This window comes from Xanthomonas populi (assembly GCF_002940065.1).
In the GTDB taxonomy this organism is placed as follows: Bacteria; Pseudomonadota; Gammaproteobacteria; order Xanthomonadales; family Xanthomonadaceae; genus Xanthomonas; species Xanthomonas populi.
The window spans coordinates 1-49,637 of record NZ_MDEJ01000012.1; the positions used below are offsets into that span (position 1 = coordinate 1).

General features: G+C 65.0%; 41 protein-coding genes and 5 pseudogenes. 22 read left to right on the forward strand and 24 right to left on the reverse strand.

Annotated elements, in window-relative coordinates:
- A pseudogene (locus XpopCFBP1817_RS03275) lies at positions 1–581 on the forward strand (IS1595 family transposase); the annotation flags it as partial.
- A 42-nt stretch (positions 582–623) separates the two neighbouring features.
- Here the strand turns inward: XpopCFBP1817_RS03275 and XpopCFBP1817_RS03280 are convergent.
- From XpopCFBP1817_RS03280 to dtd, 3 genes are all read right to left on the reverse strand, one after another.
- On the reverse strand, positions 624–974 hold the full coding sequence (locus tag XpopCFBP1817_RS03280) for a DUF6566 family protein (RefSeq protein WP_128416008.1): 351 nt from the start codon (positions 972–974) through the stop codon (positions 624–626).
- Positions 975–1,160: 186 nt separating this feature from the next.
- On the reverse strand, positions 1,161–3,038 hold the full coding sequence (gene rpoD / locus XpopCFBP1817_RS03285; protein WP_128415972.1) for an RNA polymerase sigma factor RpoD: 1,878 nt from the start codon (positions 3,036–3,038) through the stop codon (positions 1,161–1,163).
- 105 nt (positions 3,039–3,143) lie between these two features.
- Complete coding sequence (gene dtd / locus XpopCFBP1817_RS03290; protein ID WP_128415973.1) at positions 3,144–3,584, reverse strand: D-aminoacyl-tRNA deacylase; 441 nt, start codon at positions 3,582–3,584, stop codon at positions 3,144–3,146.
- Between dtd and XpopCFBP1817_RS03295 the strand changes: the two genes are divergently transcribed.
- Positions 3,583–4,599: a lauroyl acyltransferase gene (locus tag XpopCFBP1817_RS03295; RefSeq protein WP_208619531.1), complete on the forward strand. Its 1,017-nt coding sequence runs from the start codon at positions 3,583–3,585 to the stop codon at positions 4,597–4,599. The genes dtd and XpopCFBP1817_RS03295 overlap by 2 nt on opposite strands.
- Positions 4,600–4,663: 64 nt before the next feature.
- Here the strand turns inward: XpopCFBP1817_RS03295 and XpopCFBP1817_RS03300 are convergent, their stop codons facing one another.
- Complete coding sequence (locus XpopCFBP1817_RS03300) at positions 4,664–5,185, reverse strand: GNAT family N-acetyltransferase (protein WP_128415975.1); 522 nt, start codon at positions 5,183–5,185, stop codon at positions 4,664–4,666.
- 244 nt (positions 5,186–5,429) lie between these two features.
- On the opposite strand from XpopCFBP1817_RS03300, the gene ribA reads away from it, so the two are divergent.
- From ribA to XpopCFBP1817_RS03315, 3 genes are read left to right on the forward strand one after another with little or no spacing between them, the layout of a single operon-like run.
- A complete protein-coding gene (gene ribA / locus XpopCFBP1817_RS03305; protein WP_128415976.1) occupies positions 5,430–6,563 on the forward strand; it encodes a GTP cyclohydrolase II RibA in 1,134 nt (377 codons plus the stop codon).
- Positions 6,564–6,579: 16 nt separating this feature from the next.
- Entirely contained in the window at positions 6,580–7,179 is a 600-nt protein-coding gene (locus XpopCFBP1817_RS03310) for a PH domain-containing protein (protein WP_128415977.1), read from the forward strand.
- A complete protein-coding gene (locus XpopCFBP1817_RS03315; RefSeq protein WP_128415978.1) occupies positions 7,176–8,681 on the forward strand; it encodes a PH domain-containing protein in 1,506 nt (501 codons plus the stop codon). The genes XpopCFBP1817_RS03310 and XpopCFBP1817_RS03315 overlap by 4 nt, the downstream gene beginning before the upstream one ends.
- Positions 8,682–8,749: 68 nt before the next feature.
- Here the strand turns inward: XpopCFBP1817_RS03315 and XpopCFBP1817_RS03320 are convergent, their stop codons facing one another.
- Positions 8,750–9,808, reverse strand: coding sequence for a CDP-glycerol glycerophosphotransferase family protein (locus XpopCFBP1817_RS03320; RefSeq protein WP_128415979.1), 1,059 nt, complete (start codon positions 9,806–9,808; stop codon positions 8,750–8,752).
- On the opposite strand from XpopCFBP1817_RS03320, the gene XpopCFBP1817_RS03325 reads away from it, so the two are divergent.
- Positions 9,809–10,633: a glycosyltransferase family 2 protein gene (locus tag XpopCFBP1817_RS03325; RefSeq protein ID WP_128415980.1), complete on the forward strand. Its 825-nt coding sequence runs from the start codon at positions 9,809–9,811 to the stop codon at positions 10,631–10,633.
- On the opposite strand, the gene XpopCFBP1817_RS03330 is transcribed toward XpopCFBP1817_RS03325, so the two are convergent.
- The 5 genes from XpopCFBP1817_RS03330 to def all read right to left on the reverse strand — a co-directional run bounded on the left by XpopCFBP1817_RS03330 (position 10,618) and on the right by def (position 16,640).
- The gene (locus XpopCFBP1817_RS03330) at positions 10,618–11,889 is read right to left on the reverse strand and encodes an O-antigen ligase family protein (protein ID WP_128415981.1); all 1,272 of its coding nucleotides are present in this window, start codon (positions 11,887–11,889) and stop codon (positions 10,618–10,620) included. The genes XpopCFBP1817_RS03325 and XpopCFBP1817_RS03330 overlap by 16 nt on opposite strands.
- 152 nt (positions 11,890–12,041) lie before the next feature.
- Positions 12,042–13,763: an ArnT family glycosyltransferase gene (locus XpopCFBP1817_RS03335; RefSeq protein WP_128415982.1), complete on the reverse strand. Its 1,722-nt coding sequence runs from the start codon at positions 13,761–13,763 to the stop codon at positions 12,042–12,044.
- Positions 13,764–13,785: 22 nt separating this feature from the next.
- Complete coding sequence (rsmB, locus tag XpopCFBP1817_RS03340) at positions 13,786–15,096, reverse strand: 16S rRNA (cytosine(967)-C(5))-methyltransferase RsmB (RefSeq protein WP_128415983.1); 1,311 nt, start codon at positions 15,094–15,096, stop codon at positions 13,786–13,788.
- A complete protein-coding gene (fmt, locus tag XpopCFBP1817_RS03345) occupies positions 15,096–16,019 on the reverse strand; it encodes a methionyl-tRNA formyltransferase (RefSeq protein ID WP_128415984.1) in 924 nt (307 codons plus the stop codon). Before fmt ends, rsmB begins: the two co-directional genes overlap by 1 nt.
- Positions 16,020–16,127: 108 nt before the next feature.
- Entirely contained in the window at positions 16,128–16,640 is a 513-nt protein-coding gene (gene def / locus XpopCFBP1817_RS03350) for a peptide deformylase (protein ID WP_128415985.1), read from the reverse strand.
- Positions 16,641–16,772: 132 nt separating this feature from the next.
- On the opposite strand from def, the pseudogene XpopCFBP1817_RS03355 reads away from it, so the two are divergent.
- The 9 genes and pseudogenes from XpopCFBP1817_RS03355 (at position 16,773) to XpopCFBP1817_RS03395 (ending at position 26,586) form a co-directional block, all read left to right on the forward strand.
- Positions 16,773–17,910: pseudogene (locus tag XpopCFBP1817_RS03355) on the forward strand (LysM peptidoglycan-binding domain-containing protein).
- 74 nt (positions 17,911–17,984) lie between these two features.
- Entirely contained in the window at positions 17,985–19,121 is a 1,137-nt protein-coding gene (dprA, locus tag XpopCFBP1817_RS03360; RefSeq protein ID WP_128415986.1) for a DNA-processing protein DprA, read from the forward strand.
- Positions 19,122–19,164: 43 nt separating this feature from the next.
- A complete protein-coding gene (locus XpopCFBP1817_RS03365) occupies positions 19,165–19,638 on the forward strand; it encodes a DUF494 family protein (protein ID WP_128415987.1) in 474 nt (157 codons plus the stop codon).
- Between the two features lie 40 nt (positions 19,639–19,678).
- Positions 19,679–20,398 (forward strand): pilin, encoded by a 720-nt coding sequence (locus XpopCFBP1817_RS03370; RefSeq protein WP_128415988.1) that lies wholly within the window; start codon positions 19,679–19,681, stop codon positions 20,396–20,398.
- A 60-nt stretch (positions 20,399–20,458) separates the two neighbouring features.
- Positions 20,459–21,673, forward strand: a complete 1,215-nt coding sequence (locus XpopCFBP1817_RS03375) for an RDD family protein (RefSeq protein ID WP_128415989.1) — start codon at positions 20,459–20,461, stop codon at positions 21,671–21,673.
- A 182-nt stretch (positions 21,674–21,855) separates the two neighbouring features.
- Positions 21,856–24,348 (forward strand): DNA topoisomerase I, encoded by a 2,493-nt coding sequence (locus XpopCFBP1817_RS03380; RefSeq protein ID WP_128415990.1) that lies wholly within the window; start codon positions 21,856–21,858, stop codon positions 24,346–24,348.
- 8 nt (positions 24,349–24,356) lie between these two features.
- A complete protein-coding gene (gene tsaC, locus XpopCFBP1817_RS03385; RefSeq protein ID WP_128415991.1) occupies positions 24,357–24,932 on the forward strand; it encodes an L-threonylcarbamoyladenylate synthase type 1 TsaC in 576 nt (191 codons plus the stop codon).
- 194 nt (positions 24,933–25,126) lie between these two features.
- Positions 25,127–25,915 (forward strand): DUF4124 domain-containing protein, encoded by a 789-nt coding sequence (locus tag XpopCFBP1817_RS03390; RefSeq protein ID WP_128415992.1) that lies wholly within the window; start codon positions 25,127–25,129, stop codon positions 25,913–25,915.
- On the forward strand, positions 25,912–26,586 hold the full coding sequence (locus tag XpopCFBP1817_RS03395; RefSeq protein ID WP_128415993.1) for a DUF4124 domain-containing protein: 675 nt from the start codon (positions 25,912–25,914) through the stop codon (positions 26,584–26,586). Before XpopCFBP1817_RS03390 ends, XpopCFBP1817_RS03395 begins: the two co-directional genes overlap by 4 nt.
- Positions 26,587–26,850: 264 nt before the next feature.
- On the opposite strand, the gene XpopCFBP1817_RS03400 is transcribed toward XpopCFBP1817_RS03395, so the two are convergent.
- Positions 26,851–27,627 carry an SDR family oxidoreductase gene (locus XpopCFBP1817_RS03400; protein WP_128415994.1) on the reverse strand — a complete coding sequence of 259 codons (777 nt, stop codon included), beginning with the start codon at positions 27,625–27,627 and terminating at the stop codon, positions 26,851–26,853.
- 107 nt (positions 27,628–27,734) lie between these two features.
- Here XpopCFBP1817_RS03400 and XpopCFBP1817_RS03405 point away from each other — a divergent pair, with 107 nt between their 5' ends.
- Positions 27,735–27,950, forward strand: coding sequence for a hypothetical protein (locus tag XpopCFBP1817_RS03405; RefSeq protein WP_128415995.1), 216 nt, complete (start codon positions 27,735–27,737; stop codon positions 27,948–27,950).
- Positions 27,951–28,086: 136 nt separating this feature from the next.
- Here XpopCFBP1817_RS03405 and sppA read toward each other — a convergent pair whose 3' ends face one another.
- On the reverse strand, positions 28,087–29,985 hold the full coding sequence (gene sppA / locus XpopCFBP1817_RS03410; protein ID WP_128415996.1) for a signal peptide peptidase SppA: 1,899 nt from the start codon (positions 29,983–29,985) through the stop codon (positions 28,087–28,089).
- Positions 29,986–30,069: 84 nt separating this feature from the next.
- The gene (locus XpopCFBP1817_RS03415) at positions 30,070–31,446 is read right to left on the reverse strand and encodes an MATE family efflux transporter (protein ID WP_128415997.1); all 1,377 of its coding nucleotides are present in this window, start codon (positions 31,444–31,446) and stop codon (positions 30,070–30,072) included.
- Here XpopCFBP1817_RS03415 and XpopCFBP1817_RS03420 point away from each other — a divergent pair.
- Positions 31,445–32,145: pseudogene (locus XpopCFBP1817_RS03420) on the forward strand (DUF3667 domain-containing protein); the annotation flags it as partial. The gene XpopCFBP1817_RS03415 and the pseudogene XpopCFBP1817_RS03420 sit on opposite strands and share 2 nt — an antisense overlap.
- A 9-nt stretch (positions 32,146–32,154) precedes the next feature.
- Here the strand turns inward: XpopCFBP1817_RS03420 and XpopCFBP1817_RS03425 are convergent.
- Entirely contained in the window at positions 32,155–32,772 is a 618-nt protein-coding gene (locus XpopCFBP1817_RS03425; RefSeq protein ID WP_128415998.1) for a DUF3106 domain-containing protein, read from the reverse strand.
- Complete coding sequence (locus tag XpopCFBP1817_RS03430; RefSeq protein WP_128415999.1) at positions 32,759–33,799, reverse strand: hypothetical protein; 1,041 nt, start codon at positions 33,797–33,799, stop codon at positions 32,759–32,761. Before XpopCFBP1817_RS03430 ends, XpopCFBP1817_RS03425 begins: the two co-directional genes overlap by 14 nt.
- Before the next feature lie 468 nt (positions 33,800–34,267).
- On the opposite strand from XpopCFBP1817_RS03430, the gene XpopCFBP1817_RS03435 reads away from it, so the two are divergent.
- A complete protein-coding gene (locus XpopCFBP1817_RS03435) occupies positions 34,268–36,490 on the forward strand; it encodes a primosomal protein N' (RefSeq protein ID WP_128416000.1) in 2,223 nt (740 codons plus the stop codon).
- Positions 36,491–36,598: 108 nt separating this feature from the next.
- Here the strand turns inward: XpopCFBP1817_RS03435 and XpopCFBP1817_RS03440 are convergent.
- From XpopCFBP1817_RS03440 to XpopCFBP1817_RS03450, 3 genes and pseudogenes are all read right to left on the reverse strand, one after another.
- A pseudogene (locus XpopCFBP1817_RS03440) lies at positions 36,599–37,255 on the reverse strand (glutathione S-transferase family protein); the annotation flags it as partial.
- The gene (locus tag XpopCFBP1817_RS03445; RefSeq protein WP_128416001.1) at positions 37,252–38,082 is read right to left on the reverse strand and encodes an NYN domain-containing protein; all 831 of its coding nucleotides are present in this window, start codon (positions 38,080–38,082) and stop codon (positions 37,252–37,254) included. The pseudogene XpopCFBP1817_RS03440 and the gene XpopCFBP1817_RS03445, both read right to left, overlap by 4 nt.
- Positions 38,079–38,402 (reverse strand): hypothetical protein, encoded by a 324-nt coding sequence (locus XpopCFBP1817_RS03450; RefSeq protein ID WP_425479052.1) that lies wholly within the window; start codon positions 38,400–38,402, stop codon positions 38,079–38,081. Before XpopCFBP1817_RS03450 ends, XpopCFBP1817_RS03445 begins: the two co-directional genes overlap by 4 nt.
- 89 nt (positions 38,403–38,491) lie before the next feature.
- Here XpopCFBP1817_RS03450 and XpopCFBP1817_RS03455 point away from each other — a divergent pair, with 89 nt between their 5' ends.
- Positions 38,492–39,763, forward strand: a complete 1,272-nt coding sequence (locus XpopCFBP1817_RS03455) for an NAD(P)/FAD-dependent oxidoreductase (protein ID WP_128416002.1) — start codon at positions 38,492–38,494, stop codon at positions 39,761–39,763.
- Positions 39,764–39,815: 52 nt separating this feature from the next.
- Positions 39,816–40,427: pseudogene (locus XpopCFBP1817_RS03460) on the forward strand (trimeric intracellular cation channel family protein).
- 268 nt (positions 40,428–40,695) lie between these two features.
- Here the strand turns inward: XpopCFBP1817_RS03460 and rpoH are convergent.
- From rpoH to rhlB, 6 genes are all read right to left on the reverse strand, one after another.
- The gene (gene rpoH / locus XpopCFBP1817_RS03465; RefSeq protein WP_128416003.1) at positions 40,696–41,571 is read right to left on the reverse strand and encodes an RNA polymerase sigma factor RpoH; all 876 of its coding nucleotides are present in this window, start codon (positions 41,569–41,571) and stop codon (positions 40,696–40,698) included.
- A gap of 200 nt (positions 41,572–41,771) precedes the next feature.
- Positions 41,772–42,497: a uracil-DNA glycosylase gene (ung, locus tag XpopCFBP1817_RS03470; protein ID WP_128416010.1), complete on the reverse strand. Its 726-nt coding sequence runs from the start codon at positions 42,495–42,497 to the stop codon at positions 41,772–41,774.
- Between the two features lie 14 nt (positions 42,498–42,511).
- Positions 42,512–43,354, reverse strand: coding sequence for a response regulator (locus XpopCFBP1817_RS03475; protein ID WP_167393815.1), 843 nt, complete (start codon positions 43,352–43,354; stop codon positions 42,512–42,514).
- Positions 43,355–43,362: 8 nt separating this feature from the next.
- Positions 43,363–44,313, reverse strand: a complete 951-nt coding sequence (ftsX, locus tag XpopCFBP1817_RS03480) for a permease-like cell division protein FtsX (protein ID WP_128416004.1) — start codon at positions 44,311–44,313, stop codon at positions 43,363–43,365.
- Complete coding sequence (gene ftsE / locus XpopCFBP1817_RS03485; RefSeq protein ID WP_023905405.1) at positions 44,310–44,996, reverse strand: cell division ATP-binding protein FtsE; 687 nt, start codon at positions 44,994–44,996, stop codon at positions 44,310–44,312. The genes ftsX and ftsE overlap by 4 nt, the downstream gene beginning before the upstream one ends.
- Before the next feature lie 74 nt (positions 44,997–45,070).
- Entirely contained in the window at positions 45,071–46,798 is a 1,728-nt protein-coding gene (gene rhlB, locus XpopCFBP1817_RS03490; protein WP_128416005.1) for an ATP-dependent RNA helicase RhlB, read from the reverse strand.
- A gap of 199 nt (positions 46,799–46,997) precedes the next feature.
- On the opposite strand from rhlB, the gene trxA reads away from it, so the two are divergent.
- Both trxA and rho read left to right on the forward strand, forming a co-directional pair.
- The gene (gene trxA / locus XpopCFBP1817_RS03495) at positions 46,998–47,339 is read left to right on the forward strand and encodes a thioredoxin TrxA (protein ID WP_128416006.1); all 342 of its coding nucleotides are present in this window, start codon (positions 46,998–47,000) and stop codon (positions 47,337–47,339) included.
- A 234-nt stretch (positions 47,340–47,573) separates the two neighbouring features.
- Positions 47,574–49,505: a transcription termination factor Rho gene (gene rho, locus XpopCFBP1817_RS03500; RefSeq protein ID WP_128416007.1), complete on the forward strand. Its 1,932-nt coding sequence runs from the start codon at positions 47,574–47,576 to the stop codon at positions 49,503–49,505.
- Positions 49,506–49,637 lie beyond the last annotated feature (132 nt).

Sequence of the window (49,637 nt, forward strand, 5' to 3'; positions counted from 1 at the left end):
GTCATGACCGAGCGCGAAGCCACGCGGAAACTGGTGGGTTTCGTGCAGATCGACGATGCCTACCTGGGCGGTGAGCGCAACGGTGGCAAGGCCGGTCGCGGATCGGAGAACAAACAGGCGTCCTGATGGCGGTGCAGACCAATGACACCTTTACCGCGCCGCGTTTTGTGGTGATCGCGCCGGTGCGCAGCTTCGACAATACCTCGCTGCAGGATTGGATTGCCCGTCGCTTGGCGCCCGGGTGCGAGGTCTACACCGATGGGTTGACCTGCTTCCGTCGCCTGGAAGAAGCCGGCCACGCGCACACCACGCTGGACACCGGCGGTGGTCGTGCCGCGACCGAAGCGGCCGGTGCACGTTGGGTCAACGTGGTACTGGGCAACCTCAAGCGCGCCATCAGTGGCGTGTATCACGCCATCGCGCAAGGCAAATACGCAAGGCGTTATCTGGCCGAAGCGGCCTATCGTCTTAATCGTCGATTCCGCTTGCGCGACATGCTGCCACGACTGGCCACGGCCATGATGCAATCCACACCATGTCCAGAGCCGGTTTTGCGTGCAGCGAGCAATTTTTATGGCTGAGAGTCAGGGCTAATCAGGTCAACATTTTACGCAACCACTATTTTACGCAACCACTCTAGCCTGATCTCGAACGCACGCGTCTGCCATCTCAAGCTGCGCATCGATCAACTTGCGACCCGCCTTAAACCCATGCGCAATGGCGTCCTGGTACGTTTCCCAACTAGGCCCCTGGTCGTCGATGCGTGGCTGGCGCTGGCCACCGAGTGCATACACATCGACCCACAGCGTCCAGTTGGTATCCGGGGCAGCCTGCTCGACGCGTACGCGAATCTCATGATCGCGGTACGTGGTGGTTTCAAAGCGGCTTTGCCTGCTCATAATGCGGTCTCGTATCCGTTCGTGCACCACCCTAAAGGGCACGGTTAGAACATCGCGTGAGCGTTGGAGAAACATCGGCTTAATGTTGCGGCGCCGTGCGGTTTCGTCGCCGATGCGTGAATGTCGTAGCGCCTCAGACACCGACAAGTGGCCGCACAACACAGCGTTGGCTAAGCACGCATCGCCAACTGCGTGCCCCATCACGCAACAGCCCCGCAAGTGCGGGGCTGCTGTGATCACTGCGCTGAAACGATCTTGATATCAGTCGATATCAAGGAACGAGCGCAGCTGTTCCGAACGGCTCGGGTGACGCAGCTTGCGCAACGCCTTGGCCTCTATCTGACGAATCCGCTCGCGGGTGACGTCGAACTGCTTGCCGACTTCTTCCAGCGTGTGATCGGTATTCATGTCGATACCGAAGCGCATCCGCAGCACCTTGGCTTCGCGCGGGGTCAGACCTGCCAACACATCACGCACCGTCTCGGAGAGATTGATGTTGGTGGTGTTGTCGATCGGGGACTCCACATTGGTGTCCTCGATGAAGTCGCCCAGATGCGAATCCTCGTCGTCGCCGATCGGGGTTTCCATCGAAATCGGCTCCTTGGCGATTTTCATCACCTTGCGGATCTTGTCCTCGGGCATTTCCATTTCCTTGGCCAGCTCCTCCGGCGTGGCCTCGCGGCCGAACTGCTGGAGCATCTGACGGGAAATGCGGTTCAACTTGTTGATCGTTTCGATCATGTGCACCGGAATACGGATGGTGCGCGCCTGATCGGCGATCGAACGGGTGATGGCCTGACGGATCCACCACGTTGCGTACGTCGAGAACTTGTAACCGCGACGGTACTCGAACTTGTCCACGGCCTTCATCAGGCCGATGTTGCCTTCCTGGATCAGGTCGAGGAACTGCAGGCCGCGGTTGGTGTATTTCTTGGCGATGGAGATGACCAGACGCAGGTTGGCTTCGACCATTTCCTTCTTGGCCTTGCGTGCCTTGGCTTCGCCATAGGCCATCGCACGGCTGATGTCCTTGATCTCGGCAAGGGTCAGGTAGTTAATCTTCTCTATGTCGATCGAACCCTGCTGCTCGGAAACGATCTGATCCTTGACATCGCGCAGCGCCGACGACCACTTCTGCTTGCGCTTGAGTGCGTCTTCCACCCATTCCAGGTTGGTCTGATTGCATTCCCAGGACCGGATGAAATCCTTGCGCGGCATGCGTGCCACGGTGGTGGCCAGGTGCAGCACCTTGCGCTCGTGGTCTTTGATGCCGTTGACCACGCCGCGCAGCTGGGTGACCAGTGCGTCGGTCAGCGGCAGCGGCAGCTTGAGCGTGGTAAAGATGGCGGCCATGTCTTCGCGCGCCTTGACTACCAGCTTGTGCGCGGCGCCGTTCTTGGCATAGATCTTCTTGAACGTGGCGTATTCGTTGGCCAGGTTCTCCATGCGCGTGGCGACTTCGACCGGGTCCGGACCGGTCGGGCCGGCCTCTTCTTCGGTAGCGTCGTCATCGCCGTCTTCCGCGTCGTCGTTGTCCGCCGCTTCGTCTTCGGAGACGGCAACCGGGCCAGCGGCCGCCAGCGCCGCAGCGGCGGCGTCGGCTTCTTCGATCAGGTCGTTGAAGCCGACCACGATCTCGGCCAGACGCTTCTTGCCTTCTTTATGCGCTTGGTAATCGGCGAGCAGCATTTCGGTCGACAGCGGGAACACGCCCAGTGCTGCCTGGACCTGACTCAGGCCTTCTTCGATGCGCTTGGCGATGGCGATTTCGCCTTCGCGGGTGAGCAGCTCGACCGTGCCCATTTCGCGCATGTACATGCGCACCGGGTCGGTGGTACGCCCACCTTCGGTGTCGAGCGCGGTCAGCGCGGCGGCAGCTTCTTCGGCTGCGGTGTCGTCAACCTCGCGGTTGCCGGTGTTGCCATCGTTGAGCAACAGGGTTTCAGCATCGGGCGCAACTTCATGGACATCAATGCCCATGCCGTTGATCATGCTGATGATGTCTTCGATCTGCTCCAGGTCGACCAGGTCGTCGGGCAGGTGGTCATTGACTTCGGCGTAGGTCAGATAGCCTTGTTCCAGGCCCTTGCTGATCAGTAGCTTGATGTCGGATTGCTGGGCAGGACGTTCGTTGGCCATGAATACTCGCGCCACCGGCTTTGAGATTGGAAATAGAACCTAGAATTATACCAGCGTGAAGCACCGTCTGCCGGATTCAAGACGAGACCGCTGATGTCGCGCTAGCTAGGGCCTGAGAAGGAAGGTCACCGGGCCATCGTTGACCAGGTCGACAATCATATGGGCACCAAAGCGCCCGGTTTCCACCACGCCGCGATGTTTTTCGCGGCAGATCGCCACCAATTGATTGAACGCCCGTTCAGCCTCCGGCGGCGGCGCGGCCGTGCTAAAGCCGGGGCGAGTGCCGGAGCTTGTGTCGGCCACCAGGGTGAACTGGCTGACCAGCAGCAGCCCGCCTGCGGTGTCGTTAAGCGAACGGTTCATCTTGCCGGCGGCGTCCGCAAACACGCGGTAGCCTAGCAGGCGCTCGGCCAGCCGCCGGGTATGCGCATCGCTGTCGCCGGGTTCGACGCCGACTAAGGCCAGCAGCCCGGGACCGATCTGCCCGACGCTCTGCGCATCCACGGTGACCGAGGCGCGGGTGACGCGTTGGATCAGTGCAAGCATGGGCATTCTCAGGCATCAAACTGTGTCGCGCAGCATGCCCAGCGCTGCCCGCACTGTCACGCGCGGGCCTTGGGCGGTCGCGCTGTTTAGAATGACGCCAATGAAACCTGATGTTCGCGCTCGCCTGCTCTACGCCGCCGCCACCACCGTGGGTCGTCTGCCGTGGCCGCTGCTCAAACGCGTGGCCGATGCCTTGGCCTGGAGCTGGCGCAAGCTCAATGCGCGCGAGGCCCGCGTGGCACGTCGCAACCTGGAGTTGGCGTATCCGGAATTGGATGCCGGCCAGCGCGCGCAGCTGCATGCGCAGGTGCTGCGTTCGACCGCGCGGCAGACGCTGGAAGTGTTGCGCACCTGGACACGCCCGCCGACCGAGAACCTGGCGCGGCTGCAACGCAATGGTCAGGAGCTCTACGACGCAGCACTGGTCTCCGGGCGCGGGGTCATCGTGGCCGCGCCGCACTTCGGCAACTGGGAGCTGCTCAACCAGTGGCTGTCCGAACGTGGGCCCATTACGATCGTGTATCGCCCACCGGAGTCGGACACGGTGGACGGGTTTCTGCAGCTGGCCCGCGGCGGCGATAACGTGCGCCAGGTGCGTGCCGAAGGCCCGGCGGTGCGGCAGTTGTTCAAGGTACTCAAGGACGGCGGCGCAGTCGGCATCCTGCCCGATCAGCAGCCGAAGATGGGCGATGGCGTGTTTGCGCCGTTTTTCGGCGTCCCGGCCTTGACCATGACCCTGGTCAACCGGCTTGCCGAACGTACCGGGGCGATCGTGCTGTACGGCTGGTGCGAACGCGCCGGTGGCGACCTGCAGTTTGCGTTGCATGTGCAGCCGTCCGACCCGGCGGTCGCCGCTGCCGACCCGGTGCGTGCCGCCAGCGCGCTCAACGCGGGCATCGAACAGATCGCCCGGCGCGACCCGGCGCAATACCAGTGGACCTACAAGCGCTACACGCTGCGCCCGCCGGGCAGCAGCGAGGCCAATCCGTATGCGACGGAGCGGCATCCGCATTGATGCCGGCTAGCTCAAGGCAGATCAGGTTGCGCAAAGCACCGCGTCGTTAGCGACCACCGACCGCTCAATCGTCGTGCGGATCGGTCGGCGTGGCCAGAATGCGCTGATAAAAGGCCAGGTCCAGCCAACGCCCGAACTTGAAGCCGGCCTCGCGCACTGTGCCGGCGTGGGTGAAGCCGAATTGTTCGTGCAAGGCGATGCTGGCCTGGTTGCTGACATCGATGCCGCCGACCAGCACGTGCAGACCGCGCTCCTGCGCCGCCGCGATCAAGGCCTTCAGCAGCGTGCGCCCTAGCCCTTTGCCGCGATGGTCGCGATGCACGTAGATCGAATGCTCCACGCTGTACTTGAACGCCGGCCAGGCGCGGAAGGTGCCGTAGCTGGCAAACCCCATCAACGTGCCATCGGCGTCTTCCACTCCGATCACCGGAAAGCCGCCCGCGCGCTTGGTCGCAAACCAGCCCACCATGCTTTCCGGCGGCCGCGGCTTGTAGTCGTACAGCGCCGTCGAATGGGCGATGGCATCGTTGAAGATGTCCAGGATGGCACTAGCGTGGCGGGCTTCGCTGCAGTCGATGGTAGGCATGGAATCCGATGAAAGCGGGAGGTCGTCGAATTAAAAGGCATTGCCGGGCGATGAACAACGCGACCGGCATGCAACCAATCTGCGCCTGCCGCGCCACCCAGTCTGCAGCCGCTGGATGCAGCGTTCCACCGCGCCGTGGCGACCGGGCGTTGCGAACCACGCGACAATGGCGCCACGCGACCAGCAGTAGGCTCGGCGGCGTCCACCTTGAAGCAGCCGTGGCAATCCCCATCTGGAGTCGTACATGAGCAGCGCCGTTCCCTCCCCCCGCGCACACGCCTTCGGTGATCCGGAGGCGATTCGCTGTGAGCGCGCCGCCTCCGAACTGCGGTCCGGCCGCCCGGTGCTGCTCACTGCGGCGAGCGGGCAGGGGCGCGCGGTGCTGGCGTTGGACAGCAGCACGGCGCAGACGTATGCGGCTTTCGCACGTGCGGCCCAGGGGCGCCACTATCTGTTCGTAACGCCTACCCGGGCCCAGGTGCTGGGCCTGAGCGCGCCGCAGGGCGCGCGCGTGGCGCTGGTCGAACACAACTACGACCAGCTCGCAGCGTTGGCGTACTTGCACGACACGCCAGTGCCAGCGCAGTGGACCCCGGGCGATGCGCTGGACGCAGGCGCGGTGGAGATCGCGCGGCTGGGACTGCTGCTGCCGGCAATGCTGGCGGTAGACCTGCGCGACGCAGACGAGCATGCCGCCTTCGCCGGCTGCCAGTCGCTGGCGTTGGACGACCTGGGCACCGGCTGCGCCAAATCCGCAGCAGCCGGCTACGAGCTGGTCACGCGTACGCCGGTGCCGTTGCGCGGGCTGGGCATGAGCGAATTCGTGGTGTTCCGAGGCGGGGTGGCGCAGCGCGACCAGGTGGCGATCGTGGTCGGCCAGCCTGACCTCTCGGCCGCGGTGCCGGTACGCGTCCATTCCTCTTGCCTGACCGGCGATCTGTTCGGCTCGCTCAAATGCGATTGCGGCGATCAGCTGCGGCACGGCCTGGCCAAGCTGAAAGATCTCGGCGGCGGCGTGCTGCTGTATCTGGACCAGGAAGGCCGCGGCACCGGCATCGCTGCCAAGATGCGCGCTTACGGCTACCAGCACGCGGGTCTGGACACCATCGATGCCGACGCGCAGCTGGGCTTCGGCCCGGACGAGCGTCGCTACGGCAGCGCGGTGGCAATGCTGCGCGGCCTGGGCATCGGCAGGATCCGGCTGTTGACCAACAACCCCGCCAAGGCCGAGCGCCTGCGTGCGGCCGGCATCAGCGTCGAAGACCGTATCCCGGTCACCGGCGACATCACCCCCGAAAACGAGCACTACCTGCGCACCAAGGCCGCCCGTGCCGGCCACGCGCTGGATGTGGATGCGCTGATTCTGGCCGCTCAGTAAGCACAGCCTGCACCGGATGCGCCCGCCCTCAGCGCCCGGCTATGCTTGCGCACCGCTTCGGCAGGCCAGTCTTGTGCACGACGCTCCACCGCCGCACCCCGATGTCATTGTCCAGCCTGCTCCGGAAGAGATTCCGGCCGTGGATCACGCGCAATGGCAACCGCTACCGCAGCGGGGCGCGTATGTGGCCGGGGTGAACGGCGCCTTGGGCGGCGGATGCGCGGGCCTGATCGCGACCGGCCTAACGGCGACGGTGCTGGACGTCTGGCATTACTGGCCGGTTGTGCTGGGCGTGACCCTGATCGCGGCCGCGCTGGGTACCTGGTTCGCAGTCAAACGCCATCGGCTCACCCACTGGAAGCTCGATCACCACGGCCTGGCGCTGCAACGCGGCCACCTGTGGCAGCGCGATACGCGGATTCCGATCTCGCGCGTGCAGCACGTGGATTTGCGCCGCGGCCCGATCGAGCGCGCCACGCGGCTGACCACGCTGGTGGTGCACACCGCCGGCAGCCGGCTCAATGCAGTGGCGCTGTCCGGCCTGGATCAAGACGATGCCGAGCGTCTGCGCGACCGCCTCGCGCGCCAGCTCGATCACGACGACGACGCACTGTGAGTGCCATCGAACATCCCGGAGACGCCGAGCAGCGCCTGCATCCGCTGTCGTGGATGTTCGTGCTGCTGCAGCAGATCCGCCAGTTTCTGATTCCGCTCGCCGCGCTCGTTTTGTTCGGCAGCCGCGACGGCAGCCGCGATGTCGCCGACCACATCGCCACCGGTGTGGTGATGGCAGTGCTGGTGGCGATCTCGGTGCTGCGCTATTTGACCTATCGCTACCGCATCGGCACCGATGGTGTGGCGATCCGCAGCGGCCTGCTGGAACGCAGCCGGCGCGATATTCCGTTCGCGCGTATCCACAACTTGGTGGTGCATCAATCGCTGCTGCATCGGCTGGCCGGCGTGGCCGAAGTGCGGCTGGAGTCGGCCGGCGGCCACAAGCCGGAGGCAGAGATGCGTGTGCTGCGGCTGGATCAGGCACTGGCGCTGGAAGATCTGATCCGTCGCCGCGCGCAGCACACCGATGCCAGCGCGCCGCAGGTCGACAACGACGCCAACACGCTATTGCGCTTGCCGATGGGCGAAGTGATCCGGCTGGGGCTGATTTCCAACCGCGGCATGGTGGTGGTGGCCGCCAGCTTTGGTGTGATCTACCAGATGATTCCGCGCCGCACGATGTCCAACTTCGTCGAACACAACGGGGAGCTGGCGTATCGCTATGTCAGCCAGATCCATCCGGACACAGCGGTCACTGCCGCGTTGGTGCTGATCGGCTTTTTAGCGGTGTTACTCGCAATGCGCGCACTGTCGGTGGGCTTGGCGATGGCGCAATACCACGGCTTCCATCTGAGCGAATCCGAGCGCCGTCTCACCGTGGAGCGCGGGCTGCTGACGCGCATCCGCAGCAGCGTGGCGTTGCGGCGCATCCAGTCGTGGACGCTGTACGAAAGCCGCCTGCATCGTCTGTTCGGCCGGCGCCAATTGCGCGTGGAGACTGCCGTGGCCGGCACTGGCGATAACGAAGGCAGCGCGTTGAAGGAACTCGCGCCGATCGCCGACCCGCAGCGCTGCGACGCCTTGTTGCAGCGCCTACTGCCCGGCGCTGCCTGGCCGCCTGCACAGTGGCAGTCGATCGCCACCCATTGCTGGTGGCGGCTGAGTCTGCCCACGCTGCTGTTGCTGCTGCCGCTGATGGCCGGACTGGCCTGGCAATTCGGCAATCAGGCGGCGTGGCTACTGCTTTGGTTGCCATGGAGTGCGTTCAAGGCGTATCGCCAGGTGCAGCGCATGGGCTATACGCTGGATGCGCGCTATGTAGCTGTGCGCGGTGGCTGGTGGAAGCGCTGGTGGCGGCTGGCCGAGCTGGACAAACTGCAGGCGCTGCAACTGCAACGCTCGCCACTGGATCTATTGTCCGGCACCGCCACGCTCTGGCTGGACACCGCCGGCGCCGGCGCAACCGGCCCCGCGTTACGCCTGCGTTTTGTGCCGCTGGCACAGGCGCAGGCGTTGCAGGCGCAATTGGGGGCAGCGTTGGCGCGGCGCAAGTTGCGCTGGTGATTGGTGATTGGTGATTGGTGATTGGATCAGCGTCGCTGATCGGCATTGGCATCGCGCACCACCAGCAATCAGCGTTGCGCCGGACCCCAATACCCGAGTTCGCGCCGAATCTGCAGCCCGCGCCATAGCGCACCCAACGGCTTGCGTCTTAGCGCGCCGAGCTTGCCGGCGATGAAGTCCTCGGTCGCGGCAATCACCCGCTCCGACGATTGCCCATCGCGATAGGGATGGATCGCGTCGGCATAACTTGCAAGCGCGCTGCGCAGCGACGCATCCGGTGCCAGCGCGCATGCCAGTTGTTGCGGCAACTGGTCAGACTGCTGAAAGTCGAGCATATGCGGCTGCGGCACGCGGGTGCGAAAGGTCACCACCGGTTTGTGTTGCACCACAAACTCGGAGACGATCGATGACGTATCCGACACCAGCACATCGGCCGCACGCTGCGCAGCCATGACTTCTTCGGGTTCGACAAAGCGTGCATGCGGCCCGGCCAGCGCGCGATAGCGATCGAACAGTTCCGGCGCGCATTTCGGATGCAAGGTCAGCAGCCAGTAATGCGCACCACGCGCGATGTCAGCAGCGATTTCATCGTAGAGCGCAGGTGCCGCGCTCAAGCGTTCGGTAAATGTGGAGCCGAACAGGATCACCGGCCGGTCGTTGGCGGGCGCGCGCAATGCAGCACTGCGTCCGCCATCGTCGCGGAACACCGGGTCGAGCTTCGGCCAGCCGGTTTCGACCACCGCAAAATGCCCTTCGCTCTGCGCCAACGCACGGAACGGTGCGGTGGTGGCCGTGCCTTGTGTGCAGTACAGATCGAACAAACCGCGCACGCGGAAATGGCCGCGATTGTCTTCGCGCTTTTGCACATTGAAGCCATGGAAGAGCTGCACCTTGGCGCCGGAGATAAACGGCGGCACCCAGTTGGCCGCGCTGAACACCGCACGCGGACGCAACGCCAGCGCTTCGCGCAGGCCGACCTCGCGCACACCTGGCAAGGCAAGCCCACGCGCGCCGCCCTCGAGCCAGGCCGACACGGAGTGCGCGCGGGTCTGTAATGCCTGCGCCAATGGCGCCAGAATAGGCAGCGCGTAACGCTCCGTTGCGAACAGCAGGTATTGACCCATCACATGTCCTCTTCAACCGCACCCGACGAACGGCCTGGCATTTGCGGGTGCATTATCGCGTTCAACGAGGCCGATCGCCTACGCGACTGTCTGAGTTCGCTGGCGTTCTGCGACGAGATCGTAGTGGTGGACTCCGGCTCCACCGATGCCACCGTGGCGCTGGCCGCTGCACACGGCGCACGCGTGCTGCAGCGCGATTTCGACGGTTATCGCAGCCAGAAAGCGTTTTGCGTCGAACAGTCCAGTTACGACTGGGTAATGTGTCTGGATGCCGACGAACGCGTCAGCGATGTCTTGCGCGCGGCGATCATCGCGGCGCGCGATGCGGGCTTCACCGATGCGGCCGGCTATCGCTTCGCACGGTTATCGGATTACTTCGGCCGGTTTCTGCGCCATGGCAATGCCTATCCTGATCGTGTGTTGCGCCTGTTCGATCGCCGGCGTGGCGGCTGGCGCGGCAAGCGCGAGATCCACGAAGCGGCCAGCGTGGATGGAGCGGTCGTCACCTTGCCCGGCAATCTGATCCATTACCCGTACCGCTCACTGGCGCAGCAACTGGCCAAGACCCAGCGCTATGCGCAGATGATGGCCGAACACGAGTACGCGCGCGGCAAACGCGCGACCTGGAGCAAGCTGGTGCTGGCGCCGGCCTGGCGTTTCTGGCGCGGCTATCTGTTCCGTGGCGGTTTTCGCGATGGCTGGCACGGGCTGATCTACGCCTATGTGCGTGCCAACTACGTGCGCCAGAAGACCATCATGTTGTGGCTGCTACAGCACAACCAACCGGTGCAAGACCCGCCACGCGAGAACGATCAACGCAGCGACTGAGCTGCAGGCTGCTGCGCCTGGCGCGCTGCCAGGCCAACCAGCACACCAACCGTCGCCGTGTAGAAACTCGCCGAGACCTGATGCGCGAACATCGATTGGGTCAGCCCACACAGCGCGTAACTGATCACGATCATCACGCCGGCCGCTGCCGGCCCACGGAACTGGCACTGCCCGCTGCGCCGATGCAGCCGCACGAAGATCCACAGCGGCACGCCATACACCGCAAACAACAGCAACAGCCCGGGAACGCCCTGCGTGGCGCCCCATTCGGCCAGGTCGTTGTGCGCGTGACCCAGATGACAGCGCAGCAACCAGATATCGCCGGCACACACCGGCAGCTCGCGCATCGCATCGTCGAAACGCCCGACACCCACGCCGGTGAGCGGATGCGCGCGCAAGGTGTCCCAGGCCACATGCAGCCGCTCGATACGGGCACCCGCAGACGAGTCGCTGTCTCCGACTTCGTAGCGCTGCAGATCTCTCTGCAATTCGCCAAGACGCATCTGATCGGTCAAGGCCGGCACGCTGATGATCACACCCACCGCCAGCACGGCACTGCCGATAAAGGCCAAAAAACGCATGCGCGGGCTATGCCAGGCCGCGCCCCAGATCAGCACGCCGAGCGTCACCAGCAACGACAGCCACACACCGCGGCTGCCACTGAGCACGATCACCACCACCGCAGCGATGACCGCGCCCACCAGCCAGCGCACATTGCCGACCGGGCGACAGAACACCGCCACCACCAGCAGCATCAGCGCGATATCGGCAAACACAATCGCGTTGGTAAAGCCTTCCGCGCGGTCGGCCCCGTTCATCACCTGCAGCAGGGCGATCAACATGGCCGCGAACACGCCGGCCAGTGCGCCGCGCCACAACCAGACCTGGCGCGGCTGCAGCGCATACGCCCACAACGCGGCCCACGGCAACACCAGAAAGCGCGAACGGTTATCGACGTCGCGCAGCCCATGCTCGAACAAGGCGATAGACAGCAGCGACATCGCGATCACCGCCACCGTCAGCCAGCCCAGCACGCGCAGCGATCGGTCGCGCGCGACAATGCCCGCCCGCAGGCTGCGCCAGCCCACCAGCGAGCCAAGCAGCAGGCACACGCCGAACGGCAGCAAGCCGCTCGGCATGCCGACCACCAGCGCGGTCATCAGGAACACACCCAGTTCGGCGATGCGCACGCCTGCCCGCGATGCGATGGGGGCAGACTGCGACAGCGAAGCGGAGTGGGTGGGCAAGGAAGTCATCGAGCATCGGTAGCGAAAGGGAGGCAAAGCGGGCAACACGCATCGGCGATGCCGGCCAAGCTAACGATGCCCCGCATGAATACCCCCTAGACAGCGGCCGACAGTGGCATTGACGCGGCGCAAATCGCGGCAGGGAGGTACGCTCGCCGCCCTCATTCGGTCTCCAGATTGCCCTGCTCCTGCGCTTCCACCGCCCGTTCGTTGGAACTCGCCACGCAGTCGCCATGCACCGCATCGGCAGGCACCAGCCACCAGCGACGCCGGTTGGCCACCCCCACCAATTGACTGCGACCGCGATCCACGCAGGCCAGCAATGCCGGCTCCTGCGCCAGCAACCAGCGTTGCTCAGGCTGCTCTGCCTGCCAGGCCACGCCGCGCTGCAGCTGTTGTTCCCACGGCAGCTTGAAGCCGAAGGTCTGCGCGGGGCGGTCGGCCATCAGCAGGTTCTGCTCTTTCCAGGCCACTAGCCCCAGCTGCGCATGCGGGCCGATCCGGCGCCCGGCTTCGCGCATCACCGCGCCCGACGAGCTGGAGTCGTTGAAGATCGGGTAGCAGACCAGCCCGAAGGCCACCCACCACGCACCCAGCAGCGATGCGGCCGCAAGCGCGGAGCGGCGCACCCGCAGCAACAGTAGGCTGGCCACGCCCCACAACCCCACCGCCAGCAACAGCCAGCCGAGCGGGTCGGTCGCCTCGCTGCCGACGCCGCGGCTGTCCATGATCTTCTGCTCAAAGCCCGGATGCCCGATCAGCATCGCCGCACCGCCGACGCTGAACATCACCGTCAGCAGCAACACGAATCCGAACAACACGCGCTGTACCACGGCCAGGCGCAGCAGCCCCGCCGCCAACGGCGCCAGGGCCAGGCAGAACATCGGCAGCGCCGGCAGGATGTAGACATCGCGCTTGCCGCTGGGGATGGTGAAGAACACCAGTACCAGCAGCCACCATGCCAGCGGCAGCAGATAGCGCGCGTCGCGGCGCTTGAGCCGGCGCCACCAGGCCGGGATCGCCCATGGCAGCAGCAGGATGGTCGGCAGCCACATCGTGGCCATGCTCTTGAGGTGGTACCAGACCGGTTGCGCGTGGTCCCAGGAACTGGCGTAACGCTTGGCGGTCTGGCGCAACAGGATGTCGTTGAGATAGACGCGGTATTCGGGCTGGCCGGCGGTCAACGCCGTCACCATCATCGGCACGAACCACAGCAGAATCGCAACGAAAAAAAACAGCGGGCCCAGCCAGAAGCGCCGATCGCGCACATGCACGCGCACACCCGGCCAGCCGCGCGCGGCGGCAATGCCGGCCGGGATCAGCATCAGCAGGGCAATCACGCCGACCCCCTTGGTGATCACGCCCAGCCCGGCTGCGAACCAGCCCAACGTCCACCAGCGCCAGGCTGGACCCATCAGCAGATGGCGCAGTAGCCCGTAATTGGCCAGGGTGATCCCGAACACTACCAGAGGGTCTATCTGCGCCTTCTTAGCCTGGAAGGTGAAGTGCAGCGTGAACAGCAGCATCCAGGCCGCATACATGCCGACGCGCCGGGTCCACAGCCGCCGGCCCAGGTCGTACACGCAAGCCAGCGTGCCCAAGGCCGCCAGCAACGGCGGCAGCAGGAACGCCACCCGCCAATTGCCGAGCAGCGTGTAGAACAGCGCCTGCAACCACATCAACATCGGCGGCTTGTCCGAATACAGCTCATTGCCGCGATGCGGGAACAACCAGTCGCCGCTCAGCACCATCTGCTTGGCGACCAGCGCAAAACGCGGCTCGTCCGCCGGCCAGGGGTCACGCAATCCCAGGCCGGCACCGATCACCAGCACAGCGGTGATGGCCAGCAGCCAGAAATCGGTGGAAGCACGGGTCTTGAGCATGGCTGGGGGCTGGAGCGTGAAGTCAGGACGTTTTTAGCAAAAGCGCGTAGAAGAAACCGTCGCAGTGCTGTTCGCCTGGAAAACGCTGGCGCCCGGGGCCTACCGCATGGCCAAACTGCGCACCCAGAGGCTGCGCCTGTGCATCGGGGGTGCGCTGCAGAAACGCCTCCACCTGCGCCTGGTTCTCGCGCGCCAGCAAGGAGCAGGTGGTGTAGAGCAACTGCCCGCCCGGACGCAGCGTGCGCCAACTCGCATTGAGCAGGCGTGCCTGCAATGCGCACAGGGCATCGATGTCGTCGGCACGGCGATGCAGCAGCACGTCCGGTTGACGGCGCACCACACCGGTGGCCGAACACGGCGCATCCAGCAGCACCGCATCGAACGGCTGCTCGTCCCACCAGGCAGCGGTATCGGCAGCGTCGGCCGCATGCAGCACGACCTGCGCGGCAGGCACGGTGCGCTGCAGGGTCTGCTGCACGCGTTCCAGCCGGCGCGCATCCACATCCAGCGCAGTGAGCTGCAGGCCGGGATGACGTTCCAGCAGATGCGCTGCCTTGCCACCGGGCGCGACGCAGGCATCGAGCACACGCGCCGATGCAGCCACCTGCAGCGCATCGGCCACCTGTTGCGCAGAGCCGTCCTGCACCGAGACGTCGCCTTCGGCAAAGCCCGGCAACTGACTCACCGGCAGCGCGCTGTGCAAGCGCACCGCATCCGGCAACACCGTATCAATTTCTGCAGCGATGCCCAGTTCGGCCAGACGCGCGACATACGCGGCCGGATCGGTGCGCCCGCGATGCACGCGCAGCCACATCGGCGCCATCAGCGCGCTTGCCACGAAGATGGTTTCGGCGAGATCGCCCCAGTCGGCGCGCAGTTGCCTACGCAACCAGGACGGCCAACCGGCATCGGCAGACACCGCTGGAAACCCCTCACGTTGCGCACGCCGTAGGATCGCGTTGACCATGCCGGCCTGACGCGGCCGGCCGAGCGCGCGGCACGCGTCCACGGTAGCCGACAACGCTGCGTGCGCAGGCAGCTGCAACACCTCGAGCTGCGCGAAACCGGCCATCAGCAGCGCCTTGAGTTCAGCATCGCGCGGCGGCAACGGACGTTCCAGCCACTGCCGCAGCGCCACGTCGTAAGCCGGGCGCCGCCGCAGCACCGAAAAACAGATTGCCTCCACCAGCGCGCGGTCGCGTGGATCGCTCAGGCATGGCAAGGTCGCGGCCAGCTCGGCCTTGAGCGAGCGGCCCTGATCGAACACCGCTGTCAGCACCCGCGCTGCGGCCAGACGCGAAGCAACGCCGGCAGTGGCGGCTTCCGTCGACATCAGGTCAGCGCCGGCAGATCGCGGCGCGCGTTGAGGTAGTCGGCGGCGGTGATCGCCTTGCCGCCCTCGCGCTGCAATACGCGCACCCGCAGCGCACCCTCACCGCAGGCGATATCGATGCCCTGCTTGCTGGCGGCCAGCAACGTACCCGGCGCCTGCTGATGCGTCAGGTCCAGCGCCACTGCGCCATGCAGGCGCGCGCGCTCACCGGCCAACATGGCCTCGGCCACCGGCCACGGGTTGAACGCACGCACGCGCCGCGCCAGTTCCTGCGCTGGCTGCGTCAAATCCAGCCGTGCCTGCACCTTGTCAAGCTTGTGTGCGTAGGTCACGCCTTCGGACGGCTGCGGTTGCGCCACCGGGCGAACGCCGGCACGCAGCAAACCCAGTCCATCGGACAGCACCTGCGCACCCAGCGCGGCCAAGCGGTCGTGCAGCTGCCCGCCGGTTTCCTGCTCGCCAATGTCCAAACGTTGCGACAGCAGCACCGGGCCGGTATCCAGGCCCGCTTCCATCTGCATCAGGCACACGCCGGTTTCGGTATCGCCGGCCTCGATCGCGCGCTGGATCGGCGCGGCGCCACGCCAGCGAGGCAGCAACGAGGCATGCACGTTCCAGCAGCCGTAAGTCGGTGCTGCCAACACCGCCTTGGGCAGGATCAGGCCGTAGGCCACCACCACCATCAGGTCGGCGTCGAGCGCGCGCAGCGTGGCCAGGGCCTCGGGCGAGCGCAGCGTCTGCGGCTGGTATACCGGAATGCCGCGCGCGATCGCTTCCAGCTTGACCGGCGACGGGGTCAGCCCGCGGCCGCGGCCGGCAGGCCGATCCGGCTGGGTGTACACCGCCACCACTTCATGCCGCTGCGCGGAAGCGCGCAACGAGGCGACGGCGAAATCCGGCGTACCGGCGAATATGATTTTCATGGGGCGGAGATTCGAAAATGGGGAGGGGGGATGCGTAAAAACGGGTTCGACAATCGGCAGGAGAACCGGCTTGTCCAATCCCCAATCCCGACTCCTAAATCCCGGCCGTCAGGCGACGTGTTTGCGTTGCTTGGCCAGTTTCTTGCGCACCATTTCGCGCTTGAGCGGCGACAGATAATCGACAAACAGTTTGCCGTCCAGATGATCCATCTCGTGCTGGATGCACACCGCCAGCAGGCCTTCGGCACTCAGTTCCTGCGCCCGCCCCTGGCGGTCGAGATAGCGCACCGTGATCGCATCGGCGCGGCTGACATCGGCATAGATGCCCGGTACCGACAGGCAGCCTTCCTGATACAGCTGCTCGCCCTGTTTGCTCACGATTTCCGGATTGATGAATACCTGCGGGAGGTTCTTCTCGTCGCTGACGTCGATCACCATGAAACGCTTGTGCACGTCCACCTGACTGGCAGCCAGGCCGATGCCGGGCGCCTCGTACATGGTGTGGAACATGTCGTCGAGCAAGCGCTGAAACGCCGGGCTGATGACCTCGGCAGCAGCGACCGCCACGGCCTTGGTGCGCAGCCGCGGGTCGGGAAATTCGAGAATAGGAAGTAAAGCCATGGGGTTACCCGTGCTGGGAACACCGGCGCGGGGCCGGCAAGACGCGCTCATTCTAGCGCACTGCTTGCGTGGCGCCCCGGTATCTGGACTATAGTGCGCAGACCTGTTGGGGAATCAGGCAAGAAGGCACTCATGTTGAACCGACTTCGTACGGTCGTCGCTGCGGCGATGCTGACCGTCGCGACCTACGCTGCCGCGCAAGCGGTGGGCGAACATCCAGATACCTACGTGGTCCGCAAGGGGGATACCCTTTGGGAGATCGCTGGGCGTTTTCTGCAAAAACCGTGGCTGTGGCCGGAAATCTGGCAGGCCAATCCGCAGATTCCAGAATCCGCATCTAATCTATCCGGGCGATGTCATCAGCCTGGCCTACCTGGACCGCGTTGCCAAGGGCACTGTGCAGCCCGGCCCGCGTCAGGAAGCGCCGATCAATGCGATTCCGCTGTCGGAAGTCGAGCCGTTCCTGAAGAATCTGCGCGTCACCGATCTCTTCGACGGCCTGCCGTACGTGGTCGGTCTGGAAGGCGGTCGTTCGCGTGCCACCACCGGCCAGTTGGCCTATGTGGTCGGCCTGGATGACGCCCAGCCCGGTCAGCGCTTTGCGGTAGTCCGCCCGACCGTGAAGTTCAGCCTGCCAAAGCCCAACGATGATCTGGACATGGCCGGCAATATCACTGCTGGCTCCGGCAACATCTGGAAGAACTACATTGCGCCAAGCAGTCGCCGCGAGTTCCTGGGATATGAACTGGCGCAGGTCAACGTCGGCACCATCACTTGCACTGCGGCGGGCGGCAACTCCAAGGCGGCGACCTTGCTGCTGAATGACAGCGGCCGTGAAGTGCGGGCGGGCGATCGCATCATCGCGGTCGAAGCACAGCCGTACGATCTGCAGTTCATTCCGCATCCGCCGTCGGAGCAGGCAATGCAGACCGAATTGCGCGTACTGGCTATCTCCGACGCCTTCATCGTCGGCGGTACCCGCGACGTGATTGCCATTTCCGGTGGCGCACGCGAAGGCATCAACACCGGTACGGTGTTCTCGATCTGGCGCAAGGGCCGCACGGTGAGCGACCGTGTCAAGCATTCGCGCTTCTCGCGGACCGACGATGATTTCAGCGGCCCAGCAGGCTCCACCGTTGGCTTGCCCGATGAGTACGTCTCGCACGCGATGGTGTTCCGCACCTTCGACAAGGTCAGCTATGCGCTGGTGATGGAAAGCGTCAAGCCGACTGGCCTGGGCTATCTCGTCAAGCATCCAGACGCACAGTAAGCGGGACAAAATCCGACGTTGTAACGCGACGGCGCCTGAGGGCGCCGTCGTCGCTTGCGGCCTACGCTGAATGCATGACTCCGATCGCTTCCGACTTGCGTGCGTTATTGATAGTGCTGCTGGCCGGCGGCCGCAGCCCGCCGCGCCGCACGCTACTGACGACTTTCGCCTCGCCGGCCGAGATCCTTGCCGGCGGGTCCGATGTATGGCGCGCCGCAGGCTGCGACGCGCTGCAATCGGCCCAGCTCCGTGCACCCGACGCCCACGCACTGGATGCAGCGCTGCGCTGGTGCGAGCAACCCGGGCATCACCTCATCGGCTGGCAGGACCCGGACTATCCCGCCCTGCTGCGGCATATCGTCAATCCGCCGCTGGCCTTGTTCGTAGACGGCGACCCCAACGCGTTGTGGCATCCGGCGGTGGCAGTGGTCGGCAGCCGCGCGGCCACGGCAGGAGGTCGCGACCACACCCGCGCGTTCGCCTCCAGCCTGGCGAGCACGGGGCTGGGCATTGTCAGCGGCATGGCGGCAGGCGTGGATGCGATCGCCCACGAAGCCGCGCTGGCCCGCGCAGACGGCATCACCGTGGCGGTGGTCGGCACCGGCACGGATGTGGCCTATCCCGCCCATCATCAGTCGCTGCGCGATCGCATCGCCGCACGTGGCGCGGTAGTCAGCGAGTACCGGCCCGGCACCGCCCCGGCCGCGTGGCACTTCCCGGCCCGCAACCGGATCATCGCCGGGCTGGCCCTAGGCACGCTGGTGGTCGAGGCGGCCATGCGCTCAGGTGCGCTGATCACCGCACGGCTGGCAGCCGAAGCCGGGCGCGAAGTGTTCGCACTGCCCGGCTCGTTGCACAATCCGCTCGCACGCGGCTGTCATCACCTGATTCGTCAGGGTGCCACCCTGACACAGGAGCCGGCCCAAATCGTCGAAGGGCTGCGCTTGCTCTCGGGCGAGCTGGCCGATGCCTTGCGCCAGCGCCTGGCCGCCCCCACTGATCAGGCCGGGACAGCGCGTAAGGCCTCCGCCGCGTGCCCGGACCCGGACTACCAGCGCTTGTGGCAGGCACTTGGCCACGACCCAAGCCCTATCGATTCACTGGTCGAACGCACCGGATTGACGGCCGCAACGCTGTCCTCCATGCTGCTCATCATGGAACTGGAGGGGCACGTGGTTACCGAGCACGGTCGCTATACCCGCAATCCCTAGTTTCTTCACCTCCACAGCGTCGCTCGACGCAGGCCGAGGGGCAATGAAAGAGAGCATTCTTGATGTACTGCTGTACCTGTTCGAACATTATTTCAGCGAAGACGCGGACCTGGTCCGTGACCGTGACTCGCTTCAAAATGGCCTGATCCAGGCTGGCTTCAGCCCTGCAGAGATCAGTAAAGCCTTCGATTGGCTGGACGCGCTCTCCGAGCAGCGGCCTAGCGTCGCGCGCCCGCACGTCGACGGACCGGTGCGCATCTACCATGGCCCGGAGCTGGACAAGCTCGATGTCGACTGCCGTGGGTTTTTGATGTTTCTGGAGCAGCACCGCATTTTCGATGCCGATCAGCGCGAGTTGGTGCTGGACCGCGCTATGGCGCTGGACCAGGACGAACTGGATCTGGACGACCTCAAGTGGGTGGTGCTGATGGTGCTGTTCAACCAGCCAGGCGCCGAAGCGGCATACGCCTGGATGGAAACGCAGATGTTTCTCGACGAGCCTGAACCCGTACACTGAGGGTCGAAGCCGCGATGGAAGCGCATGCGTGGGGACGGCAATGAGCAGCTGGTATTGCGCCGAGGGCAACCGCCATCGGCGTGGCCCGGTGGTCAGCGAAGCCTTGCTGGGCCTGTATCGCGATCGCGCGATTGCCTTGGACACCCTGGTCTGGCGCGAAGGCCTTTTCCAATGGGTGCCACTGTCTGACTGTGCCGATGAACTCGGGCCGCCGATTTCCAGTGATTTGAGCGCCGCAGCGCTGCCGCCGCCTTTGCCAGCGGCACGCGTGTCGCCAGCACATTCGTCTGCTCCGCCAGCGCATGGCCTGCCTAACAACGGGCCGGGATGGCCGCTGGCGTTGGTGCTGGGCGCGGTGGCGGGAATGTTTGTCCTGATGGCGGTGATCGGCATTCTGGCTGCAATTGCGCTGCCGGCTTATCAGGATTACGTGGGACACGCCAAGGTCGCCAAGGCCCTTGCCTCATTGGCGCCATTAAAGCCGCAGATCGCCGAATTTCTTGCGCAGGAAGGCCGTTGCGCGGTAAACGGCGACGCCGGTTTCCAGACGCCCGAACACTATGCCAACGACGTGGTGAGCAGCGTGCGGATCGGCCGTTTCGACACAACCGAATGCGGAGTCGAAGCGCTGATTCATGCGCCGACAATCGCCAGGATCGATGGCAAGGCGCTGTGGCTGGATTTCGACGCTGACACCGGCAGTTGGCAGTGCAGTTCAGAGATCGACGACAACCTACTTCCACCGGACTGCCGCGGCTAGAGCGTGTTAGCTCACATGTATAAACGCTCTAGCCAATCGTTCCATCCAGGGGAGACCTCAATGACGCAGTGGTATTACGCAGACGCCCAGCGCGAACGCCAGGGGCCGATCGACACCGACAAGCTGGTTGCGCGCCTGTCGCAAGGCATCATTGGCAGATCCAGCTTGGTCTGGCGCGAAGGTCTGCCGCAATGGGTGGCGCTGCGCGAAGTGGCGGCCGAACTTGGCTTGGACAGCCCGGTGACCGCTGCGCCCGAGCCGCTTGAGGTTGCGCCCTTGGTTGCGCCGATCAGCGACCCGCAGACCAAGGCGTATCGCGAAGAGATCGCGCCGGGCGCCCCGCCCGGCACAGTGACGGGCACTAGCGCCGACACGCCAACAGCGGCCGATCACGCTCAGATTTCACCGAGCGAGCAGACTGTGCAGAGCGAGCACGCTCCGCTGTCGGCCGCGACGCCATGGCCAGCGTCGGAAGAAACAACTTCAGCACCGACAGCTCCCGCTCAGGGTCAGGCCCACACGGCGGAATCAGCATCGGTCGCGGCACCGGCACCGGCACGATTCGCAGCATCGACACCCCACATCACCCCGTTGCCGAGTGCCTGGGAGTCCCCGGCAACCCCATCCGCTGCGGCAGTCGCCATCCACGATGCACCCATCGTCTACGCCGGCTTGTGGCGACGCGTGGCCGCCAGCGTCCTGGATGGCTTCGTGACCACCTTTGCGATGTGTCTGATCGTCATCCCGCTGATGTTCGCGGTGGGGTTCAGCGCAAACCTGGGCAGTGCCGGCGCAGCGCTGGATGAAGGCGCCGGCGCTCAACTGGCCATCACCCTGGTGAGCTACGGCATCGGCCTGGTGATTCCCGCGCTCTATTTTGCCTGGATGCAGTCCAGCCGGCATCAGGCCAGCCTGGGCAAGCTCGCCTGCGGGATCAAGCTGGTCCGCGCCGACACCAACGGCGGCCGGGTCGGCTTCTGGCGCAACCTGTTGCGCTATGTGGCGTATGCGTTGATCACCATTTTCACCCTGGGCATCGGACTGTTCGTCTCGGCCTTCATGGCCGGGCTGAGCGCGCGCAAGCAGGGCTTGCACGACAAGGTCTGCGAGACGTTGGTGGTGGACCGCTGGGCCTTCACCGACACCCCGGAACGGCAACACTGCGGGCTGGACACGGTCACGATCGTGGTTCTGGCCATTTATGCGGTGATTGTGGGGATTGGCGTGATCTTCGCCGCAATCCTGCTCGCAGCCATCGCAATGAGCCAGAACTGACGGTTCGCGGCAGATGCCGCTTGACACGGCGGCGTCTGCCGTGATCTTTCTAATAAGATAACTGAACGCCCGGGCTACCTTCCCGGGCGTTGACGTGTGGGAAACAGGCGATCTGCTTCCCTCCATCGGCCAATTAGGCCACGCTACCTGCCCCCCGGGCTGTGCCCAAAGAATTAACCACCATGCCCAAGCACCTGCTCATCGTCGAATCGCCTGCCAAGGCCAAGACGATCAATAAATACCTCGGCAAGGACTTCACCGTCCTGGCCTCGTATGGGCACGTGCGCGACCTGGTCCCCAAGGAAGGCGCAGTCGATCCGGACAACGGGTTCGCGATGCGCTACGACCTGATCGAAAAGAACGAAAAGCATGTCGAAGCCATTGCGCGTGCGGCCAAGACCGCCGACGACATCTTTCTGGCGACCGACCCGGACCGCGAGGGCGAGGCGATCAGCTGGCACATCGCCGAGATCCTGAAAGAGCGCGGTTTGCTCAAGGACAAGCCGATGCAGCGGGTGGTGTTTACCGAGATCACCCCGCGCGCGATCAAGGAAGCTATGCTCAAGCCGCGCGCGATCGCCGCCGACTTGGTCGATGCGCAGCAGGCACGTCGCGCGCTCGACTATCTGGTCGGCTTCAACCTGTCGCCGGTGTTGTGGCGCAAGGTGCAGCGCGGCCTGTCCGCCGGCCGCGTGCAGTCGCCGGCGCTGCGCATGATCGTCGAACGCGAAGAAGAGATCGAGGCTTTCATCGCGCGCGAATACTGGTCCATCGATGCGCACTGCCGGCATCCGTCGCAGCCGTTCAATGCGCGTCTGATCAAGCTGGACGGGCAGAAATTCGAGCAATTCACCGTCACCGACGGCGACACCGCCGAAGCTGCGCGGCTGCGCATCCAAAAGGCGGCGCAAGGCGTGCTGCATGTCACCGACGTCGCCAGCAAGGAGCGTAAGCGCCGCCCTGCTCCGCCGTTCACCACCTCCACGCTGCAGCAGGAAGCCTCGCGCAAGCTCGGTTTCACCACCCGCAAGACCATGCAGGTGGCGCAGAAATTGTACGAAGGTGTCGCACTGGGCGACGAGGGTTCGGTCGGTCTGATCAGCTATATGCGTACCGACTCGGTGAATCTGTCGCAGGACGCATTGGCAGAAATCCGCGACGTGATCGCGCGCGACTTCGGCACTGCCTCGTTGCCGGACCAGCCCAACACCTACACCACCAAATCCAAGAATGCGCAGGAAGCGCATGAAGCGATCCGTCCCACCTCGGCGCTGCACACCCCTGCGCAGGTCGCGCGTTTTCTGTCCGACGACGAGCGCTGTTTGTACGAATTGATCTGGAAGCGCGCGATCGCCTGCCAGATGATTCCGGCCACGCTCAATACCGTCAGCGTCGATCTGTCCGCGGGCAGCGAGCATGTGTTCCGCGCAAGCGGCACCACTGTGGTGGTTGCAGGCTTTTTGGCGGTCTACGAAGAAGGCAAGGACACCAAAAGCAGCGAAGACGAGGACGAGGGCCGCAAACTCCCCGCCATGAAGGCGGGCGACAACATCCCGCTGGACCGCATCGTGACCGATCAGCATTTCACCCAGCCGCCGCCGCGCTTTACCGAAGCGGCGTTGGTCAAGACGCTGGAGGAATACGGGATCGGCCGTCCATCCACCTACGCCTCGATCATCCAGACCCTGCAGTTCCGCAAGTACGTGGAGATGGAAGGCCGCAGCTTCCGTCCCACCGACGTGGGCCGCGCGGTGTCCAAGTTCCTGTCCGGGCATTTCACCCGTTACGTGGATTACGACTTCACCGCCAAGCTCGAAGACGATCTGGATGCGGTCTCGCGTGGCGAAGCGGAATGGATTCCGCTGATGGAGAAGTTCTGGGGTCCGTTCAAGGAACTGGTCGAGGACAAGAAGGATTCGCTGGACAAGACCGATGCCGGCAGCGTGCGCGTGCTGGGCGCCGACCCGGTCAGTGGCAAGGAGGTCAGCGCGCGCATCGGCCGCTTCGGCCCGATGGTGCAGATCGGCACGGTCGAAGACGAAGAAAAGCCCACGTTCGCCTCGTTGCGACCGGGCCAGAGCATCTATTCGATCTCCATCGAAGACGCGCTGCAACTGTTCAAGATGCCGCGCGCGCTGGGCCAGGACAAGGAACAGGACGTCAGCGTCGGCATCGGCCGGTTCGGGCCGTTTGCCCGCCGTGGCAGCGTGTACGCATCGCTTAAGAAAGAAGACGACCCGTACACCATCGATCTGGAGCGTGCGGTATTCCTGATCGAAGAAAAGGAAGAGATCGCGCGCAACCGGGTGATCAAGGACTTCGACAGCAGCGACATCCAGGTGCTCAACGGCCGCTTTGGCCCCTACATCAGCGACGGCAAGCTCAACGGCAAGATTCCCAAGGATCGCGAGCCGGCGTCGCTGACCTTCGAAGAAGTGCAGCAGCTGCTGAACGACACCGGCAAGCCAGTGCGCAAGGGCTTTGGCGCGAAGAAGGCCACGCTCAAAAAGAACGCGGTCAAGGATTCGTCGCCGAAGAAAACCGTAGTCAAGAAGACAGCCACCAAGACTGCTGCGACCAAGACCGCTGCCAAAAAGGCACCGGCCAAGAAAGCCGCCGCCAAGAAGGCCACCAAGCGTGTGGTCACGAAAGTGGCGAGCAAGGCGGCAGGCTGAGTCGCGCGATGCAATCGGCGCCCAGCCCTGCGCTTCGCTTGGACAGCGCCGTCGCTGCCCTGACCCGGGGCGGCGTGATCGCCTATCCCACCGAAGCGGTGTGGGGACTGGGCTGCGACCCGCGCCAGGAAGCGGCCGTACTGCGGCTGCTGGCGATCAAGCGCCGCCCGGTCGACAAGGGCGTGATCGTGGTGGCCACCAGCGTGGACGTGTTGCACGACTGGGTGGATTTCGACGCGCTGGAGCCTGCACGCAAGGAAGAGGTGCTGGCTAGCTGGCCAGGCCCGCACACCTGGATCCTGCCAGTCACCGCACAGGCGCCGCGCTGGGTCACTGGCGAGCATGACGGGCTGGCAGTGCGCATTAGCGCGCATCCGCTGGTCGCCACGCTCTGCGCGGCCTGGGCCGCCCCGTTGGTGTCCACCAGTGCCAATCTGGCCGGTGAGCCACCCGCACGCAGCCGGCAGGCGCTGGATCCAGCCCTGCTGGCCAGCATCGACGGCTTGGTGGATGGGGAAGTCGGCGACCTGGCGCAGCCGACCCAGATCCGCGATGCGCGCAGCGGGCAGGTCCTGCGCGATTGAGGGAAACGGTGAGATGGGTTCACCGAGTTCGGGCTCCCAGGTGTTGGATAGCCCAGATCCAGCTCGATTGGCACGCGTGGCAAAGCACGAAGCGATGTGCAACTGCCGCGTCGCTGATCCTCCCACCTGCATCGCCCTCAACCAGTTCAGCCTCCCCCCTTTGCCACAGCCGGGCAGACGCGCACACTGCGGCCATGCGTACCGTCCTGACTCTCTTGTTGCTGGCCACCGCGCTGCCTGCGTCGGCGGCCAGCACCACAACCACACCCGATCCGAACGTGCGGATCTATCGCTGCGTCAGCAGCACCGGCACCGTCGCGCTGCAGGATGCGCCCTGTAGCAGCGGGCGCCAGCAGGTGCTGGAGCTGCAACGCCCGCAGGACCCGCCGCCGCGACCGGAACGCCCAGCCGCGCCAGCAGCCGTTGCCGCACCGCCGCCGCCGCGCAAGGTACGCATCATCACCGTGCAGCCGCCGCAGCCCATGTACGAATGCGTGACTGAAGAAGGGCGCCGCTACACCAGCGACAGCCCCGAGGGCAATCCGCGCTGGGTGCCAATCTGGGGCACCGCCTACGTGTCCGGCGCCCGGCAGCGCGGGCCGCGTCAGCCTGGATCTCGCCAGCCGGGGCCGCGCCCGGCCGAGGGCATACAAGGCAGCGTCGGTGACAGCAGGGGAAGTTATGGTGGCGGCAACTACAACGTTGGCGGCTATCCTGGCAGCAGCTACAACGGTGGTGGCTATAACGGCGGTGGTTACGTCGATGGCGGCTACGGCGGCACGGTGATCGTGCCGTACGGCAGTGTACAGATCCGCGACGAATGCCATGCCCTGCCGGAGCAGGAAGTGTGCGGGCGGCTGGCCGATCTCCGCTGGGAGCTGATCCGGCGCTACAACAGCGCTTTGCAGAGCGAGCGCGAAGACCTCAGCCGCGACCAACGTGGCATCGACGCACGCCTGCAGCGCGATTGCAGCGGCGCATGAGGCTCTGGCTGCTGTTGCCGTTGATTGGATGGATGTCGGTCGCCAGCGCCCAGGACGTGACCATCTACCGATGCACCGATCCGACCGGCGCGCTCACGGTGCAGAACATGCCGTGCCCGAAAGGCGTGCAGCAGCAAAAGAAAGTGATGACTGCGCCGGCTGCTGTGCCGTTTTCGCCGGGCGGATCGAGCGCAGCATCGCCTACGCGTGTAGCGCCCTCTGCGCAGCCGCGGACCAGTTCTAAAACCGATGCACCCGCTACCGCCCCGGCTGCGGCTCCCGTACCAGTTGCGTCGGCGCCGCCCGCCTCGACATCGACATCGACATCCACGCTGCCACCGCCGCCGCTGTTCGAATGCACCGCGCACGACAACGGACGCTATTTCACCGAAGACCGCGAACCGGCCACGCGTTGCCTGCCGATGCAGACAACTAACCTGGCGGGCGGGCCGGCCACCGGCGACGGCAGCGCCTGCGAGGTGGTCACCGATCGCTGCGCGCCGGTGCCGGATCAGAGCCTGTGCGAGGCTTGGCGCAAACGCGCCGAACAGGCCGAGGCGACCTGGCGTTTCTCCGACGAAGCGCAATCGGCCGAACGCAAACAGCGTTACGATCAGATGCGCCGGGTGCTGGACGAAAGCCGCTGCGCGGATCCGTCTACCACGCCGTGATGCTGCGACCGGCGTGCCAGCGCACGTCATTCCGTGTGACGGCGCTGCGCTTGCTGGTCTGATGCTTTAAAGCCACTGCCAACCGCCAGCGATCACCAGATGGCATGCGCGGTGTACTGAGCCTGCGCGCTGTCGCCTGACGCGCGCGCATGCGTAGCTGACAAAAAACCTGAGGCGCGGGCGCGTCGATGGTTCGGCGCATGCGTGCGCATCTTCCGATGCCATGCACAGGCCACTCTCAGCATGACAATGCGCGCAGGCGGGTTAAAACCCGTAACGCAAGAATCCGCCATCCACCGCGATGCATTCACCGGTGATGTAACTGGCCGCCGGCAGACATAGAAAACCGACCGCAGCGGCGACTTCTTCCGGTTCGCCGATGCGGCGCATCGGGGTGCGTTTGATCACCTGCTCGTAGTAATCCGGATCCGACAGCGGCCCGGAGGTGCGACGCGTGCGGATGTACCAGGGCGCCACCGCGTTGACGCGGATGCCGTCCTCGGCCCATTCCACCGCCAGATTGCGCGTCATCTGCTGCAGCGCGGCCTTGGTCATGCCATACGGCGCGCCGCTACGTACATGGGTGATGCCGGAGACGCTGCCAACGTTGACGATCGCCGAGGCCGCGTGGCGGGTCAGCAACGGGTGCGCATAACGCGACAATTCGAAGGCGGAAAACACGTTGGTTTCGAAGATGCCGCGCCACTCGTCCTCGGTGTAATCGATCGCCGCGCGGGTGATGTTACCGCCGGCATTGTGGATCAGCAGATGCAGGCCATCGGCGTGGTCTTCCACCCAATCCAGAATGGCGCGACGTTCTTCATCGTCGGACACATCGGCGGCCAGCCCATGCAGTTCGCGCTCGGGGAATTCTTCGGCGAGCTCGTCGCGTGCCTGCGCCAAGGCATCGGCATCGCGCGCCACCATCAGCAGATCCGCGCCGAAGCCGAGCAGTTCGCGCGCGATGGCAAAGCCAATGCCGGCGCTGGCGCCGGTGATGAGGGCGGTCTGTCCATCCAGCCGCCAACGATGGGTTGTCACGTGGGTGATCCTCTTTGCAAGACGCAGGAAACAGCCGCTGCAGCGCAGTTGACGCGCGCGTATGGCCCGGGCGTTAGGATACTGCCACCCCGAGCGAGGTCACGACGATGAAACTGCATTGGATTCTTGCAGCCAGCCTGGCGTTGTTGCTTGGCGCCTGTCAGCGACCGCAACCTGCGCCCACCGAGCAAAAGCCCGAGCCGCAGGCCACCGCCTTGCGCGACCACATCCAGGAACCGCTGAACAAGGCGCACGCGGTGCAGGCGGAGACCGATCAGGCGGCAGAGGATCAACGCAAGGCGATCGACGCGGCCACGCAGTAAACGCAACGCATCACGCCATGCGCGTTGCGGTCGAAGAAAGCGGCAGACGCTTGACGCGATGCAGCCACCACTGCAGAAACGACAACGCCGGTACAAAGCCGGCGTTGTCGATACATCACGTTGAACACGTGCTGTTTCAGAACCCGCAGAAGCAATACGCCAGCGACTTCACCGGAGTGCCACCGGCCTTGCTGTCGTGCACGGCGTCTTCGACGAAGCGCAGCTGCGTGTCCACTTCCGGCAGCGAGAGCGCCAGCATGGCGCGCGCCATGGCCGAATCGCCCAGCATCCAGGCGCCCATGCGGCTGGCGGCAAATCCGCTCATGAACTGCGAAAACGGCGTGGCCGGCTTCTCCACATAGCGCACGCGGAACTTGCCGCGGCTCAACTTGGCGCGATCGGCCGCATCGGCCACCGCTTCCTGCATGCCGCCGAACGCATCCACCAGGCCGTGCTGCTTGGCCTGCGCCCCGCTCCACACCCGGCCGCGTGCGACGTTGTCGATGGCCTCCACCGACTGATGACGCGCCTGCGCCACCTTGCCGGTGAAGTCGGCATAGCCCTTGTTGATCACCGCCTGGATAACCTGGCCGGCGGCCGGGTCCAGCGGGCGGGTGATGTCGAAGGCACCGGCAAACCGCGTGGTACCCACACCATCGGTATGCACGCCGATCTTGTCGAGGGCGCGGGTCAGATTGGGCACCATGCCGAAGATGCCGATTGAACCGCTGATGGTCGACGGGTCGGCATAGATGCGATCGGCATTCATGCTGATCCAGTAACCGCCCGAGGCGGCCAGATCGCCCATCGACACCACCACCGGCTTGCCGGCCTGCTTGAGCGCGACCACTTCGCGACGGATCTGCTCGGAGGCGAACACTTCGCCGCCGGGCGAATCCACGCGCAGCACCACCGCCTTGACCTCGTCGTCGTCGCGCACCTGGCGCAGCAACGCGGCGGTGGACTCGCCACCGACGCGGCCGGCCGGCTGCTCGCCACCGCTGATTTCGCCAGCGGCCACCACCACGGCCACCTGCGGGCGGCTGTCAAGGGAACGCCGCGCCTGCAACTGGGTGAGATAGCTGGCGAAATCGATACTGCGGAAGCCCGCATCGGCGTCGTTATCGGCAACGCCGCGCTTGGTCAGCAAGGCATCGACTTGCTCGCGGGTCTTGAGCGCGTCGACCAGCTTCTGCTGCAGCGCGAATTTGGCCAGATCGCCACCGGCGGCAGCCACGCCTTCCGGCAGCGTATCGATGCCGGCGGTCAGCTGCGCAGGGGTGAGCTTGCGCGCGGTGCCGACGTCGGCCAGGTAGCGCTGCCACACGTCGTTCATCCAGAACAAATCCGCTTCCTTGGCATCGGCCGAAGCCGCGTCGAGGATGTAAGGCTCGGCGGCGGACTTGTATTCGCCCACACGGAACAGATGCACGTCCACCCCGAGCTTGTCCTGTAGGCCTTCGCGGAAATACTGGCGATAGCGGCCAAGCCCTTCCAGCAACACACTGCCCATCGGGTCGAGATAGACCTCGTTGGCCTGCGCGGCCAACAGGTACTGGCCCTGGCTCATGCTCTCGCTGAAGGCCACGATCTGCTTGCCGGAGGCGCGCAGCTTCTGCAAGGCAGCGGCGACTTCGCGCTGAGAAGCAAAACCGGAGGGCTGAAACTTGTCCAGGTTCAATAGTACCCGTTCGATCTTGCGATCCTTGCCGGCCGCTTCGATCACCCGCACCAGGTCACGCAGCTGGATCTCTTCGGCACTCTTGTCGCCGACCGCCTTGGCCAGCGAACGGCTCACCGGGTCGGCGCTGAACTGCTCGACCAGGGTGCCTTCGGGGTTGATCACCAGGGTGGTGCGCTCGGCCAGCGGCTTGGTGCCGTCGCCACGCGCCATCGCTACCACCAACAGCAGTACCAGCAGCAACAGAAAACCGAAAAACGCCAGGTTGAAGATCAGGCGTCGGGTGAAATTCATCACACCCCACAGGCCGACGAAGAAACTGGCGATGGGATTGCGACGCACGGGGTGGTTCATGGAAAACTCCGTCGAAAAGACGCTGCATGCGAGTAATGCCGCTCAGCATACCGGCTGCGCACCGCACACGGCATGCGCTGAAAGTCAGGGGGTCGCGTTGGCAGTCAGCCGCCGGCTGGTCTGCCTGAAACGCAAGCCCATCAGGATCGCGGCAGCGGTCAGGCCCAGCATCAGGCCGATCCACATTCCCTGCGGCCCCCAGCCGAGCCCCAGACCGAGCCCGGCAGCGAGCGGCATGCCCAGGCACCAGTACGACAACATCGCCAGGAACATCGGCACGCGGGTGTCCTTGACCCCGCGCAGCGCGCCGCTGGACAGCACCTGGATGCCATCGGGGAACTGGAAGGCGGCCGCGTACAGCAGCAGCACCGAGGCCAGCGCAGCCACTGCCACATCGTCGGTATAGACGCTCACGATGGCATCGTGGCCCAGCAGCAACGCGTTGGCAGAAAAGGCCTGGGTGCCCAGCACGATGGTGTAGCCGCCCCACGCGGCGCGGCGCATGCCAAGCGGATCGCCGCGCCCCACCGCGTGCCCGACGCGCACGGTGGTCGCCTCGGCCACGCCCATTGGAATCATGAAACACAGCTGCGCGACGTTGATCGCAATCTGGTGCGCCGCCGCTTCGGTGGAACCGAGCCGGCCGATCAGCAAAGCGGTGAAGATGAACAAGCCACCTTCCATGAGCACGGTGATGCCGATTGGCAGGCCGGTGCGCAACAAGTCGCTAATGGCGTGCCAGCGCGGCACCTCGAAATGGGCGAACAACTCCAGATGCGCGAAGCGGCGCGAGCGCCACAGATAGAGCGCAAACGCGATTGCCTGCACCCACATGGTGAGCGCCGAAGCCATGCCCAGGCCTTGTGCACCGTGCTCGGCAAAGCCGAATTTGCCGTAGGTCAGCAGATAGCCCAGCGGCGCCAGCACCACCAAGCCACCAAAGCCCAGCAACATGGTCGGCAGCGTCCAGTGCATGCCTTCGCTGAGATAGCGCATGCAGAAATAGAACGTCAGCGCCGGCCCGCCCCAACGCACCGCATGCAGAAAGTCGGTCGCACCCGGCACGATGTCCGGCGCAATCCCGAAGGTGGGCAGCAGCGGCGGCACCGCACTCAAGAAGGCGAACATCACCGCGCCCAGCCCTAACGACAACCACAACGCCTGGCGAAACAACGGGCCGATCTCGCGCTCGCGGCCGGCACCGACCAGTTGCGAAACCGAAGCGGTCAACGAGATCAGCGTGCCGATCGGCACCAGCATGGGCAGCCACAACAACGAGGTGCCGATGGTGACAGCGGCCAAGGTGGCAGTGCCGTGGTGACCGGCGATGACGTTGTCGACAAAACCAATGAGGCCAGTGGAGACGTGACCGAGCACCAGCGGCAGTGCGAGCAAGCCGGTGGTGCGCACTTCCGAGGCGAAGCCTGGCGTCGCGGACGGGGGTGCAGGAGAGACAGACATGAAAACCGATCGCTGTGCGGACTACGGCCGTGCCGGGAGGCGCTGGCACCGGGTCGCGCGGGGCGATTATCTTACCCGGACTCCAATCAGCCCATGCCATGCACCCCCCACTGCGGTCCACCTTTCGGCATGTGAGACCTGTTAGGCTGCGCTAGAAGGCGCGTTCTGCCACAGCTGCGGACAAAGCGCGCACAACCCGGTGCGCCGCGTCGCGCATGCGGTGGAAGAAATCTTCGAGTCGTTCTGGCATCTAGACGGGCGCATCTTTGGCACCTTGCGCGATCTGCTAGTGCCGGGACGGGTGGCACTGCGTTTTCTGAGTGGCCAGCGCGTGCGCTATGTGGCGCCGATGCGGCTATTTCTGGTGTTGAGCCTGCTCACCTTTTTCATCGCACGCCTAGCAGTGCACGCGTCCGAGGACCGCGACGACATCGCCACCGCTGGCGGCACGCAGACCGCTGTGCCCAAAGAATTTGCACATGCGCGCACGCCTGCACAGGTGGAAGCGGTGCGCAGGCAATTGGTCGACACGCTGACCCAGACGCGCAAGGTTGTCCCGACAGGCATCGAAGCGACAGCGTGGACGCAAGCATTGCGCGTGCGGAAACAGAGGCACAAAGGCGCCTGACGCAACTGCAAGCCAATGCGCGGCACGCCAGCGCGGTGCCGGCCGTGGATGCGACCGAGGACGACACGTTCAGTTACCAGTTACCGTGCCAGCTGCCGCTTCAACCACGCATTCCGTGTTGCGGGCGCTTCGGCCAGCAAGGCGTCGCGCAAGGCATCGCGATCCTGCGGGGGGGTGCGTTGTGTCAGCAGCGCCAACTGCTCCAGCTGCCCGGCATCCAGGCTGCGCAGCACGCTCAATAGTGCGTCGCGCTGCGCCGGCAGCACGTAGCCGATCAACGGCTGCAACGGGGAATAAAACGCGCCCAACTGCGAGCCCAGCCGCCAGCCATCGCGATGCAGGCGATCCATGTCGGTGAACTGCGTGCGCAGTGCGCGCTGCTGGTCTGCGGGCAAGGCATGCAGACGCTCGCGTGCCTGCCGCAGCACCACCCGGTCGGTGGCGGTGAGCCCTTTCCACGCGGCATAGCGCGCGCGCAGCTCGGCCTGCTGTGCAGGCGTCAGTGCGTTCCAGCGCGCGCGTTGCTGTGCCGCGCTCGGGGTCGCAGAGGTTGAAGTGGCGGGAGTCGAGACTGCGGGCGTCGGGGCGCTGGACGGCGCGGCAACGCTGCCTTCTTCCAAAGGCGCCGGTCGAGTTTGAGCAGCAGCCATACCGGCAGCGGCGAACAACAGCAGGCCGTACCAATTAATTGTCGTCATAGACGGTCTCCATCGGGGCGGCAGGCTGGTCGGCGGCGGTGGCGTGCGCGCCGGATTCGTCGGCCGGCACCGGATGGCCGGCCGCATACCAAGCGTAGAAATCCGCCGAACGCGCCAGTTCCAGATCCGGGTCGGCCAGCATCGTCTGGTCGCGCGGATCCATGCCGGGGAGTGCCGCTGCGTCCGGCAGGTCGGCAGCCGGAAGTTCTTCCACCAGCACCGGCGCGGCGTCGGCGACATGCAACACGCCGGCCGGTGCCTGCGAGACCGGCTCGGGCGGCAGGGCGGGCCGGCGATGGGTCCACCACCAGCCCAGCACCGCGAGCAGCAGCAGCGACAACGCCAGCACGGCCAACACGATGCCGGTGTGGCGGCAGGAGATCCGCGGCCAATGCCACCGACTGGCGGGACGTGCACGCCGCGCAGCCGGACGACGCGGCTCGGCCGGGGCAACCATAGGCGCGGCCGCGGCCGGCTGCAGCGGCATACCAGCCAGGGGCGAATCGCGCAGTTGTCCCAATCGGCTCACCTGGGCCGGGGTGAGATCGCGCAACTCCTGCTGAGCCGCCTCGGCCAGCACCCTCCAGGCCAGCGCATCCGGTTTGCCGGCCGCATCGCGCGGGCAGGCACGGGCAAGCGACTGGCGATACGCCGCCACGTCGATGCCTTGCACTTCGCTGGCGGGTACTTCTTCCAACCCGGCCACGATGCGGAGCAGCAGTGCCAGCCGGTCGGCGGTCTGCATCCGGCCTAACACGGTAAACGGGGGCAGCCAGGTGCCGGGCATCGGCTCGCGTCGCAGCGGCGGGGCGGTCGCCAACAGGCTCCAGAAGCACATCGGCCAGCCGGCCATCGGGCCTCCTGCCGCCTGGCTGCTGAAGGCACGTAACGCCACCGCTAGGGCCCGCTCGGCCGCCGCCACATCGCCGCATTGCAGCTGCGCGAGGACCAGACCCCGGCGTTCGATGCCGCGCAGGAAGGCTGATAGCGCGGCGGGGGTGACAGGGGCGTTGGGGACTACGGTCATGGGAACTCCAGCATCGGCCGGCATGATACCGGCGTCACGTCCCCCGCCAACGGCTTGACAGATCGAGCCGGCCTCGCTCTGCCCTCACGCCCGCCACGCTTACCGCCCGTGCGGGTTGTGCACAGCGGCAGACATACCGATACGCACGCGTCTGTCAACTGTTGGTTTTTCTTTGTTGCAATCGTGTTTCACGCCTAAGTAGTTGATATTGAAAGACTTATTCGTGTTGGCTAAAAAATGTCCAAGAGGTTGCAGAGGCTAGTCAATCCGCCTTCAACGCGTGGAGCACGAGACTAATTCACAGGTTTATCCACAGGCGATGTGGATAAACCCGTTTCCTTAACTCCCACATAGGTTTACGTCGCATTTATAACTTCCGTCACACAAACGCGCCTTAAGCCGGGTGCTGATTTGGCCCGACTTGGAGCGCGACTGCCGGCCTCTGGACTGGGCCGGTAGACTGGCTGGATGTCTTCGACCGTCGCCACCCTGCGCGTCGCCTTGCCGGTGCCGCTGCCGCAATTGTTCGATTATCTGCCTCCGGCCGATGCCCCGCTGACCGATCCGGCGCGGGTCGGCTGCCGGGTACGGGTGCCGTTCGGGCCGCGCGAGTTGGTCGGAGTGGTGGTGGACATCGGGCAGTTGCCATCCGCCGAGGGTCTGCGCCCGGCGCTGGTATGGTGCGACGACGCCCCATTGCTGGTCGACGAGCTGGCCCGCTCGCTGCAGTGGCTGGCGCGCTATACCCACGCCTCGCTTGGCCAAGCCCAGGCCAGCGCCTTGCCCGGCCCGTTGCGCCGTGGCGAGCCGCTGGCCGACACCCACGCCTGGGCATGGCAGCTAACCGAGGCCGGGTGCACCGGCGCGGCCGGCCTGCGCACGGGTAGCCGCCCCGCCTTGCTCGCGGCTCTGCTGCTCACCGGTGCGGTGGGCGAAGAACAGCTGGACCCGTTGCTGCCGCAATGGCGCGAGGCCGCGCGCAGCCTGGCCAAACGCGACTATGCCGAGCGCGTGGCAGTGCCTGCCGATGCCATCCCGGCGCGCCCCCGCACCGGCCCGCAGCTCAACGACGAACAACGGGCCGCCACCGACGCCGTCCGCGCGCACACCGGCTTCGCCACCTATCTGCTGGATGGCGTCACCGGCAGCGGCAAGACCGAGGTCTACCTGCAGGCGATCGGCGCCTGCCTGGCCGCCGGCCGCCAGGCGCTGGTGCTGGTGCCAGAAATCGGCCTGACTCCGCAGACGCTGGGCCGCTTCCGCGCCCGCCTGGGCGTGCCCGTGCATGCGCTGCACTCGGGCCTGTCCGATGGCGAACGCGCACGGGTCTGGGCCGCCGCCTGGCGTGGCGAGGCCAAGCTGATCGTCGGCACCCGCTCGGCGATCTTCATTCCACTGCCCAAGGCCGGCCTGATCGTGGTCGATGAAGAACACGACGGCAGCTACAAGCAACAGGACGGCATCCGCTACCACGCGCGCGACTTCGCGCTGGTACGCGGCAAGGCGCTGGATGTGCCGGTGATTCTGGGCAGCGCCACGCCATCGCTGGAAAGCCTGCACAACGCCTATTCCCGCCGCTACCAGCATCTGCGCCTGTCGCGTCGGGCCGGCGAAGCGCGTCCGCCGCGCGTGCGCGTGCTTGATGTGCGCAAGCGACCTCTCAAGGACGGCCTGTCGCCGGAGGTGCTGGCCGGCATCGGCGCCACCCTGGCGCGCGGCGAGCAGGTGCTGGTGTTCAAGAACCGCCGCGGCTATGCGCCAGTGCTGCTATGCCACGACTGCGGCTGGACCGCCGCCTGCCAGCGCTGCAGCACGCCGCTGCACCAGACCCCGATGACCGTGCACGCCGGTGGCCGGCGCCTGCAATGTCATCACTGCGCTGCGCGCCAATCCGCACCGCTGGCCTGCCCGGCTTGCGCCAGCCTGGCGCTGCAGCCGCAAGGCATCGGCACCGAGCGGCTGGAAGAACGCCTGACCGAAGCGTTCCCGGATTTTCCGGTGGTGCGTATCGATCGCAGCACCACCCAGCGCCGCGATGCGCTGGAAACCCAACTGGCACGCCTGGGCACAGAAGCTGGCATCCTGGTCGGCACGCAGATCCTGGCCAAGGGCCACGACCTGCCACGGCTGACCATGGTGGTGGTGGTCGGCATCGACGAAGGCCTGTTTTCGGCCGACTTCCGCGCAGCCGAGAAACTCTCCCAGCAACTGATCCAGGTCGCAGGACGCGCCGGGCGTGCCGACCGCCCCGGCGAAGTCTGGCTACAGACCCACCACCCCGAACATCCCTTGCTGCAGACCCTGGTCAACGGTGGCTATCACGCCTTCGCCGATGCCGAACTGCAACAGCGCGAGGCGGCAGGATTCCCCCCCTTCGCGTATCTGGCGCTGTTACGCGCCGAGGCCAAGGATGTGGCGGCTGCCAATCAGTTTTTGATGGCAGTGCGCGGCTTGACAACCTCAGACACCACGGCGCAATCGCCCGCGTTTGCCGCCGTGGAATGCTACGGCCCGATGCCGGCACCGATGCCACGCCGCGCCGGTTTCCAACGCACGCAGCTGCTGTTGTCTGCGCAACAACGCTCGGCCTTGCACCGTTTGCTCGATGCGCAACTTCCCGCCATCTACGCATTGCCGCAGGCGCGGCGCGTGCGCTGGTCGCTGGATGTGGACCCGATCGATCTGTATTGAGGCCGGCGTATCGAAAGAGGCCTACGCCTTTGCGTCAGCGCTTGATGTCGTCGTCGCGCGTGGCATCTCCAATGAACCACGCTGGTCTGAGCTGACACTCGCAACGCAGGTCAGCGCCGTCATCACCCCGCGTTGGTATGCAGGCCGCGCGCACAAGCGCTGATACCAGGCTTGCAGATGCGGCAAGTCGGGCCGGTCGATCGGCATGTCGAACCACCCGTAGATAAAGCTGCCGAGTGGAATATTACCCATCGCAAACTGTTCGCCCGACGGATACGGCTGCTGCGCCAACGCCGCATTGGCGCGTGCAAGCAGCTCGCCCGAGCGCGTCAGCGCAGCGGCGATGCGTGCGTGATCGCGCTCGGCCTCGGCGGTGCGCGGCACGCCCCAGAACAGATCGCGAAATACGCCGGCACATGTGGATGTGGTCCAGTCCATCCAGCGATCGCCCAGCGCGCGTTCGGCCGGCGATTGCGGATACAAGGCCGGCGCATAGTGCGCGGCCAGATGACGCACGATTGCGTTGGATTGCCACAGCACCAGCGCGCCATCGTGCAACGTCGGCACCACCCCATTCGGATTCAACGCGCGATACGCAGGCGTGTCGTTACCGCCGAAGGCGCCGCCCACTTCGATCAAGGTATACGGCACTGCGGCTTCTTCGACGCACCACAGCACCTTGCGCACATTGCTGGAATTGCGGCGTCCCCACAGCGTGATCGGCCTCCATGCAATGGGCTGCGTCGCAGCGTACGCCATCGTCATTTCCCTGCTGCCGGCTTGGACGTCGCGCGCGCCGCAGGCTTGGCAGCAGAGGCTTGCGCTGATCCAGCCGCAGCGGGCTGCGCAGCCTTCGCACGCCCGCGCTTGGGCGCATCGCGGACCCACAACGCCTGCTCGTCCTGCTTGATCTCGAACAAGCCGATCGCGCGTACCAGATCGCTGAGCTTGCGGTAGCCATAGTTGCGCGGATCGAACGAGGCCTGATTGGCCACCTGCTTGCCCACCGCACTCAAAAGCGTCCAGCCATCGTCTTCGCAGGCACTGTCGATCGCATTGCGCAGCAGTTGCACCAGACGCGTATCGCTACGCAGCGCCGTGGCATCCTTGCGCCCGGCAGCGGTGTCGCTGGCTGCCGTAGCCTGTTCGCCCAGCGCTTCGACATAGGTGAACTTGGAGCAGGCATTGACGAACGGCGCCGGGGTTTTCTTCTCGCCGAAGCCGTAGACCTTCATGCCATCGGTGAGCAGACGCATCACCAGCGGGGTGAAATCCGCATCGCTGGACACGATCGCAAACCCGTCCAGATTGCGCGCGTACAACAGATCCATCGCGTCGATCACCATCGCTATGTCCGAGGCGTTTTTGCCCGAACTATAGGCGAATTGCTGGATCGGCCGGATCGCATAGTCGTGCAACGCCCCCTCCCAACCTTTCAGGTGCGGGCTCTTCCAGTTGCCGTAGGCCCGGCGCACATTGGCCACGCCGTAGCGCGCCACTTCGGCCAGTACCACGTCGATCTTGCCGGCTGGCGCGTTGTCGGCATCGATCAGCAAGGCGATGCGTTTGTCTGGGTTATCGATCATGCTCATTGCTCCCAAGAATCGGCAGAGTCGGTTTCGGTATTTTCAGCATCTGCGGCCGGCAACGCGTACTGGCTGCCATCGCGCATGGTGAGCGTGCCGTTGGTCAGCGTCTCGCTCTCGGCCCCGGCACTGACCCCAGTGGCATGCACCCGTCCCACGCCGCGATCGCCTTCCAGCATGCCAAACAGCGTCAGACACGCCAGCACGCCGATCAGGCCAATGGCGACACGCTGAGCGGCTGTTTGACGGCAGGCGATGACGTAGCCGATGGCGTTGCAGCAGACAACGCGGACGCATGCAGTAACCGGGTCGATACGAGGCGACATGATGCCGCAGGTGGGCCGAATTCAGGCGTCATGTTCAGTGCAAATGCGGCATGCTGATGAGCCCGCGTCGCATTCAATCGGACCTTACGATGATTTCTTCCCCCTCCCAAGCTCCGCTGCATCTGGTCGTGGTTGGTGGCGGTTTTGCCGGCTTGTGGGCGACCCGCGCGCTCGACCATCCCGGCATCCGCATCACCCTGATCGACCGCCAGAACCATCACCTGTTCCAGCCGCTGCTGTATCAGGTCGCCACTGCCGGCCTGTCGGCACCGGATATCGCCGCGCCGCTGCGGCACATCCTGCGCGAACAACGCAATGTAGACGTGCTGCTCGGCGACGTCGCCGACATCGCGCCGACCCGCCGCGAAGTGGTACTCGCCGATGGCAATACGCTCGGCTACGACATGCTGCTGCTGGCCACAGGCGCCACCCATGCCTACTTCGGTAACGATCACTGGGCAGAGCATGCGCCAGGCCTGAAAACGCTCTACGACGCGCTGGTGTTGCGGCGCAAATTGCTGCTGGCATTCGAGCGCGCCGAAGCCGAATCCGACCCGGCGGCACGCGCGGCCTGGCTGAGTTTTGCAGTGGTCGGCGGCGGCCCGACCGGGGTAGAACTGGCCGGTACGCTGGCCGAGATCGCCCGCCACACACTCAAGGACGAGTTCCGCCATATCGATCCGCAGCAGGCGCGCGTGCGTCTGGTCGAAGCTGGCCCGCGCGTGCTGCCCTCGTTCCCGGAAGATCTCACCAACAAGGCGCGCAAGCAGCTGGAGCGACTGGGCGTAGAGGTTCACACCGGTACTCCGGTCACGCATATCGACGCGCTTGGCTATCAGCTAGGCGACACCTTCGTGCCGGCGCGCACCGTGGTGTGGGCCGCCGGCGTGGCCGCCTCGCCGCTGGCGCGCACCTTGGGCGTGCCGCTGGATCGCGCCGGGCGCGTGCTGGTGGAGCCGGACCTGAGCGTGCCCGGCCACCCGGAGATTTTCGTCGGCGGTGATCTGGCCTCGGTGCAGCAGAATGGCCGCGCGGTGCCTGGCGTGGCGCCGGCAGCCAAGCAGATGGGCAAGCACATCGCCAAGGCGATCCGCGCCCGCCAGCGCGGGCGCGCCGCGCCGGCCTTCCGTTATCAGGACTTCGGCCGCATGGCCGCCATCGTGCATGTGGGCAAGCTCAAGCTCTCCGGCATCGTCGCCTGGTGGTTCTGGCTGGCCGCGCACGTGTACTTCCTGATCGGCTTCCGCAACCGGTTCGTGGTGCTGGTGAACTGGGCGATGGCGTACTGGAGCTACCAGCGCGCCGCACGCATCATCTTCGGCGGCACCGAGCCACCACCGCCGACAGCTAAAGACGGCTGACAGCGCAACGGGCGGTGCGCGATGCCGTGCTGCCTGTTGCGACTGCGGTGCCGTGACCACTGTGCTGTTCCTGCTGGATCTGCTCGGCACCTTCGTGTTCGCTCTCAGCGGCGCGACCGTGGCGGTGCGCAATCGCCTGGATCTGTTCGGCGTGCTGGTGCTGTCGTGCGCGGCGTCAGTGTCCGGCGGCATCGTGCGCGATGTGTTGATCGGCGCCACACCGCCCGCCGCGTTGGTGCAGCCGTAGTATCTGCTCGTCGCCTCCCTGGCCGGGGTGGCGGGTTCCCGTTGGCATGCCGCGGTGGAACGGCTACGCAACCGGTGCAACTATTCGACGCGGCAGGGCTGGCGCTGTTTGCTGTCTACGGCACAGGCAAGGCGCTGGAGTATCAGCTCAGTCCGCTCAGTGCGACCTTGCTCGGCATGCTAGCGGCATCGGCCGCGGTAGCGCGCGCGATCTGTTGGTGGCGCGCACGCCGGTGGTCTTGCAAGCCGAGCTGTATGCAGTCGCCGCACTCGCTGGCGGTGGCCTGGCGCGATCGGGCATGTGCTCGACATGCCGCAAGCCTGGTCGCTGGCGACGAGTGCAGGCGTGTATTTCGGGCTGCGCTCCATGGCGATCCGTTATGGCTGGCAGCTGCCGGTGGCGCGCTTGCCGGAATAGCCATGCGGCTGAGGTGCGTGGTCGATTGAGTGGCGCATGCGATCGCTGTTGCGACGTGTGATCGCTGGCAATGCGCTTTGTCGGCAAGGCACGTCATTGCGATGCAATGCGCTCTGCCGCTCGTGGCGAAAACGCACACGCCCCATCGCGGAACGAGGTCGGCGAAAGAATCACGCGTCTTTGGACGCTGCGCATCACTAGCGTTATCAACGCAAACGGCCCGGATAACCGTGCCGTTTGTGCAACACCTACCGCGTGCTCGCAAGGATCAGGCCAGGAACAGTGCCTTCATCTTCTTCAGCGCGTTCGCCTCGATCTGGCGGATACGCTCGGCCGACACGCCGTACTCGTCGGCCAGCTCCTGCAAGGTCACCTTGGAATCGGAATCCAGCCAACGACGCTTGACGATGTCGCGTGAGCGCGTGTCCAGACCCGACAAGCCTTCGCGCAAAAGCTGCGTCTGGTTGTCTTCGCTATCGTGACGCTCGTAGGCCTGCGACGGATCTTCTTCGTTGGCCACCAGGTAGCTGACCGGCGACGGCGGGCCGTGATCGTCGTCGTTGTCGGACGAGGCATCGAAGCCGATATCGCGACCGGACAGACGCGACTCCATCTCCATCACTTCGCGCTCGGAGACGTTCAGATCCTTGGCGACCGCAGTCACTTCGGAGGCATTGAGCCAGCCCAGACGGGTCTTGGACTTGCGCAGGTTGAAGAACAGCTTGCGCTGCGCCTTGGTCGTTGCGACCTTGACGATGCGCCAGTTCTTCAGGATGAACTCGTGCATTTCGGCACGGATCCAGTGCACCGCGAAGCTGACCAAGCGCACGCCCATTTCCGGGTCGAAGCGCTTGACCGCCTTCATCAGGCCGATGTTGCCTTCCTGGATCAAATCGCCCAGCGGAAGGCCATAGCCGTTATAGCCGCGCGCCACGTGAACCACGAAGCGCAGGTGGGAATGGACCAGTTCGCGCGCGGCGTCCAAATCCAACGCGTCGCGGAAGCGACGGGCAAGATTCTGTTCCTCATCGACCGACAGCACCGGGATCTGGTGCACGGCACCGATGTAGGCGTCCAGCGAACCGAGCGCACTGGGAATCGGGAGATTGTTTGCCGCGAGGGAAGTCGAGGTAGTCTGGTTCATAGGCACCGATCTTAGCAGTCGAGCTATTGGACTGCTGGGTACAGAGAGAAAGTTCCCAACGTTCCATTTATAGGACGTTCGGGTTTTTGAAGCCACCGGCGTTCCAGTTACCCACTCCCCGAATCGATGAGTAACTTATCACCGCCGCTCTACGCAGACCGTGACAAAACCAATGGGAAATGACGTGCCGCTCGACCCGCTCAGCCGCTGGCGGGCGAGGTGTCGAGTGCGTTACGTGGCGGTAGCGACCAGTCGATCGGGCTGATCCCGCGCCGCTGCAGATGTTCGTTGGTCTTGGAGAAGTGCTGGCAGCCCAGAAAGCCGCGGTGCACCGACAACGGCGAGGGATGCGGGGCCTTGAACACGCGATGGCGCGCCTGCTCGATGACCTTGCCCTTGGACTGCGCGTAACTGCCCCAGAGCAGGAACACCAGGCCTTCGCGCTCGCGGTTGAGCGTTTCCACGACATGGTCGGTGAACCCCTCCCAGCCCTTGTTCTGGTGCGTACCGGCACGCCCCTGCTCCACCGTCAGCACCGCGTTGAGCAGCAGCACGCCCTGGCGCGCCCACGGCATCAGATAGCCGTGATCCGGCCGCGCAATGCCCAGGTCGTCCTGAATCTCTTTGTAGATATTGAGCAGCGACGGCGGCACCGACACGCCGGGCAGCACTGAAAAGCACAGCCCATGCGCCTGGCCTTCGCCGTGATACGGGTCCTGGCCCAGAATCACCACCTTGACCTGCTCGAACGGGGTGGCGTCGAAAGCGGCAAAGATCTGCGGGCCCAGCGGAAACACCCGCGCCCCGGCCGCCTTGCGCTGACGCAGGAAGGCGGACAACTCCTGCATCTCCGGGCGCAGCAACCAATCGCCCACGCGCGCCTTCCACGACGGTTGCAGCTGGATACGTGCTTCCACTTCGGTCACGTCGATCACTTCGGTCATAGCGTGACAGCCTGATCCTCGAGGCGTGCCAAGCGCAGCTGGAACAACACCTTGGTCACCAACAAGCGCTCCTCGATCGGTTTTTGCACCAGATCATTGGCGCCGGCGCGCAGCAGTTCGGACTGATTGCGCGGATTGGTGTCGCCGGTCATCACCAGCACCGGCAGGCGGCGCTTGCCATAGGCGAAATCGATGCGGATGCGCTCGACCACATCGCGGCCGTTGAGTTCGCCTTTCAAGGTCACGTCGGTCAGCACCACGTCGATGCGGCGCTCGGTGCGGCCAAGCGATTCGGCGGTGAGCAGCGCGAAAGCGTCTTCGGCGGTGAGTACGTGGATGACTTTGAGGCTTTGCCTCTCGAGCATGCGCTTGGTCGCCTCGGCCACCACGCGGCTGTCTTCGATGTACAGCATGGTCGCGCCGATGATCGGCTCGGGCTGCACGTAGCCGCGGATGAAGGTCGCCAGGGCTTCGTGGCCCAACGCCTTGTCGAAATAATCGGTGACGTATTCGGTGAAGCGACGTTCCACCAGATGCTGCTGCGCATCGCCGGACACCACGATCACCGGCACGTAGGCCTGGCCGGCCGCTTCGCGCACGCTGCGCGCCAGCGTCAGGCCATCGCCGTCTGGCAGCGACAGTGAAGTGGTCACCAGATCCACCGTCCCGGCTTGCAGTGCCTGACGCGCTTCGGCGATGCTGGAGCAGCCGATCACCTGCACATTCGGCAGATCGCGCGTCAACATATCGGCAATCAGCTTGCGCACCAGCTTCGAGCCATCGACCACCATCACGCGCGGCGCTTCGCTGATCAGGTGTTTGAGATCTGGAGTGTGCATTGCAGGCCTCAGGTCTCGGTGGGACGGGTCTGGCGAAGGAAATGGCCGGTCACCAGCCAGGCTCCCAGCCAACCCAGGACCAGGGTGCCGACCAGCACCATTGCAGAATGCAGCGGATCCAGCGCGTGCAGGGTAAAAGAACTGCCATAACTGTCGGCCAATGTCGCCCAAGGTGCCTGCAAGGCCAGACCGGAGGCGGCGATTAGAGCGAGCGCAACTGCGCCGGCCCCTAGCCCGTACCACGCGCCCAGATACAGAAACGGGCGCCGAATAAACCCATCGCTGGCGCCCAGCAACTGCAGTACGCCGATTTCTTCGCGCCGCGATTGGATATCCAGACGCACGGTGTTGCCCACCACAAGCACCGCGCCGATGCCGAGCAGCGCCGACAGCACCTGCACCAGCCGCTCGCCGAAACGCAGCCAGCCATCCAGGCGTTTGCGCCACAGTGCGTCGTGCTGCACCTGATCGGTCTGCGGCAGTGCCTGCAGCGCGCCGGCCAGTTGCGCATCGTCGGCGGCATCTGTGGGAGTAACGATCAGCAGCGTCGGCAGCGGGTTGTCGCCGAGTGCATCGATCGCCTCATTGAGCTTGGCGCTCTCGCGCAGTTCGGTCAGTCCTTGTGCAGGCGTGCGCAGCGTGACCTGGGCAACATCGGGACGTGCGCGCAGTTCGCCGACCAGTGCCTGCGCGGCATCGGCGCCGATATCGACCTTCAGAAATAGATTGATCTCGCGCGATTGCTGCACGCTGCCGGCCAGCAGCTTGACGTTGTCCAGCGCGATCGACAGCCCCAGAGGCAAGGCCAGCGCCAGCGCCATCACCACGATGGTCAGCAAGGTCGCCCACGGCTTGCGCATCGCCCGGCCCAGGCTGAAGGCGATGCTGTGCAGATGGTGGTCGATCCAGACGCCGAACCGTGAGGGTGCGGCAGCTTCGGTATTGGCGGGTTTGCTCATTCGGCCAGATCCTGCGGCGAGATATCGTCGACCAGCCGGCCGTGATCCAAGATCAGCACGCGCTTGCGCATCTGCTTGAGCAACGCCAGGTCGTGGCTGACCACCAGCACGCTGGTGCCGCGCGCCGGCAGTTCGGCGAACAACTGCATGATTTCGGCGGCCAGCGCCGGGTCGAGATTGCCGGTGGGCTCATCGGCCACCAGCAGGCGCGGTTCGCCGACGATGGCACGAGCAATACCCACGCGCTGCTGCTCGCCAGCCGACAACTGCGACGGCAAGGCTTTCTCGCGATGGGCCAGACCAATCCGCTCCAATGCCGAACGCACGCGCTTGCCGATTTCGGCGCGGCGTGTGCCACGCAGGATCAATGGCAATGCCACGTTCTCGGCGATGCTGCGGTCGGTCAGCAGGCGATGGTCCTGATAGACCGCACCCACCTGGCGACGATGCAACGGAATGTGCCGGCCACGCACCTTGAGCAGGTTGCGTTCGCCCAGCAGCACCGCGCCCTGGCTGGGGCGCTCGCTGAGGTGGATCAATTTGAGCAAGGTACTTTTGCCGGCGCCGGAGTGGCCGGTCACGAACAGCATCTCGCCATCGGCCACTTCGAAGCTGACATCGGTCAGCGCCTGGTGGCCACCGGCGTAGTGCTTGCTGACGTTGTCGAAACGCAGAACGGTCATCCGGCGATTATGCCGGAGCGCCAGCGCTTGCGTCGCATCGCCGAAGGCCGGCGATGCGATTGCAGCGGCAAAGATCAGTTGCCGGCGACCAGCGAACGCAACCTGCGGCCGATACGGCTCAACAGTGACTGGCTGCCCGACGGCTTGGTCACACTGCGCACCGGCTTTGCGACCACCTGGGTCGGCTTGCGCGGTGCAGCCGGCGCGGCCACCGGTGCAGATGCCACAGGCTCGGCACCTTCGACCGGACGGCCGTTGCGACGACGGCGACGCTTGCGCGGTGCCCGCTCTGAATCGGCCACGCTGGTAGATGGCGCTTCGGCCGTCGCTGCGGCGACCACTGGCGTTTCCGACGCTGTGGCGACGGTTGCCGTCTTGGCGGCGACGTCGCCTTCGACGCGCGGCTTGCGGCGCGGACGCGGCTTGGCATCGGCACTGCCGCCGTCACGACGGCCGCCACCACTGCTGCTGCGCGAAGCGCCATCCGGGCCACTGCGGCCACCGCCGCGACGCTGTTCTTCGGCGGCACGCTGTTCACGTGCTTCACGGAAGATCGTGCCCACGCTCTCGCCGTCGTTTTCGTCGACCTCTTCTCCTTCCACCGGCACGCGTGTGTTACGCGGCAACGGGATCAGCAGTTCGGAGGTCACCGGCTCGACCGGGATCTTCTGCGCGATGTAGGCCTCGATGTCCGGCAGGCTCATCGCATAGCGCTCGCAGGCGAAGCTGATCGCATCGCCTTCTTCGCCCAAACGCGCAGTACGGCCGATGCGGTGCACGTAGTCTTCCGCATCAAACGGCAAGTCGTAGTTATAGACATACTTGACGCCGTCGATATGCAGGCCGCGCGCGGCCACATCGGTGGCGACCAGGATTTCGAGCTGGCCCTTCTGGAAGCGATTGAGCAGCGACTCGCGCTTCTTCTGCGGCACATCGCCCGACAGCACGCCGACCCGGTAGCCATGCCGCTCCAGGGTGCGCGCAACGCGCTCGACGAACGCCTTGGTGTTGACAAACACCATGGTGCGCGCACCTTCGCTACGCGACAGCAGCCCCAACAGCAGCATCTGCTTCTCTTCGTCGGACGGGAAATAAATGCGCTGACGCACCCGCGCGGCAGTGATGGTCTCGGTCTCGACCACGAGCTTTTCCGGCTCGTTCATATACTCGTAGGCGAGCTCGAGCACGCGGTGACTGAGCGTGGCAGAGAACAGCAGCGTCTGGCGGGTGCCGCGCTCGGGCATGCGCCGCAGCAGGAAGCGGATGTCCTTGATGAAGCCCAGATCGAACATGCGGTCGGCTTCGTCCAGCACGCAGATCTCGCAGGCGTGCAGCGAGACCGCCTTGTGCTGCTTGACGTAGTCGATCAGACGGCCCGGGGTGGCGATGATCACGTCCACGCCCTGCTGCAGCAGCTCGCGTTGCTTGTCGTAGTCCACCCCGCCGTAGACCAGCGCAAAGCGCAGGCCCAGATCGGCGCCGAACTTGACCGCATCCTTGTGGATCTGGATCGCCAGTTCGCGGGTCGGGGCCAGGATCAGTGCGCGTGGATCTTCCGGCTTGCGGTCGGCCAGCGCTGGGCGGTTCAGCAGGCGGTTCACCACCGTCACCAGAAACGCCAGCGTTTTGCCGGTGCCGGTCTGGGCCTGGCCGGCGACATCGCCGCCTGGCAGCGCCACCGGCAGGGTCAGCGCCTGGATCGGGGTGCAGCGGGTGAAACCGGCGCTCTCCAGCCCGGCGATCAGCGCCGGATGCAGGTCGAACGTGGGAAAAGTCAAATCGGTCAGCGGTTTGTCGCTCATTATTCCGTCCTTCGTAAGGCGCCCTGGGCAGCCCGGGCGCGGCTTGCTTCGATGCCGACAGCATCGCAAACTGCGGCTGTTGTGGCGGACAGCGCGGCTTCAGGACTGACACTTGATTCAGTCGCGCAATGCCCCAGTTTAACGCAATGTAGCGGCCTGCCCGTTCGGGTGGGCCGTTTTGGTTCCCAGGAGACCCAACGTGAGCGACAAGGTTCAACATATCGGCGATGCCGACTTCGATACAGCTGTACTGCAATCCGGCGAACCAGTCCTGGTGGATTTCTGGGCCGAATGGTGTTGCCCGTGCAAGATGATCGCCCCGGTGCTGGACGATCTTGCCGATACATACCAGGGCAGACTCAAGGTTGCCAAGGTCAATGTGGACCAGAACCGCGCCCTGGCCATCAAGTACCACGTGCGTTCGATCCCGATGCTGCTGCTATTCAAGGACGGGCGGGTGCAGGCAACCCAGATCGGGGCGGTTGGCAAGGGCCAGCTGACCCAGATGATCGACAAGACCCTGGGCGGCGCGACCGCCTGAGCGAGCGGGCGTCCCAGCGATGGGCGCCCCTAATGTTTCGCCAGCAGTTAAATCCTACTCTGGCCACACGCTTGCGCGGTTGCGCGGTTGCGCGCAGCGGTGATAGTGTCAGGTAATCCGGGGCACGTTCGTACCCCGCCGTACCCCTCTAGACCGTAGCTTTCTAGAAACGTCTTCCTATACCGTAGCTTTCTAGAAACGTCTTCTAGACTCCCATCACCATAGTTCGCCCCNTTGTCCGATCATCCTTCTTCCGATACCGGGAGCGTCAACGCTCCCGTCGAGAAACGCGTGCGCAAGCCACGTGTGAGCAAGACCGCCGTCGCCAATGACGAAGGTGGTGCGCAGCAGCCCAACCTGCCCTTGCCCGCCAGCCCAGCACCGGATGTTCCGCGTGCTCCGCAGGCACCGTCGCACGCTGCCGATTCGGCACCGGCGCAGACGTCCAGCGATGGCGCATATGCCGCTAATGCCCCCAGCGCCAGTCAGGGCAACCAAGGCAACCAGGGCAGCGACACCCATGGCGAGTCCCGCGAGGGTGGCCAGTCGCAGCAGCAGCGCTTCGACCAGGCGCAAAATCAGCAGAACCAGAATCAGGCGCAAAGCCGGGGTCAAGGCCAGAACCAGGGTCAGGCCCAGGTGCAAGGTCAGCCGCAAAATCAAAATCAAAATCAAGGTCAAGGTCAAGGTCAGGACCAAGGTCAGAACGTGGGCCAGCATCAGCAGGGCCAAGGTCAAGGGCAGAACCAGCAGGGCAATCGCCGTGACCGGTTCCGCAACCGCCGTGACCGTGGGCCGCGCGATCGGTTCGGTAACGAAACCGGTGGCAGTATGCCGTCGTCCGATGGCAGCAACGAGCCGTTCATCGCGCGTCCGCATCCGGCCGTGCCGGACGGCTTCCCGGTGTATTCGCTGAGCGATCTCAAGCGGATGCCGGCGCAGAAGCTGCTGGATATCGCCGATCAGCTCAATATCCAGGAAGGCGTGGCGCGTGCGCGCAAGCAGGACGTGATCTTCGCCTTGCTCAAGGTGCTGACCCGCCACGGCGAAGGCGTTGCCGCCGACGGCGTATTGGAAATACTGCCCGACGGCTTCGGCTTCCTGCGTGCCGCAGAAGCCAGCTACCTGGCCGGCCCGGACGATACCTATATCTCGCCCAGCCAGATCCGTCGCTTCAATCTGCGTACCGGCGATCATCTGTCGGGCCGCATCCGCTTTCCGAAGGACGGCGAACGCTATTTCGCGCTGTCGATCGTCGACACCATCAATGGCGAGCCGCTGGAAGCGAGCAAGAACAAGGTGCTGTTCGAGAACCTGACCCCGCTGTTCCCGCGCCGGCGTTTCCGTCTGGAGCGTGGCGATGGGTCCACCGAGGACATCACCGGCCGCATCCTTGATCTGATGGCGCCGCAGGGTAAGGGTCAGCGTGCGCTGATCGTCTCCCCGCCCAAGGCCGGTAAAACGATGATGATGCAGCAGGTGGCCACGGCCATCACCAGCAATCATCCCGAAGTGCACATGATCGTGTTGCTGATCGACGAGCGCCCGGAAGAAGTGACAGAAATGCAGCGCACCGTGCGCGGCGAGGTCATTTCGTCCACGTTCGACGAGCCGGCTGCGCGTCACGTGCAGGTCGCCGAGATGGTGATCGAGCGGGCCAAGCGTCTGGTCGAGCACAAGAAGGACGTGGTGATTCTGCTCGACTCGATCACCCGTCTGGCGCGCGCCTACAACAACGTGGTGCCCAGCTCCGGCAAGGTGCTCACCGGTGGTGTGGACGCCAACGCGCTGCACCGTCCGAAGCGCTTCTTCGGTGCGGCCCGTAATGTCGAAGAAGGCGGCTCGCTGACCATTATTGCGACGGCGCTGGTCGAGACAGGCAGTAAGATGGACGAGGTGATCTACGAAGAGTTCAAGGGCACCGGCAACAGCGAAGTGCATTTGAACCGTCGCATCACCGAAAAGCGCGTCTACCCAGCGATTGACATCAACCGTTCGGGTACGCGTCGCGAAGACCTGTTGATTGAGCCGGAGCTGCTGCAGAAGATCTGGATTCTGCGCAAGCTGCTGCACCCGATGGACGAAATCGCGGCGATGGAATTCCTGCTGGACAAGATGAAAACCACCAAGTCCAACGACGAGTTCTTCAGTTCGATGAAGCGCTGATTTCGAAAGGTATTCTCGATACAGAAAAGCCCCGCATCGCTGCGTAATGCTTTTCACTTAAGGGCACCTCGAACAACCAAGTCGTAGCCGTGGTGACACGCACTGGATGATGACCATACCTTCAAAAAATCA

Bases quoted from the DNA above. Each gene is read 5' to 3' on its own strand.
- XpopCFBP1817_RS03325 (WP_128415980.1), top strand. From the start codon at position 9,809: ATGTCCTCTTCAACCGCACCCGACGAACGGCCTGGCATTTGCGGGTGC.
- XpopCFBP1817_RS03455 (WP_128416002.1), top strand. From the start codon at position 38,492: ATGATTTCTTCCCCCTCCCAAGCTCCGCTGCATCTGGTCGTGGTTGGT.
- def (WP_128415985.1), bottom strand. From the start codon at position 16,640: ATGGCTTTACTTCCTATTCTCGAATTTCCCGACCCGCGGCTGCGCACC.
- XpopCFBP1817_RS03375 (WP_128415989.1), top strand. From the start codon at position 20,459: ATGACGCAGTGGTATTACGCAGACGCCCAGCGCGAACGCCAGGGGCCG.
- XpopCFBP1817_RS03370 (WP_128415988.1), top strand. From the start codon at position 19,679: ATGAGCAGCTGGTATTGCGCCGAGGGCAACCGCCATCGGCGTGGCCCG.
- XpopCFBP1817_RS03425 (WP_128415998.1), bottom strand. From the start codon at position 32,772: ATGACGACAATTAATTGGTACGGCCTGCTGTTGTTCGCCGCTGCCGGT.
- rpoH (WP_128416003.1), bottom strand. From the start codon at position 41,571: ATGAACCAGACTACCTCGACTTCCCTCGCGGCAAACAATCTCCCGATT.
- XpopCFBP1817_RS03450 (WP_425479052.1), bottom strand. From the start codon at position 38,402: ATGTCGCCTCGTATCGACCCGGTTACTGCATGCGTCCGCGTTGTCTGC.
- dprA (WP_128415986.1), top strand. From the start codon at position 17,985: ATGACTCCGATCGCTTCCGACTTGCGTGCGTTATTGATAGTGCTGCTG.
- fmt (WP_128415984.1), bottom strand. From the start codon at position 16,019: ATGAAAATCATATTCGCCGGTACGCCGGATTTCGCCGTCGCCTCGTTG.
- sppA (WP_128415996.1), bottom strand. From the start codon at position 29,985: ATGAACCACCCCGTGCGTCGCAATCCCATCGCCAGTTTCTTCGTCGGC.
- XpopCFBP1817_RS03365 (WP_128415987.1), top strand. From the start codon at position 19,165: ATGAAAGAGAGCATTCTTGATGTACTGCTGTACCTGTTCGAACATTAT.
- XpopCFBP1817_RS03395 (WP_128415993.1), top strand. From the start codon at position 25,912: ATGAGGCTCTGGCTGCTGTTGCCGTTGATTGGATGGATGTCGGTCGCC.
- XpopCFBP1817_RS03390 (WP_128415992.1), top strand. From the start codon at position 25,127: ATGCGTACCGTCCTGACTCTCTTGTTGCTGGCCACCGCGCTGCCTGCG.
- dtd (WP_128415973.1), bottom strand. From the start codon at position 3,584: ATGCTTGCACTGATCCAACGCGTCACCCGCGCCTCGGTCACCGTGGAT.
- rhlB (WP_128416005.1), bottom strand. From the start codon at position 46,798: ATGAGCGACAAACCGCTGACCGATTTGACTTTTCCCACGTTCGACCTG.
- ribA (WP_128415976.1), top strand. From the start codon at position 5,430: ATGAGCAGCGCCGTTCCCTCCCCCCGCGCACACGCCTTCGGTGATCCG.
- XpopCFBP1817_RS03380 (WP_128415990.1), top strand. From the start codon at position 21,856: ATGCCCAAGCACCTGCTCATCGTCGAATCGCCTGCCAAGGCCAAGACG.
- XpopCFBP1817_RS03475 (WP_167393815.1), bottom strand. From the start codon at position 43,354: ATGCACACTCCAGATCTCAAACACCTGATCAGCGAAGCGCCGCGCGTG.
- XpopCFBP1817_RS03445 (WP_128416001.1), bottom strand. From the start codon at position 38,082: ATGAGCATGATCGATAACCCAGACAAACGCATCGCCTTGCTGATCGAT.
- XpopCFBP1817_RS03295 (WP_208619531.1), top strand. From the start codon at position 3,583: ATGGGCATTCTCAGGCATCAAACTGTGTCGCGCAGCATGCCCAGCGCT.
- rpoD (WP_128415972.1), bottom strand. From the start codon at position 3,038: ATGGCCAACGAACGTCCTGCCCAGCAATCCGACATCAAGCTACTGATC.
- rsmB (WP_128415983.1), bottom strand. From the start codon at position 15,096: ATGTCGACGGAAGCCGCCACTGCCGGCGTTGCTTCGCGTCTGGCCGCA.
- ftsE (WP_023905405.1), bottom strand. From the start codon at position 44,996: ATGACCGTTCTGCGTTTCGACAACGTCAGCAAGCACTACGCCGGTGGC.
- ftsX (WP_128416004.1), bottom strand. From the start codon at position 44,313: ATGAGCAAACCCGCCAATACCGAAGCTGCCGCACCCTCACGGTTCGGC.
- XpopCFBP1817_RS03430 (WP_128415999.1), bottom strand. From the start codon at position 33,799: ATGACCGTAGTCCCCAACGCCCCTGTCACCCCCGCCGCGCTATCAGCC.
- tsaC (WP_128415991.1), top strand. From the start codon at position 24,357: ATGCAATCGGCGCCCAGCCCTGCGCTTCGCTTGGACAGCGCCGTCGCT.
- XpopCFBP1817_RS03310 (WP_128415977.1), top strand. From the start codon at position 6,580: ATGCGCCCGCCCTCAGCGCCCGGCTATGCTTGCGCACCGCTTCGGCAG.
- XpopCFBP1817_RS03330 (WP_128415981.1), bottom strand. From the start codon at position 11,889: ATGACTTCCTTGCCCACCCACTCCGCTTCGCTGTCGCAGTCTGCCCCC.
- XpopCFBP1817_RS03405 (WP_128415995.1), top strand. From the start codon at position 27,735: ATGAAACTGCATTGGATTCTTGCAGCCAGCCTGGCGTTGTTGCTTGGC.
- XpopCFBP1817_RS03335 (WP_128415982.1), bottom strand. From the start codon at position 13,763: ATGCTCAAGACCCGTGCTTCCACCGATTTCTGGCTGCTGGCCATCACC.
- XpopCFBP1817_RS03300 (WP_128415975.1), bottom strand. From the start codon at position 5,185: ATGCCTACCATCGACTGCAGCGAAGCCCGCCACGCTAGTGCCATCCTG.
- XpopCFBP1817_RS03415 (WP_128415997.1), bottom strand. From the start codon at position 31,446: ATGTCTGTCTCTCCTGCACCCCCGTCCGCGACGCCAGGCTTCGCCTCG.
- XpopCFBP1817_RS03280 (WP_128416008.1), bottom strand. From the start codon at position 974: ATGTTTCTCCAACGCTCACGCGATGTTCTAACCGTGCCCTTTAGGGTG.
- XpopCFBP1817_RS03435 (WP_128416000.1), top strand. From the start codon at position 34,268: ATGTCTTCGACCGTCGCCACCCTGCGCGTCGCCTTGCCGGTGCCGCTG.